Source organism: Micromonospora fiedleri, assembly GCF_016774385.1.
In the GTDB taxonomy this organism is placed as follows: Bacteria; Actinomycetota; Actinomycetes; order Mycobacteriales; family Micromonosporaceae; genus Micromonospora; species Micromonospora gifhornensis.
In genome coordinates, this window is sequence record NZ_JAETXL010000019.1 from 1 (window position 1) to 53,557 (window position 53,557).

The 53,557-nt window shown below is 70.2% G+C and carries 47 protein-coding genes and 1 riboswitch; of the genes, 30 read left to right on the forward strand and 17 right to left on the reverse strand.

From position 1 onward, the window contains the following. The first annotated feature begins 32 nt into the window (after positions 1-32). Together JMF97_RS29605 and JMF97_RS29610 are read left to right on the forward strand one after the other, a co-directional pair. Complete coding sequence (locus tag JMF97_RS29605; protein ID WP_203224536.1) at positions 33-5,966, forward strand: type I polyketide synthase; 5,934 nt, start codon at positions 33-35, stop codon at positions 5,964-5,966. Positions 5,967-6,025: 59 nt separating this feature from the next. Then, positions 6,026-12,178, forward strand: a complete 6,153-nt coding sequence (locus JMF97_RS29610; protein WP_203224537.1) for a type I polyketide synthase — start codon at positions 6,026-6,028, stop codon at positions 12,176-12,178. 46 nt (positions 12,179-12,224) lie between these two features. Here the strand turns inward: JMF97_RS29610 and JMF97_RS29615 are convergent, their stop codons facing one another. Further along, complete coding sequence (locus JMF97_RS29615) at positions 12,225-12,950, reverse strand: thioesterase II family protein (RefSeq protein ID WP_203224538.1); 726 nt, start codon at positions 12,948-12,950, stop codon at positions 12,225-12,227. Between the two features lie 485 nt (positions 12,951-13,435). Here JMF97_RS29615 and JMF97_RS29620 point away from each other — a divergent pair, with 485 nt between their 5' ends. Then, positions 13,436-13,672 carry a hypothetical protein gene (locus JMF97_RS29620; RefSeq protein WP_238360411.1) on the forward strand — a complete coding sequence of 79 codons (237 nt, stop codon included), beginning with the start codon at positions 13,436-13,438 and terminating at the stop codon, positions 13,670-13,672. 65 nt (positions 13,673-13,737) lie between these two features. After that, entirely contained in the window at positions 13,738-14,295 is a 558-nt protein-coding gene (locus JMF97_RS29625; RefSeq protein WP_203224539.1) for a hypothetical protein, read from the forward strand. Positions 14,296-14,611: 316 nt separating this feature from the next. Here JMF97_RS29625 and JMF97_RS29630 read toward each other — a convergent pair whose 3' ends face one another. After that, on the reverse strand, positions 14,612-15,643 hold the full coding sequence (locus JMF97_RS29630) for a fatty acid desaturase family protein (protein ID WP_203224540.1): 1,032 nt from the start codon (positions 15,641-15,643) through the stop codon (positions 14,612-14,614). 109 nt (positions 15,644-15,752) lie between these two features. Between JMF97_RS29630 and JMF97_RS29635 the strand changes: the two genes are divergently transcribed. The 5 genes from JMF97_RS29635 to JMF97_RS29655 all read left to right on the forward strand — a co-directional run bounded on the left by JMF97_RS29635 (position 15,753) and on the right by JMF97_RS29655 (position 23,300). Further along, a complete protein-coding gene (locus JMF97_RS29635; RefSeq protein WP_233196955.1) occupies positions 15,753-17,060 on the forward strand; it encodes a sensor histidine kinase in 1,308 nt (435 codons plus the stop codon). Continuing rightward, positions 17,012-17,647, forward strand: a complete 636-nt coding sequence (locus tag JMF97_RS29640; RefSeq protein WP_102659739.1) for a response regulator transcription factor — start codon at positions 17,012-17,014, stop codon at positions 17,645-17,647. Before JMF97_RS29635 ends, JMF97_RS29640 begins: the two co-directional genes overlap by 49 nt. A 309-nt stretch (positions 17,648-17,956) precedes the next feature. After that, positions 17,957-18,168: riboswitch (cobalamin riboswitch) on the forward strand. A gap of 113 nt (positions 18,169-18,281) precedes the next feature. Then, entirely contained in the window at positions 18,282-20,519 is a 2,238-nt protein-coding gene (gene metE, locus JMF97_RS29645) for a 5-methyltetrahydropteroyltriglutamate--homocysteine S-methyltransferase (protein ID WP_102659738.1), read from the forward strand. Between the two features lie 229 nt (positions 20,520-20,748). Next, on the forward strand, positions 20,749-22,062 hold the full coding sequence (locus JMF97_RS29650) for a hemolysin family protein (RefSeq protein ID WP_203224567.1): 1,314 nt from the start codon (positions 20,749-20,751) through the stop codon (positions 22,060-22,062). Between the two features lie 134 nt (positions 22,063-22,196). Further along, positions 22,197-23,300 (forward strand): glycoside hydrolase family 53 protein, encoded by a 1,104-nt coding sequence (locus JMF97_RS29655; RefSeq protein ID WP_203224541.1) that lies wholly within the window; start codon positions 22,197-22,199, stop codon positions 23,298-23,300. Positions 23,301-23,452: 152 nt separating this feature from the next. Here the strand turns inward: JMF97_RS29655 and JMF97_RS29660 are convergent, their stop codons facing one another. After that, positions 23,453-24,208 (reverse strand): DUF6928 family protein, encoded by a 756-nt coding sequence (locus tag JMF97_RS29660; protein ID WP_233196954.1) that lies wholly within the window; start codon positions 24,206-24,208, stop codon positions 23,453-23,455. A gap of 375 nt (positions 24,209-24,583) precedes the next feature. Beyond that, positions 24,584-25,978: a HEAT repeat domain-containing protein gene (locus tag JMF97_RS29665; RefSeq protein ID WP_203224542.1), complete on the reverse strand. Its 1,395-nt coding sequence runs from the start codon at positions 25,976-25,978 to the stop codon at positions 24,584-24,586. 100 nt (positions 25,979-26,078) lie between these two features. Between JMF97_RS29665 and JMF97_RS29670 the strand changes: the two genes are divergently transcribed. Both JMF97_RS29670 and JMF97_RS29675 read left to right on the forward strand, forming a co-directional pair. Beyond that, positions 26,079-26,627 (forward strand): DUF6993 domain-containing protein, encoded by a 549-nt coding sequence (locus tag JMF97_RS29670; RefSeq protein ID WP_203224543.1) that lies wholly within the window; start codon positions 26,079-26,081, stop codon positions 26,625-26,627. A 74-nt stretch (positions 26,628-26,701) separates the two neighbouring features. Further along, positions 26,702-27,181 (forward strand): barstar family protein, encoded by a 480-nt coding sequence (locus tag JMF97_RS29675; RefSeq protein ID WP_273543969.1) that lies wholly within the window; start codon positions 26,702-26,704, stop codon positions 27,179-27,181. Between the two features lie 36 nt (positions 27,182-27,217). Here the strand turns inward: JMF97_RS29675 and JMF97_RS29680 are convergent, their stop codons facing one another. Together JMF97_RS29680 and JMF97_RS29685 are read right to left on the reverse strand one after the other, a co-directional pair. Then, on the reverse strand, positions 27,218-27,580 hold the full coding sequence (locus tag JMF97_RS29680; protein WP_102659736.1) for a GntR family transcriptional regulator: 363 nt from the start codon (positions 27,578-27,580) through the stop codon (positions 27,218-27,220). Next, complete coding sequence (locus JMF97_RS29685) at positions 27,577-28,353, reverse strand: hypothetical protein (protein ID WP_102659735.1); 777 nt, start codon at positions 28,351-28,353, stop codon at positions 27,577-27,579. The genes JMF97_RS29680 and JMF97_RS29685 overlap by 4 nt, the downstream gene beginning before the upstream one ends. A gap of 104 nt (positions 28,354-28,457) precedes the next feature. Here JMF97_RS29685 and JMF97_RS29690 point away from each other — a divergent pair, with 104 nt between their 5' ends. The 5 genes from JMF97_RS29690 (at position 28,458) to JMF97_RS29710 (ending at position 33,362) form a co-directional block, all read left to right on the forward strand. Next, the gene (locus JMF97_RS29690) at positions 28,458-29,444 is read left to right on the forward strand and encodes a serine hydrolase domain-containing protein (RefSeq protein ID WP_203224568.1); all 987 of its coding nucleotides are present in this window, start codon (positions 28,458-28,460) and stop codon (positions 29,442-29,444) included. A 55-nt stretch (positions 29,445-29,499) separates the two neighbouring features. Next, positions 29,500-29,862 carry an alpha/beta hydrolase gene (locus tag JMF97_RS29695; RefSeq protein ID WP_203224545.1) on the forward strand — a complete coding sequence of 121 codons (363 nt, stop codon included), beginning with the start codon at positions 29,500-29,502 and terminating at the stop codon, positions 29,860-29,862. Between the two features lie 144 nt (positions 29,863-30,006). Then, complete coding sequence (locus JMF97_RS29700) at positions 30,007-30,948, forward strand: DUF5996 family protein (protein WP_102659732.1); 942 nt, start codon at positions 30,007-30,009, stop codon at positions 30,946-30,948. 90 nt (positions 30,949-31,038) lie between these two features. Then, a complete protein-coding gene (locus tag JMF97_RS29705; RefSeq protein ID WP_203224546.1) occupies positions 31,039-31,863 on the forward strand; it encodes a hypothetical protein in 825 nt (274 codons plus the stop codon). Positions 31,864-31,931: 68 nt separating this feature from the next. Further along, positions 31,932-33,362, forward strand: a complete 1,431-nt coding sequence (locus tag JMF97_RS29710; protein WP_203224547.1) for a serine hydrolase domain-containing protein — start codon at positions 31,932-31,934, stop codon at positions 33,360-33,362. Here the strand turns inward: JMF97_RS29710 and JMF97_RS29715 are convergent. Beyond that, complete coding sequence (locus JMF97_RS29715; RefSeq protein WP_203224548.1) at positions 33,359-34,087, reverse strand: hypothetical protein; 729 nt, start codon at positions 34,085-34,087, stop codon at positions 33,359-33,361. The genes JMF97_RS29710 and JMF97_RS29715 overlap by 4 nt on opposite strands. A 144-nt stretch (positions 34,088-34,231) precedes the next feature. Here JMF97_RS29715 and JMF97_RS29720 point away from each other — a divergent pair, with 144 nt between their 5' ends. Continuing rightward, the gene (locus JMF97_RS29720; RefSeq protein ID WP_203224549.1) at positions 34,232-34,651 is read left to right on the forward strand and encodes an ankyrin repeat domain-containing protein; all 420 of its coding nucleotides are present in this window, start codon (positions 34,232-34,234) and stop codon (positions 34,649-34,651) included. A gap of 70 nt (positions 34,652-34,721) precedes the next feature. On the opposite strand, the gene JMF97_RS29725 is transcribed toward JMF97_RS29720, so the two are convergent. Both JMF97_RS29725 and JMF97_RS29730 read right to left on the reverse strand, forming a co-directional pair. Next, entirely contained in the window at positions 34,722-35,000 is a 279-nt protein-coding gene (locus JMF97_RS29725) for a hypothetical protein (RefSeq protein ID WP_102659728.1), read from the reverse strand. A gap of 42 nt (positions 35,001-35,042) precedes the next feature. Continuing rightward, positions 35,043-36,485 (reverse strand): SDR family NAD(P)-dependent oxidoreductase, encoded by a 1,443-nt coding sequence (locus JMF97_RS29730; RefSeq protein WP_438803782.1) that lies wholly within the window; start codon positions 36,483-36,485, stop codon positions 35,043-35,045. Between the two features lie 204 nt (positions 36,486-36,689). Here JMF97_RS29730 and JMF97_RS29735 point away from each other — a divergent pair, with 204 nt between their 5' ends. The 4 genes from JMF97_RS29735 to JMF97_RS29750 all read left to right on the forward strand — a co-directional run bounded on the left by JMF97_RS29735 (position 36,690) and on the right by JMF97_RS29750 (position 40,570). After that, positions 36,690-37,925 carry a sensor histidine kinase gene (locus JMF97_RS29735; protein ID WP_203224550.1) on the forward strand — a complete coding sequence of 412 codons (1,236 nt, stop codon included), beginning with the start codon at positions 36,690-36,692 and terminating at the stop codon, positions 37,923-37,925. Continuing rightward, the gene (locus tag JMF97_RS29740) at positions 37,922-38,587 is read left to right on the forward strand and encodes a response regulator (protein ID WP_102659725.1); all 666 of its coding nucleotides are present in this window, start codon (positions 37,922-37,924) and stop codon (positions 38,585-38,587) included. The genes JMF97_RS29735 and JMF97_RS29740 overlap by 4 nt, the downstream gene beginning before the upstream one ends. 73 nt (positions 38,588-38,660) lie before the next feature. Further along, complete coding sequence (locus JMF97_RS29745; protein WP_203224551.1) at positions 38,661-39,401, forward strand: alpha/beta hydrolase; 741 nt, start codon at positions 38,661-38,663, stop codon at positions 39,399-39,401. Beyond that, a complete protein-coding gene (locus JMF97_RS29750) occupies positions 39,398-40,570 on the forward strand; it encodes an acyltransferase family protein (RefSeq protein WP_203224552.1) in 1,173 nt (390 codons plus the stop codon). The genes JMF97_RS29745 and JMF97_RS29750 overlap by 4 nt, the downstream gene beginning before the upstream one ends. A 6-nt stretch (positions 40,571-40,576) precedes the next feature. Here JMF97_RS29750 and JMF97_RS29755 read toward each other — a convergent pair whose 3' ends face one another. Further along, a complete protein-coding gene (locus JMF97_RS29755) occupies positions 40,577-41,125 on the reverse strand; it encodes a VanZ family protein (RefSeq protein WP_203224553.1) in 549 nt (182 codons plus the stop codon). Between the two features lie 150 nt (positions 41,126-41,275). Here JMF97_RS29755 and JMF97_RS29760 point away from each other — a divergent pair, with 150 nt between their 5' ends. Next, a complete protein-coding gene (locus tag JMF97_RS29760; protein ID WP_203224554.1) occupies positions 41,276-41,962 on the forward strand; it encodes a hypothetical protein in 687 nt (228 codons plus the stop codon). A gap of 95 nt (positions 41,963-42,057) precedes the next feature. Here the strand turns inward: JMF97_RS29760 and JMF97_RS29765 are convergent, their stop codons facing one another. After that, positions 42,058-42,567: an O-acetyl-ADP-ribose deacetylase gene (locus JMF97_RS29765; RefSeq protein ID WP_203224555.1), complete on the reverse strand. Its 510-nt coding sequence runs from the start codon at positions 42,565-42,567 to the stop codon at positions 42,058-42,060. 229 nt (positions 42,568-42,796) lie between these two features. Here JMF97_RS29765 and JMF97_RS29770 point away from each other — a divergent pair, with 229 nt between their 5' ends. Both JMF97_RS29770 and JMF97_RS29775 read left to right on the forward strand, forming a co-directional pair. Next, the gene (locus tag JMF97_RS29770) at positions 42,797-43,987 is read left to right on the forward strand and encodes a DUF4241 domain-containing protein (protein ID WP_203224556.1); all 1,191 of its coding nucleotides are present in this window, start codon (positions 42,797-42,799) and stop codon (positions 43,985-43,987) included. Between the two features lie 217 nt (positions 43,988-44,204). Further along, a complete protein-coding gene (locus JMF97_RS29775; protein ID WP_203224557.1) occupies positions 44,205-44,693 on the forward strand; it encodes a protein-tyrosine phosphatase family protein in 489 nt (162 codons plus the stop codon). Between the two features lie 47 nt (positions 44,694-44,740). On the opposite strand, the gene JMF97_RS29780 is transcribed toward JMF97_RS29775, so the two are convergent. Continuing rightward, positions 44,741-45,466, reverse strand: a complete 726-nt coding sequence (locus JMF97_RS29780; protein WP_203224558.1) for a hypothetical protein — start codon at positions 45,464-45,466, stop codon at positions 44,741-44,743. 255 nt (positions 45,467-45,721) lie between these two features. Here JMF97_RS29780 and JMF97_RS29785 point away from each other — a divergent pair, with 255 nt between their 5' ends. From JMF97_RS29785 to JMF97_RS29795, 3 genes are all read left to right on the forward strand, one after another. Continuing rightward, on the forward strand, positions 45,722-46,105 hold the full coding sequence (locus JMF97_RS29785; RefSeq protein WP_102659720.1) for a PadR family transcriptional regulator: 384 nt from the start codon (positions 45,722-45,724) through the stop codon (positions 46,103-46,105). Further along, positions 46,102-46,995 (forward strand): hypothetical protein, encoded by an 894-nt coding sequence (locus JMF97_RS29790; RefSeq protein WP_238360413.1) that lies wholly within the window; start codon positions 46,102-46,104, stop codon positions 46,993-46,995. The genes JMF97_RS29785 and JMF97_RS29790 overlap by 4 nt, the downstream gene beginning before the upstream one ends. A gap of 93 nt (positions 46,996-47,088) precedes the next feature. Then, positions 47,089-47,802: a class I SAM-dependent methyltransferase gene (locus tag JMF97_RS29795; RefSeq protein ID WP_203224559.1), complete on the forward strand. Its 714-nt coding sequence runs from the start codon at positions 47,089-47,091 to the stop codon at positions 47,800-47,802. A gap of 203 nt (positions 47,803-48,005) precedes the next feature. On the opposite strand, the gene JMF97_RS29800 is transcribed toward JMF97_RS29795, so the two are convergent. Beyond that, a complete protein-coding gene (locus tag JMF97_RS29800; protein WP_203224560.1) occupies positions 48,006-48,830 on the reverse strand; it encodes a class I SAM-dependent methyltransferase in 825 nt (274 codons plus the stop codon). Between the two features lie 118 nt (positions 48,831-48,948). On the opposite strand from JMF97_RS29800, the gene JMF97_RS29805 reads away from it, so the two are divergent. From JMF97_RS29805 to JMF97_RS29815, 3 genes are all read left to right on the forward strand, one after another. Next, positions 48,949-49,272: a hypothetical protein gene (locus JMF97_RS29805; RefSeq protein ID WP_203224561.1), complete on the forward strand. Its 324-nt coding sequence runs from the start codon at positions 48,949-48,951 to the stop codon at positions 49,270-49,272. Positions 49,273-49,459: 187 nt separating this feature from the next. Next, positions 49,460-50,209, forward strand: a complete 750-nt coding sequence (locus JMF97_RS29810; protein ID WP_203224562.1) for a phosphotransferase family protein — start codon at positions 49,460-49,462, stop codon at positions 50,207-50,209. 34 nt (positions 50,210-50,243) lie between these two features. Continuing rightward, entirely contained in the window at positions 50,244-50,960 is a 717-nt protein-coding gene (locus JMF97_RS29815) for an SDR family NAD(P)-dependent oxidoreductase (protein ID WP_203224563.1), read from the forward strand. 114 nt (positions 50,961-51,074) lie between these two features. On the opposite strand, the gene JMF97_RS29820 is transcribed toward JMF97_RS29815, so the two are convergent. The 4 genes from JMF97_RS29820 to JMF97_RS29835 form a co-directional block, all read right to left on the reverse strand. Continuing rightward, the gene (locus tag JMF97_RS29820) at positions 51,075-52,007 is read right to left on the reverse strand and encodes an AEC family transporter (RefSeq protein ID WP_203224564.1); all 933 of its coding nucleotides are present in this window, start codon (positions 52,005-52,007) and stop codon (positions 51,075-51,077) included. Positions 52,008-52,320: 313 nt separating this feature from the next. Then, positions 52,321-52,611, reverse strand: coding sequence for a hypothetical protein (locus tag JMF97_RS29825; RefSeq protein WP_146017505.1), 291 nt, complete (start codon positions 52,609-52,611; stop codon positions 52,321-52,323). Between the two features lie 62 nt (positions 52,612-52,673). Further along, positions 52,674-53,186, reverse strand: coding sequence for a SigE family RNA polymerase sigma factor (locus JMF97_RS29830; RefSeq protein ID WP_203224565.1), 513 nt, complete (start codon positions 53,184-53,186; stop codon positions 52,674-52,676). Positions 53,187-53,214: 28 nt separating this feature from the next. Next, positions 53,215-53,370, reverse strand: a complete 156-nt coding sequence (locus JMF97_RS29835) for a hypothetical protein (protein WP_203224566.1) — start codon at positions 53,368-53,370, stop codon at positions 53,215-53,217. Between the last annotated feature and the right edge of the window lie 187 nt (positions 53,371-53,557).

A 53,557-nucleotide genomic window follows, 5' to 3' on the forward strand; every position in this document is an offset into this window, starting at 1 on the left:
AGTTGTCTTTTGCGGAGCCGGTGGTGTCGGCGGTGTCGACGGTGACGGGACAGCCGGTGACGTCGCAGTGGTCGGATCCGGAGTATTGGGTGGGGCAGGTCCGTTCCACCGTCCGATTCCACGACGCAATCCGCACCGCCCACCGGCTCGGCGCCCGCACCCTGCTCGAGATCGGACCCGACGCCGTACTCAGCGCACTGGCCGCCGACACCCTCACCACCATCCCCACCCTGCGCCGCGACCAACCCGAACCGGACGCCGTGCGCACCGCGGCCGCCACACTCTGGGCCAACGGCGCCGGCATCGACCGGCCCGCCATCCTCGCCGACACCGGCGCCCGCCGCCATGCCCTGCCGACCTACCCGTTCCAGCGCCGCCGCTACTGGATGCATCCGGCCAGTGGCGTCGACGCCGGTCTGCGGCCCGCCGGGCACCCGCTGCTCACCGCGGCCGTCACCCTCGCCGCCGGCGACACGACCGTGTTCACCGGCGAACTGTCCACCACCGCCCAACCGTGGCTTGCCGACCACCGCCTGCACGGCACCGTCGTGCTCCCCGGCGTCGCCCTGGCCGATCTGCTCGCCACCGTCGGCGCCCGCACCGGGCACCCCCATCTGGTCGACCTCGTCACGACCACACCCGTCACCCTGCCCGGTGACCAGCCGCTCGACCTACAGGTCACCGTCACCGGCCACGACGACGGCCGCTGCACCGCAGAGGTGTTCACCCGCGCCGCCGCCACCGACGACACCCCCTGGCAGCGCCACGCCACCGCCGTACTGGACGACACCCCGCCCGACGAGCACCCGGACACCCGCGTCCCGGCCGCCGCCACCGAGATCGACCTCGACGACCTGTACGACCGGCTGACCGAGCACGGCTACGACTACGGCCCGCAGTTCCGCGGCCTGCAACGCCTGCACCGCCACGGCGACGACCTGTACGCGGAGATCACCGGTCCCGACAACACCGGGTTCACCGTGCACCCGGCGCTGCTCGACGCCGCGCTGCACCCCCTGCTGCCCGGCGTCGCCGCCGACAGCCCGGCCCGGCTGCCGTTCGCCTGGGCCGGCGTGCACCTGACCGGCACCCGGGCGACCATCCTGCGCGCCCGAATCACCCCACTCGGACCGGAATCCGTCCGCCTCACCGTCACCGACGACACCGGCGACCCGGTCGCCACCGTCCGCCAACTCACCCTGCGCCCGGCCGACCCGGACCAGTTCCGCCCCTCCGCCACCGACCTGCGCTACCGGCCGCAGTGGCAGCCGCACCCGGCACCCGGCCACGCCCCGGCGGCGAACGCGGACGGCACCGCACCGCCGGACCTCCTGATCGTCCGGGTGGCCGCAACCGGCCCGGGTTCGCCGGCCACCCGGGCCCGCACCGCCGTGCACGACACCCTCGCCGTGCTCCGCGACCACCTGACCGGCGAACCCGGTCCCCGCCTCGTCGTCGTCCCGCCCGCCGACGACCCGCTCACCGCCGCTGCCGTCGCGGGCCTGGTCCGCAGCGCCCGCACCGAGAATCCCGGCCGCGTCGTGTTCGTCGACACCGACGACACCGACGCCTCCCGGACCGCCCTGCTGCGCGAGGCCCTCGGCGACGAACCCGACCTGCGTATCCGCGACGGCGAGGTGATGGTGCCCCGGCTCGTCCCGGCCGGACCGGCACCGCAGACGCACCCCGACTGGGGTGACGGCACGGTACTGATCACCGGCGGCACCGGCGCCCTGGGCGCCGCCCTGGCCCGCCACCTGGCCACCCGGCACGGCGTTCGCGACCTGCTGCTGGTCAGCCGCACCGGCCCGGAGGCTCCCGGCGTCGCCGACCTCACCACGGAACTGACCGGGCTGGGCGCGCGCGTGCACGTCGCCGCCTGCGACGTCACCGACCGCACCGCCCTGGCCAGCCTGCTGGACCGGCATCCCACGATCAGCGCCGTGGTGCACGCGGCCGGCATCAGCCGCGACGGCGTCCTTGCCTCGCTCACCGCCGACCAGGTCGACGAGGTGCTCGCCGCGAAGGCCGACGCCGCCTGGAATCTGCACGAGCTGACCGCCGACCGGCCGCTCACCGCGTTCGTCCTCTACTCGTCGATCGCCGGACTGGTCGGCCCTGCCGGACAGGCCGCCTACGCCGCCGGCAACGCCTTCCTCGACGAACTGGCCCGACACCGGCAGGCCGCCGGACTGCCCGCCACCTCCATCGCCTGGGGACTGTGGCAGGACGGCGGCACCATGTCCGCCACCCTGACCGACACCGACCTCTCCCGCATCGCCCGCCTCGGCCTGCGCCCCATCGACACCGCCGACGCGCTGACCGCCCTGGACGCCGCCGTCGCCGGCACCGACCCGGTGCTGGCCGTGACCGCCGTCGACCCGACTCTGCTACGCACCTCCACCGACGTACCCGCCGTCCTGCACAGCCTGGCACCCGGCCGGCGAGCACCCCGCCGCGACCGGGGTCCGGCGTCGATCCGCCGGATCGCCGCGATGAACCCGCCCGACCGTGACCGCGCCCTCGCCAACCTGGTCCGCACCCACGCCGCCGCCGTCCTCGGCCACGACGACCCGGCCGCCATCGACCTCGACCGCACCGTCTCCGACCTGGGCTTCGACTCGCTCACCGGAGTGGAACTGCGCAACCGGCTGGCCACCGCCACCGGCCTCACCCTGCCCGCCACCCTGATCTTCGACCACCCCACCCCGGCCGCCCTGGCCGAACACCTGGCCAGCCGACTCACCGGCACCCAACCCGCCACCGAGCAGGCCCCGGCTGCGGTGGTGGTGGCCGACGAGGATCCCGTGGTGATCGTTGGGATGGGGTGTCGTTTCCCGGGGGGTGTCACGTCACCGGATGGGTTGTGGGATCTGGTGGTGGGGGAGCGCGACGCGGTCGGTCCGTTCCCGGAGAACCGGGGTTGGCCGGCCGACCTGGTCGACCCGGACCCCGAAGCGGTGGGCAAGTCGTACGCGGGTGAGGGCGGCTTCCTGTATGACGCGGATCTGTTTGATGCGGAGTTCTTTGGGATGTCGCCGCGGGAGGCTTTGGCGACTGATCCGCAGCAGCGGTTGTTGTTGGAGGTGGCGTGGGAGACGTTCGAGCAGGCGGGGATCGACCCACGGTCGTTGCGGGGTAGTGACACGGGTGTGTTCTGCGGCGTCATGTACCACGACTACGGCTCCGGACCCGGCACCCTGCCCGCCGAGGTCGAAGGCTACCTGGCCGGCGGCACCATGGGCAGCGTCGCCTCCGGCCGCCTCGCCTACGTGTACGGCCTCAACGGCCCGACCCTGACCGTCGACACCGCCTGCTCGTCCTCCCTGGTCGCCCTGCACCTGGCCGCCACCGCCCTACGCCGCGGGGAATGCTCCGCCGCCCTGGTCGGCGGAGTCACCGTCATGGCCACCCCGGCCGCGTTTGTGGAGTTTTCGCGTCAGCGGGGGTTGGCGGTGGATGGTCGGTGTCGGTCGTTTGGTGCGGGTGCGGGGGGTACGGGTTGGGCTGAGGGTGTGGGTTTGTTGTTGGTGGAGCGGTTGTCGGTGGCTCGGGAGAGGGGTCATCGGGTGTTGGCGGTGGTGCGGGGTAGTGCGGTGAATTCGGATGGTGCGTCGAATGGTTTGACGGCGCCGAGTGGTCCGGCGCAGGAGCGGGTGATTCGGGCGGCGTTGGGTGCTGCTGGTTTGTCGGCGTCGGATGTGGATGTGGTGGAGGCGCATGGGACGGGTACGTCGTTGGGTGATCCGATTGAGGCGCAGGCGGTGTTGGCCACGTACGGGGCCCGTACTGGTGGTGTGCCGGTGTTGTTGGGCTCGTTGAAGTCGAACATCGGTCACGCGCAGGCGGCGGCGGGTGTGGGTGGTGTGATCAAGATGGTGCAGGCGATGCGGGCCGGGGTGGCGCCGCGGTCGTTGCACTGTGAGGTGCCGTCGCCGATGGTCGACTGGGACTCCGGTGCGGTGCGGTTGCTGTCCACCCGGCAGGAGTGGCCCGACACCGGTCGTCCCCGCCGCGCGGCCGTGTCGTCCTTCGGATTCGGTGGCACCAACGCCCACGTCGTCCTCGAACAGGCCCCTGCACCCGAACCCGTCGCCGAGCCCACCGCGCAACCACGCCCGCAGCGCATACCCCTGCTGCTGTCCGCCCGTGGGCCCGCCGCCCTGGCCGACACCGCCCGACGCATCGCGGACCTGCTCACCGACCCGGACACCGACCCCCTCGACGTCGCCGGATCCCTCGCCACCGGCCGCGCAGCCCTGACGCACCGCGCCGCCGTCCTCGGCACCCAACCCGCCGACCTGCGCCAGGCTCTGCTCGCCCTGGCCGACGACCGTCCGCACCCCGCCGTGCACCGCGGCACCCGCACCAGCAGCAAGACCGTCTTCGCCTTCACCGGTCAGGGGTCGCAGTGGGTGGGGATGGGTGAGGGTTTGGTGGGGGTGTTTCCGGTGTTTCGGCGGGTGTGGGAGGAGGTGTGTTCGCGTCTGGTGTGGGATGCGGGGGATGTGGATGCGACGGGGAACGCGCAGCCGGCGATTTTTGCGGTGGAGGTGGCGCTGTTTCGGTTGTTGGAGTCGTGGGGTGTGCGGCCGGATGTGGTGGTGGGTCATTCGGTGGGGGAGATTGCTGCGGCTCATGTGGCGGGTGTTTTGTCGTTGTCGGATGCGTGTCGGTTGGTGGGTGCGCGGGGTCGGTTGATGCAGGCGTTGCCGGCGGGTGGGGTGATGGTGGCGGTGCAGGCCTCTGAGGAGGAGGTGGTGCCGTTGTTGGTGGATGGTGTGTCGGTTGGTGCGGTGAATGGGCCGCGGTCGGTGGTGTTGTCGGGGGTGGCGGGTGCGGTGGAGTCGGTGGTGGGTCGGTTGTCGTGTCGGTCGAGGTCGTTGGTGGTGTCGCATGCGTTTCATTCGTCGTTGATGGATCCGATGTTGGATGAGTTCCGGGCTGTGGTTCGGGAGTTGTCTTTTGCGGAGCCGGTGGTGTCGGCGGTGTCGACGGTGACGGGACAGCCGGTGACGTCGCAGTGGTCGGATCCGGAGTATTGGGTGGGGCAGGTCCGTTCCACCGTCCGATTCCACGACGCCGCCCAGCGGCTGCTCGCCGACGACGTCACCACGCTCATCGAGGTCGGACCCGACGCGATCCTCACCGGCATGCTCGCCGCCCACCTGCCCGACGGCGTCGCCGCCCTGCCCACGCTGCGCCGCGATCGCCCCGAACCACAAGCCGCCGCCGAACTCTTCGGCCACCTGTACGCCTACGGCCAACCCGTCGACCCCGACACCTATCCGCCGGTGACCGCCGGCACCCGCATCCCCCTACCCAGCTATCCGTTCCAGCGCGAGCGGTACTGGCTCCTGCGCGACGCCGCCACCACGACCGCCGTACCCGAACCGAAAACCGCACCAGTACCGGCCGCGGTGGATCTGACCGGCCTGGACGACGACGCCCGCGCCGACCGGCTGCTCGCACTGGTCCGCACCGAAGCCGCCACCGTGCTCGGCCACGGCGACCCCTCCCGGCTCGGTGCCGACCGCGCCTTCACCGACCTCGGCTTCGACTCGATGACCGCCGTGGAACTGCGCAGCCGGCTCTCCACCGCCCTCGGCATCACCCTGCCCGCCACCGCCGTATTCGACCACCCGACACCACGCTCACTGGCCGGACTGCTCCTCGACCAGTACGCCATCACCGCCACCGCCACCGCCGCCACCGCCACCAGCGCCGACACCGACGACCTCGACCTACTGGCCGAGGTGGACCGCCTCGACGCCGCGCTGGCCCGCAACACGCTGACCGCAGACCGGCGCACCGCCGTGCTGGCCCGACTCGGCGAAGTACTGGCCCGCCGGTCACCGACCGAACCCGGCCCCGAACCGGAACTGCTGCACTCAGCCGACGCCGACGAACTGTTCGCATTCATCGACGACCAGCTCGGCCGCGCCGCCCGACCCGCCGGCGCCTGATCCACCCCCGGCCGCACCCACCCCCGCCCGGCCGCCCACCCGACCCCCGAGGAGACGTCGTGTCCGAAGAGGACCGCATGCTGAAATACCTGCAGTGGGTGACCGCCGAGCTGCAGCGGTCACGCGAACGCGTCGCCGAGCTGGAGGCCGGCACCCCGGAACCAGTCGCGGTGGTGGCCACCGCCTGCCGCTACCCGGGCGCCGACAACCCCGAACAACTGTGGCAGCTCGTCGCCGACGGGGTCGACGCCATCACCACCTGGCCGGACGACCGTGGATGGGACGTCGACCGGCTCTACCACCCGGACGGCCCGCCCGGCACCTCCTACACCCGCCACGGCGGCTTCATCGACGCGGCCACCGACTTCGACGCCGAGTTCTTCGGCATCTCCGCCCGCGAAGCCCTCGGCATGGATCCCCAGCAGCGGGTGCTCCTGGAAACCACATGGGAACTGTTCGAACGCGCCGGCCTGGACACCGGCCCGCTGCGCGGCAGCCGCACCGGCGTGTTCGTCGGCGTCGGCGAACAGTCGTACCTCGGCCTGGACGGCCCACCCGAACTCGACGGCTTCATGATGACCAGCCGGCTCAGCAGCATCGCCTCCGGCCGCATCGCCTACACCTTCGGCCTCGAAGGACCCGTACTCTCCGTCGACACCGCCTGCTCCTCGTCCCTGGTCGCCCTGCACCTGGCCGCCCGCGCCCTGCGCGCCGGGGAAGCCGACCTCGCCGTCGCCGGAGGCTGCACCGTCTACGGCCACCCCGGCGGGTTCATCGACTTCTCCCGGCAGCGTGGCCTCGCCCGCGACGGCCGCTGCAAATCCTTCGACGCCACCGCCGACGGCACCGGCTGGGCCGAAGGCGTCGGCCTGCTCCTGCTGGAACGCCTCACCGACGCCCGCCGCCACGGCCACCGCATCCTCGCTGTCCTACGCGGCTCCGCCATCAACTCCGACGGCGCCTCCAACGGCCTCACCGCGCCCAGCGGCCCGGCCCAGCAACGCGTCATCCGGCAGGCCCTGGCTGACGCCCGGCTCACCCCCGCCGACGTCGACGTCATCGAAGCCCACGGCACCGGCACCCGACTCGGAGACCCGATCGAAGCCCAGGCCCTGCTGGCCACCTACGGGCAGGACCGCGCCATTGCGGTGCTGCTCGGCTCGCTGAAGTCCAACATCGGCCACAGTGTCGCCGCCGCCGGAGCCGGCGGCGCGATCAAAATGATCGAGGCCATGCGCCACGGCATCGCCCCCCGCTCCCTGCACCTCGACACACCAAACCCAGCCGTCGACTGGACCCAGGGCGCACTGGACCTGCTCACCTCGGCACGCCCATGGCCGCAGACCGAACGCCCCCGCCGCGCCGCCGTGTCGTCCTTCGGCGTCAGCGGCACCAACGCCCACATCATCCTCGAACACGTTCCCGAGCAACCGGAACCGGACACACCACGGCAGCCCGGCCCGTACCCGTTCCTGCTCTCCGCCCGCACCGCCGCCGCGCTGCGCGCCCAGGCGACCCGGCTGCACGCGCACCTGAGCAACCGGCCCGACATCGAACCGGCCGACGCGGCATACACCCTCGCCCTGCACCGCACCCCACTGGGACACCGCACACACGTGGTCGCCGCCGACCGCAGCGGCCTGCTCGACGGCCTCGCCGCGCTGGCCGCCGCACCGGACACCACCCCGACCGGCGAACCCGGACGCCTCGCCGTGATCTTCTCCGGGCAGGGGGCCCAACGCCCCGGCATGGGTGCTGCCCTGCACACCCGTTTCCCCGCCTTCGCCGCCGCGCTCGACGAGGTCTGCGCCGCCTTCGACCCACACCTCGATGAGCCGCTACGCGACGTCCTGTTCGCCGCCGACGGCACCGACCGGGCCGGGAAACTGGCACACACCGGCTGGACCCAACCAGCACTGTTCGCGTGGGAAGTGGCGCTGTTCCGGTTGGCCGAGTCCTTCGGCGTCCGCGCCGACATGGTCGGCGGACACTCCCTCGGCGAGATCACCGCCGCGCACGTCGCCGGAGTACTGGACCTGACCGACGCCGTCACCCTGGTCGCCGCCCGCGCCCGACTGCTCCAGGACCTCCCGCCCGGGGGCGCCATGGTTGCCGTCGCCGCCCCCGCCGACCAGGTGCAGGCACTGCTCGACGAGCACGACGACGACGTGGTGATCGCCGCCGTCAACGCCCCTGCCGCAGTGACCCTCGCCGGCCCCGAACCCGCCGTGCTCGCCGTCGCGCAACGACTCGCCGCCCAAGGGATCACCACCCACCGGCTCGCGGTCAGCCACGCCTTCCACTCGCCGATGACCACCCCGGTCCTCGACCCGCTGCACCGCGTCGCCGCCACCCTCACCTACCGGGAACCCACCCTGCCGATCGTGTCCAACGTGACCGGCGACCTCGCCACCCCCGGCCTGCTGACCGACCCCGGCTACTGGGTACGGCAGGTCCGCGCCACCGTCCGCTTCCAGGACTGTGTCCGCGCGCTGGCCGACGCCGGCGCCACCACCTTCCTCGAAGCCGGCCCGGCGGCCGTGCTCACCCCGGCGGTCGCCGCCACCCTCACCGACCACACCGGCGTGGCGGTACCTGCACAGACCGGCCACGACCAGGTGGGTGCCCTGACCGGCGCGCTGGCCACCCTGCACCGGCACGGTCACCACGTCGACTGGCGGGCAGTGCTCGACGGTACCGGCGCCCGGCACGTCGACCTACCCACCTACCCGTTCCAACGGCGCCGGTTCTGGGTCACCCCGCCCTCGGCCGACTCGGCCGCCCTCGGCCTCACCCCCGCCGACCACCCGGTGCTGGCCGGCGCCGTCACCCTGCCCGACACCGGCGAGCTGGTCCTCACCGGCCGATTCGCCCCCGCCACCCACCGCTGGCTGGACCGCCACCGGGTGGACGGCGCCGTTCTGCTGCCACCGTCGGCCCTGGTGGAACTGGCCATCAGGGCCGGCGACGAGTGCGGCCAGCCGGTGCTGCGCCGCCTCGACGTGACCGGCCCGGTCATCTGCCCCGACCGGGGTCTGCGCGTGCAGATCCGGGTCGGCGCGCCCACCGGCGACACCCGGCCGGTGACCCTGCACGGCCGCCCGGACGACACCGACGTCCCGTGGACCCTGCTCGCCACCGGCGACCTGGCCGCCGACGCCGCGTCCATCCCGACGGCCGAGGGCGAGCCGGTGCCCGTGCGGCTGCCCGACGGCGAAACGGTCGGCAACTACGTGCTGCACCCCGAACTCCTGCACGCCGCGCTGGCCGCGACCGGCCACCACGGCGAGGCGTACCACTGGCGCGACGTGGCCGTGCAGCGCAGCGCCGCCACCACGGCCGGGGTACGCACCATCGTCACCGACCCGGCCGGCAACGGCAGCGCCCCCCGCGGCCTGCTGCTCACCACCGGCGACGACGAACCGCTGGCCATCGTCGCCACCGTCCGCACCCGAGAGGTCGACGCCGACACCCTGGCCCACGCCCGGCACCGCCCCGGTGACGCCCTGTTCCGCATCACCTGGCAGCCGATGCCCGTACCGACCACCACCGGCCCCACCCCCGCCGTCATCGACGGTCGCGCCACCGCAACCTGCGACCTGGCCACCGACCTGCACCGGCGTACCACCGACCTGCTCGACACCCTGCGCCGCCACCTGGCCGCCCCGTCCGGCCCACCGGCCGTGCTGCTCACCCGCGGCGCGACCGGCCCAGGCCCGGTCACCGACCCGGCCGCCACCGCCCTGCACGGACTGGCCCGCACCGCCACCACCGAACAACCCGGCCGTCTCGTCATCGTCGACCTCGACGACGAACCCACCCCGGAACTACTGACCAGCCTGGCCGCCACCGGTGAACCGGAGATCGCGGTACGGGCCGGGACCGCGTACGTGCCCCGCGCCGAACGGGTCACCACCCCACCCGGACCCGGCCCCCGCCTCAGCGCCGGAACCGTGCTCGTCACCGGGCTCGGCTCGCTCGGCACCCTGGTAGCCACACACCTCGCCACCCGCCACGGCGTCCGGGACCTGCTCGTGCTCAGCCGCAGCGGACCGGACACACCAGCCGCCCGCCAGTTGATCGCCGACCTCGCCGCCGTCGGCGCCACCGCCCGGGTCGTTGCCTGTGACGTGGCCGATCGGAACGGGCTGCGCGCCGCGCTGGCGGCCGCACCGCCGATCACCGCCGTCTTCCACACCGCCGGGACCATCGACGACGGCCTGATCGGCGACCTCGACCCGGACCGGTTGGCCCGGGTACTGCGCCCCAAAGCAGACGCCGCTGCCCACCTGCACGAACTCACCCGCCACCTCGACCTGGCCGCGTTCGTGCTGTTCTCCTCGCTCGCCGCGACCATCGGCGGCGCCGGGCAGGGCAACTACGCCGCCGCGAACGCCTTCCTCGACGGGCTCGCCGCGTACCGCCACGCCACCGGCCTGCCGGCCACCTCGATCGCCTGGGGCCTGTGGGCCGGCCGCAGCGGCATCACCGGAGACCTCACCGACGCCGACCGGTCCCGCATCGCCCGCGCCGGCTATCAGCAGATCGACCCCGCCACCGGCCTGACCATGCTGGACACGGCGCTGCGGCATGCGGACCCGACGCTCATCGGCGTACCGATCGACCTGACCGCCCTGCGCGCCCGCCCGGAGACCGTGCCGGCGGTGCTGCGCACCCTGCTGCCGCCGACGGTACGACGCGAACCCGCAGACGCGGACCGGTCCGCCGACAAGCTGACCGACCTGACCGGGCTCTCTGCCGACGAACGCCGCCAAGCCCTCACCACCCTGGTCCGCACGGTCACCGCCGACGTGCTCGGCCGCACCGGGACCGACAACCTGCCCGCCGACGGCACGTTCACCGACCTCGGCATCGACTCGCTGCTCGCCGTCGAACTGCGCAACCGGCTGGCCCAGCGCACCGACCTGGCCCTACCCGCCACCACCGTCTTCGACCACCCCACCCCGCAGGCCCTGGCCGACTACCTGCACACCAGCCTGCTCGACACCGGCCCGGAACAGCCGGCCGGGCTCGACCTGACCGCCGACGTCACGCTGCCCGACGACATCCGTCCGACGCCCGGCTCCATCCCCGACGGCGCACCCCGGCACATCCTGCTCACCGGCGCCACCGGCTTCGTAGGCGCGTTCCTGCTCCGTGAACTACTGGCCACGACAACCGCCACGGTGCACTGCCTGATCCGGGCGAACGACCCGGACGACGCATGGAAGCGGCTACGCGAGACCGCCCGGTGGTACCGCATCGAGGACCAGCTGGACCCCGGCCGAGTGGTACCCGTGGTGGGGGACCTCGCCGCCGACCGCCTCGGCCTCACCCCGGGCACCTTCGACGCACTGGCCCGCGACATCGACGTCGTCTACCACGCCGGGGCGACGGTGAACTGGCTCCAGCCGTACGCCACGTTGCGCGCCGCGAACGTGGACGGCACCCGCGAGGTGCTGCGCCTGGCCGCCGCGCAGCGCACCGTACCGGTCCATTACGTCTCGACCACCGGCGTGTTCGCCGGCCCCGCCCCCGACGGGCGTGGCCACGGCCCGCACGACCCGACCGGCCCGGCCGACCTGCTGCCCAGCGGCTACCTGCAGAGCAAATGGGTCGCCGAGCAGATCATCGGACTGGCCCGCGAGCGTGGTCTGCCGGTCTCGGTGTACCGGGTGGACCTGGTCTCCGGCGACCGCCGCCACGGTGCCTGCCAGACCCGCGACTACCTGTGGCTGAGCATCAAGGGACTGATCCAGGCCGGCACGGTTCCGGACAGCCTCGGCGGCAGCGTCCCCCTGGTGCCGGTCGACCACGTGGCCGCGTCGATCATCGCGCTGTCCACCGACTCGAAGCACATCGGCAGCACCCACCACCTCTACAACAGCGAGCGGGTCGCCTGGCGCGACATCCTGCACCGGCTCCGCGCTCACGGACACCAGCTGACCGTCACCAGCTGGGCAGAGTGGCACGCCGCGGTGCTCGCCGACCGTGACAACGCGCTCTACCCGCTGCTCGACGCGTTCGAGCTGATGGTCGCCGACACCGACGCCTTCTACCCGGTGATCGACACAGCCGACACCGACGCCGCGCTGGCCGCCGCCGGTCTGCCACCGGCCCCGGTCACCGCGGACGTACTGGACACCTACCTGCGATTCTTCACCGAGGTCGGGTACCTGCCACCGGCGCTGGCCACCAGTTCGGCACGCTGACCCGCACCGATGGGCCGGTCACCCCCGCTGGGGGGATGACCGGCCCTCAGGGCAGTGGAAGCAGTCCCTCACCGATCGCGCCGGCCACTTCCGACCGGTGCTCGTCGAGGTAGAAGTGCCCGCCGGAGAAGACGCGCAGGTCGAACCCGGCCGAGGTGTGTGCCGACCAGGCGCGCACCGCCGCGACGGCAGCCTGCGGGTCGGCGTCACCGGTCAGGGCGGTGATCGGACAGTTCACCGGCGGCTGCGCATGCCACGCGTACGAGTCGATGGCCTGATAGTCGGCACGCATGACCCGCAGGAGTTCGGCGCGCAGTTCGGCATCGGTCAGAAACAGCGGATGGGTGCCACCGGCTTCGCGCAGATCTTCCAGGATCCCGACGTCCGTGCGTGGCGGATCCGGCCGGCACGGCGGCTGATCCGGCGCGCGCCGACCCGAGACGAACAGCCGTTGCGGCAGTCGGGCACCGGCCCGGGCACGCCGCTGGGTGACCTCGTGTGCGATCACCGCACCCATGCTGTGCCCGAAGAACGCAAACGGCCCGGCGAGCCGAGCCTGCAGCACTGCGTCCGCCTCGTCGACGAGTTCCGCAATGGAGGTACGGGCGCGCTCGGCACGTCGGTCCTGCCGCCCCGGATACTGGATCGCCAACACCTCCACCTCCGCTGGCAGCGCCCGGGCCAGCGACAGGAAGTAGTTGGCCGTCCCACCGGCGTGCGGAAAGCAGACCAGTTGGATGCGGGGGGCGCTGCTCGTGGTAAGAGTTCGCACCCACCGATCCGCCACTGCCGGGTTCTCATGCACCGATGTCATCCCTCGACGCTACGCATGTCGGCAGCCGGCACGGTCACCGTCCACTCTCGGCACGGTCACGGCGGTTCAGACCGGTGCGGTCACGGAATCCGAACCGCCCTGAGCAGGGCCACCTCACACCTGGACCGAGCGGACAGAATGGTCGCAGAACTTCCGACCCCCGCACCTCGGCCGCATCAGGATGATCTGCTCGCTGCCTCCCCGCGAGCAGGAAAGGAGTTGCTCCTGTCCGCGCAGTCGTCGATGAACGGCTTCGTCGAGGACCTGGCGATCCAGCTCGCCGGGCACGGCTTCGAGCGAGGTAAGGAGGGACGCGTCTTTCGCCGGTTCTCGCTACAAGGAGACGCGCTCATCCTCGAGGTGCAGCCATCGAATCACTCCAGCCGCCGGGGTCTGGTCTTCTACATCAACATCGGCCTGGTGCACGACAGCGTCTGGACGAGATGCTGCCGCAGCTGCTGCTGTTGCTCGACCGGAACGTCGTGCTGAACGAGACACCGGACATCCTCGGCCCGGGCGACTGGCTAATCCGCGCCTGGCTGTTGGCCGGGGAGGGCCGCATCGACGAGCTGAAGCATCTGCTGTTCGTGGAGAGGCCGGCCCACACCCACGACTCCGTCCCGATCCGTACGGTGTGGAACTATGCGACCGGTCGGGCCTCGGACACCGCAGCGCGGTGAGGGAGCCTGGCAGATATCCCACTCCGGCCTGGTGGCAGCGACGTAGAGGACACGCGATCTGCTTGATGACCGACGATGATGTCGAAGGTGAACCTGGTCAGCCGCGCCGACGGTTGCGGGATCTGGGCCGTCCGCTCGTTGTCCTGATGGCGCCCTTGCTGGTGCGCCTGGCCAACCGGGACAAGCGGTTCGTCTGGACGCTGGAGGAGGTGCGTGGCCACGCTCGGGACTGGCCGCCTTCGGGTGGTGACGCGGAGATGGCCAACCTCTTCCGCTTCCAGGCGTGGTTCGGGCTGAGCATGGTTCCGCTGGCCGGGTACGTGGCAGCGTCGCTGCTGCGCTCGGGCTCGGCCGGCGACTCGGTGCTCGAGGCGGTCATGGTGGGCGCTGCCACGGTAGGCATGTTCACTCTCGGGATGGTTCTGGTGAGCGGGCTGAAGTGGGGGTTGTCGCAGTACTTCACGCCCGACCTGGACCGCCGTCTTGGCCCGCCCCGCAGACGGGATCCCCGGCCGCGCACGCGGCGGCCGGGGTTCGTGGTGCGGCTTTGCCTGCCGAGCAACCTGGACTGGGTGCTCGCGCTGATCTTTGCCAGTTGCATGGCACCGAACGCCTTCCCCTGATCCACCTCGGCATCGATCAGCCGAACCTCGGACCCGGGCGGCGGTGCGGTGTTCCGTGGCCTCCAACTGGGCTTCTGCTGATCTGGGCGGCGTGTAGCTCATTCGGGCGGGCGTGCTCGGGTAGGTGTCGAGGCGGGCGGCGGCCTTGTTGGCGCAGGTGGTGACGACGTGGCGGGGGTCGTGGCCGAGGCTGGTGATGGCGACCAGGGCGGTGAGCACCACGTCGGCCAGCTCGGCGGCCACGTGTCGCTGGTGTGGGTGATGCCTTTGCGGGGGTTCTGGCCGACGGCGCCGATCCACGCTGCGATGTACTGCATCAGCGCCGTGCGTGTTCGGCACGTGCGGGTGCGCCCACCTCGTGCAGGTGTCGCAGGGCCTGGCGGTAGGAGGTGACGAGACCGGTCTGTACGTAGGCGACGCCGATCTCGGCGCAGTACGCCTGCACGATCGGTTGTGCCCTGCGCAGGTTGGGCGTCGGCATGCCGGGGAACAGGTGGTGCTCGATCTGGTAGTTCAGACCGCCGAGCGCCGCGTCCACCAGCCGGTTCCCCCGAACGTTGCGGGAGGTCAACACCTGCTTGCGGAGATAGTCCTCGGTGCCCGTCGGGTGCGGCATGCCCTTGTGGTTGGGGGCGAAGGTCATGCCGAGGTAGACGCCGAACAGCGCCTGGTGCAGCAGCAGGAAGGCGACGGCCTGCAACGGCGAGAGAACGAGCACCAGCGCGCCGAGGTAGCCGACGGCGTGCAGGATCAGCAGCGCGCTCTCCGTACGCCGCTGTTTCACCGTGCCGTCGCGCAACGCCTTGACGCTTGACACCTTCAGGCTGACGGCGAGCAGCGTGAGCAGCGGGAAGAACAGCACGGCCTGGTGCCGGGTGATGAAGCCCTTCAGTCCGCGCCGGCCGACCGCCGACTCGGTGGTCCAGACGAGCACCTCGGGAGCCACGTCCGGGTCGAGGTCGTCGTGGTTGGGGTTGTTGTGGTGACGGGTGTGCTTGTCCATCCACCAGCCGTAGCTCATGCCGATGCCGAGATTGCCGGCCAGCAGTCCGGCGACCGCGCTCGGACGTCTGGTGCGGAACACCTGGCGGTGCGCCAGGTCGTGCGCCACGAGTGCGACCTGGGCGAACGTGACGGCGAGGAACACGGCGGTGATCATCTGCCACCAGGAGGAGCCGATGAGGAAGAAGGCCGCCCAGCCGCCGACGAACATCAGCGTGACGATGCTCAGCCGGACGACGTAGTAGGCGGGCCGGCGGCGCATCAACCCGGCGTCGGTGATCCGGCGGGACAGGACGGCGAAGTCACTGCCGGTCGTCGACTGCGACGGTCTCGTGGTAGTCGTCATGATTCCAGCAGACCGCCTCGGACGGGCGCTGTCAGGAACGCTGTCACCCCGCCGATCAGGGGTGCTAGCACCCCCGAGAAACGGCGGTCTTGCGGGCACAATGGCACCCGTGGACGTGGCCGGGCCTGACGAGCGGACGTACGAGTGGGCGCGTCGGGGTGTACGCGCGGTGCTCGCCGGTCTGGCCGCGATCGGCCTGGCCCTGGCCAACGTCGCGCTGCTCGTCGTATCGCTGCTGGCGCTGGTCCTGGTCCCGGTGCCGCTGCTCGGCATGGCGCTGGTGTCCTGGACGACGACGCTGGTCCGTAAGCGAGCGGATCTCGAACGCCGGCGTGCCGCCTGGGCCGGGGTCCCGGTGCCACGCCCCTACCAGCCGCCCCCGCAGCGGGGCATCGTCGGCGGCTGGCGGCGCTTCCGATGGATCGTCACGGACCCGGCCACCTGGCGCGACCTCGCCTGGCTGCTGCCCGGCGGGATCGTCGGGGCCACCCTCGGCGCGATCTCACTGGCCGTGCCGCTGTACGGGATCATGGGTCTGACGCTGACACCGCTGTGGATCTGGCTCGGCACCGACTGGTACGGCTACGGCACCGTCTGGTCCATCGACACATTCGGTGAAGGGCTGATCTGCCTGCCGCAAGGCGCCGCCATCCTGGCCGGCGGTCTGTGGGTGGCGCCCTGGCTACGGCGCGCCGACGCGTACTTCGCCCGACTCCTGCTCGCACCGACCAAGGCCGCCGAACTTCGCCTGCGGGTCACCCAGCTGACCGCGACGCGCGCCGACACGGTGGACGCCCAGGCAGCTGAGCTGCGTCGCATCGAGCGCGACCTGCACGACGGCATCCAGGCGCGGCTCGTCTCGCTGGGCATGACGATCGGTCTCGCCGACGAACTGATCGACCGGAACCCGGCCGCAGCCCACGAGATGCTCGCGGAAGCGCGTGAAGCGAGCAGCGCCGCACTTGTCGAGCTGCGGCACCTGGTCCGGGGCATCCACCCACCCGTGTTGGCCGAACGCGGGCTGGACGGCGCGGTGCGGGCGTTGGCGCTCAGCCTGCCCGTGCCGATCACAGTCGATGTCGACCTGCCCGGCCGCCTCGACACACCGGTCGAGTCGGCCGCGTACTTCGCCGTCGCGGAGACGCTTACCAACATGGTCCGCCACAGCGGTGCCCACACCGGATCGGTGTCCCTGCGGCACACGGACGCAACGCTGACGATGGTGGTCTCCGACGACGGCGTGGGCGGCGGCGACCCCGCGGCCGGCACCGGTCTGCGGGGCATCGAACGCCGCCTGGCCGCCTTCGATGGCACGATGGCCCTGTCGAGTCCGCTCGGAGGGCCCACCGTCATCACCATGGAGTTGCCGTGCGCGTTGTCATCGCCGAGGACCACGCGCTCCTCCGGGACGGGCTGACCCGAATCCTGCGGGCCTACGACTTCGACGTCGTCGCCGCCGTCGACAACGGCCCGGCCCTGCTGCCCGCCCTGACCACCCACCGGCCCCAGGTGGCGGTCATCGACGTCCGTCTCCCGCCGACATTCACCGACGAAGGTCTGCAGGCTGCGATCGCCGCTCGTACCCAGATTCCCGGCCTGCCCATCCTCGTGCTCTCCCAGCACGTCGAGCCCTTGTACGCCCGCGAACTGCTCAGCACGCCACACGGCGGCGTGGGCTACCTGCTCAAGGACCGCGTGTCCCACGTCGGCGAGTTCGTCGACGCCGTGCGCCGGGTCGCCGCCGGCGGTACCGCCATGGACCATGAAGTCATCTCGCAACTCCTCGCCCGCCGAGAGCCGCTGGCGGTGCTCACCCCCAGAGAACGCGACGTCCTCGGTGAAATGGCCGAAGGTCGCTCCAACGCGGCGATCGGAGCCAAGCTCCGCATCACCGAGAAGGCCGTGAGCAAACACATCAACAACATATTCACCAAACTCGACATGCCGCCCTCCGATGACGACAACCGGCGCGTCCTCGCCGTCCTGGCGTACCTCAACGCCTGAGCGGGTGGAAGGCGGACGCCAGCGCCGGCCGGCCGCATCCGGCCTGGGTCACTTGGGTACGTCCGTGTGGGGCTGTCAAACGAACGGCCCTGCGTCGGGACTGTACGAGTAGCGGCTGACCGGCCGATCAAGGGAGAGACGCCATGCTGGTCGATCAGCCGAGACGACCAACGCGTACACACCAAACGCCTCGAACCTTCGACACACCGGCCCGTACCACGTCCGACACGCCACCGACCCCGGCGTCCTCGACCTGACATCCATCCCGCACGTCGGACAGCATGACGCGGAGACGACCGACAGGCCCGTACGATGGCGAGCGGCGCTGGTTCGCCCCATCCCGCCAGGGTGGGGTGTCGTAAGAGGGAACCCGGTGAGAGACCGGGACTGCCCCGCAGCGGTGAGTGGGAACGACCGCCGTCAACGAAGCACTGGACCGCCAGGTCCGGGAAGCGACGGCCAGTAGGTGACCTCGTGTCATGCCCGCGAGTCCGAAGACCTGCCAGCGCTGCGCACGCCACCGGTGTGCGCCGCCGGCGGCCTCTCGGGAGGGCCAGGGCGGAAGCGGGCACCGTGAGACGTGCCTACCTTCCCTCCCGGGTCCGCTGGGCACTTCGAGGGAAGGACCCCACAGGTGACTACCGCATTCGGCCAGAGCACTGTGCTCGGCTACCCGCGTATCGGCGTCGATCGTGAGCTGAAGAAGGCCGTCGAGGCGTACTGGGCCGGCACCATCGACGTCGACGCTCTGGAAAGCACCGCCGCCGGGCTGCGCGCGCAGGTGTGGCGGACGCTGCACGACGCCCGCCTCGACGCGATCCCGTCGAACACGTTCTCCTACTACGACCAGGTCCTCGACACGGCCGTCGCCGTCGGCGCGATCCCCACCCGCTTCGCCCGGCTGGGCCTGCCCGCGCTGGACACCTACTTCGCCATGGCCCGCGGCGTCGACGCCGAGCCGGCGCTGGAACTGACGAAGTGGTTCGACACCAACTACCACTACCTGGTGCCGGAGATCGGCCCCGACACCGTCTTCACCGCGAACCCGGCGAAGGCGCTGGGTGAGCACGCCGAGGCCCGCGACCTGGGCATCACCACCCGACCGGTGTTCATCGGGCCGGCCACGTTCCTGCTGCTGGCCAAGGGCGACGATCCGTTCGCCCGGCTCGACGACCTGGTCGACACGTACGCCGCGATCCTCACGGCACTCGCCGAGGCGGGGGTGGCCTGGATCCAGCTGGACGAGCCCGCCTACGTCGCCGACCGCACCCCGGCCGAGATCGACGCCCTACGCCGCGCCTACATCCGGCTCGGTGAACTCACGCACCGGCCGAAGATCTTCGTCGCCACCTACTTCGGTGACCTCGGCGCCGCCCTGCCGGCGCTACTGGACACCCCGGTCGAAGCAATCGGCCTGGACCTGGTCGCCGGCCCGGGCAACCTCGACCGACTCGCCGCCGCCGGCCCACTGGCCGGCAGGACCATCGTCGCCGGCCTGGTCGACGGACGAAACATCTGGCGTACCGACCTGCGCGCCGCGATCGCGGCCGGAGCGACGGTCGCCGGGCTGGCCGACCACGTCGCCGTGTCCACGTCCTGCTCCCTGCTGCACGTCCCGGTCGACCTGACCGCCGAAGCCCGCCTCGACCCCCGGTTGGCCGCGCGGCTCGCGTTCGCCCGGCAGAAGGTCGACGAAGTCGTCCTGCTCGGCCGCGCGTTGCGCGACGGCACCACCGCGCTGCCCGCACCGCTGCCGGCCATCCCGGCGGCCTGGCGCCACGACGACGTCCGCGGACGCCTCGCCGCACTGCGCCCCACCGACCGGCAGCGCGGCGACTACGCCAGCCGGGCGGCCCGCCAGCAGGAACGGCTGGGGCTGCCGGAGCTGCCGACCACCACGATCGGGTCGTTCCCGCAGACCACCGAGCTGCGCAAGGCCCGCGCCGCACACCGCGCCGGCAGCCTCGACGACGCCGGCTACGCGTCGCGGATGCGCGCCGAGGTCGAGCATGTCATCCGGCTGCAGGAGCAGTTGGGTCTGGATGTGCTCGTGCACGGCGAACCGGAACGCAACGACATGGTGCAGTACTTCGGCGAGCAGCTCGACGGTTTCGCCGCCACCGAACACGGCTGGGTGCAGTCGTACGGCTCCCGCTGTGTCCGGCCGCCGATCATCTACGGCGACGTGGCGCGCAGGGCACCGATGACGGTGGAGTGGTCCACCTACGCGCAGTCGCTGACCAGCAAGCCGGTCAAGGGGATGCTCACCGGCCCGGTCACCATCCTGGCCTGGTCCTTCGTCCGTACCGACCAGCCTGTCGCGGACACTGCCGACCAGGTCGCGCTCGCCCTGCGGGACGAGTGCCACGACCTGGAGTCGGCAGGAATCCGGGTCATCCAGGTCGACGAACCGGCGTTGCGCGAAACGCTGCCGCTGCGCAAGGCCGACCAGAAGGCATACCTGGACTGGGCCGTCGGCGCGTTCCGACTGGCCACCAGCGGCGTCGCCGACGACACCCAGATCCACACCCACCTGTGCTACTCGGAGTTCGGTGAGGTGATCACCGCCATCGACGCCCTCGACGCCGACGTCACCAGCATCGAGGCGTCCCGGTCGAAGATGGAGATCCTCGACGACCTCGCCGCGATCGGCTACCGCCGGGGCGTCGGCCCCGGGATCTGGGACATCCACTCACCCCGGGTGCCGCCGCGTGAGGAGATGGTCGAGGCGCTACACCGGGCGGTCGCGGCCGTGCCGGCCCGACGGTTGTGGGTCAACCCGGACTGCGGCCTGAAGACCCGCAGCTATCCCGAGGTCGAAGCGTCGCTGCGGCACCTGGTCGCGGCTGCCGCCGAGGTACGCGGACACTGAGATCGCCACCCCGGGCGGGCCTCCTGGTAGGTCCGCCCGGTCTACCCAGCCCAGCTTCCCAACCTCCGTCATCACGGGAGCGAGGATGAGGAGTCGTGGTGCAGCTGAGGACAAGCGGGCACAGACTGCCCGCCCAACCCTCACCATAGGGGAGTCGACACCGTGTATCGGCCTGTCCCTACGGTCGAGGCTGCGGGCGGTGCCCGGTCGAGGAGGCGTCGAACAGGCCGTGGGCGGCTATGGCGTGCAGGTCACGTTGGTGCTGGTGTTGGTGCTGGTGAACGCGGTGTTCGCGGGCAGCGAGATGGCGTTGGTGTCGCTGCGGGAGAGTCAGCTGCAGCGCCTGGAGCGCACCTCCCGGGCGGGACGGGTGTTGGCGAGGCTGGCACGCGATCCCAACCGTTTCCTCGCCACCATTCAGATCGGCATCACCCTGGCCGGGTTCCTGGCCTCGGCGGCCGCCGCGGTGTCACTGGCGGCGCCGCTGGTGGGACCGCTGGGGTTCCTGGGGTCGGCGGCGGAGCCGGTCGCGATCGTGCTGGTCACCATCGTGCTGACCTTCGTCACCTTGGTGCTGGGTGAGCTGGCGCCGAAGCGGATCGCGATGCAGCGGGCGCAAGGGTGGGCCCTGCTGGTCGCCCGCCCGCTGGACGCGTTGTCGGCGTTCTCCCGCCCGGTGGTGTGGCTGCTGGGCAAGGCCAGCGACGCGGTGGTGCGACTGACGGGCGGAGACCCACGGGCCCGCCGCCAGGAGGTCACCACCGAGGAACTACGGGACATCGTCGCCGCGCAGCGTAACCTCACCCCCGAACACCGCATGATCATCTCGGGGGCTTTCGAGGTCGCCGAGCGGAACCTGCGGGAGATCCTCGTCCCGCGCCGCGAGGTGGTCACCCTGTCCGAATCGCTGACCGCACCACAGGCGCTGCGCGAACTGGGCCGATCGGGGCAGACCCGCGCGCCGGTCGTGGGCCGCGCCGGCCTCGACGACACCGTCGGCGTGGTGCACATGCGTGACCTGCTCGACCAGGAGGGCCCGGTCGCCGAGCACGTCAGCGCGCCGCTGTATCTACCGGAGACGTTGAAGGTCACCGAGGCGATTCGGGAGATGCGGTCACAGCGGCAGCAGTTCGCCCTCGTGGTGAACGAGCGTGGCGCCATCGACGGCATCGTGACGATGGAGGACCTGGTCGAGGAGATCGTCGGGGAGATCTACGACGAAACCGACCGGGACGTGCAGGCGGCGGTGCGGGAGGCGGACGGGTCACTGCTGATGTCGGGCGGCTTTCCGCTGCACGATCTGCCGGACGTGGGCGTCGACCTGGACGAGGACACGCTCGAGCCAGGCGACTACACCACGGTGGCGGGTCTTGTCCTGGCACACCTCGGTCACATTCCCAAGACGCCCGGCGAAGTGGTCGAGCTGCCGGGTCTGACCGCCGAGGTGGCCGAGGTGACAGGCCGGGCCATCACCCGCGTACGCCTGCGGACCACACCGCGCCCCGACGGCCCCGACACGGACGAACCCGAGGTGGAATCCTGACCGGGGCCGGTCCCCGACGAGCGCCTGCGCGCGGCCGACCGCGACGCGTATGATTGATTGGCTTCGATCTAACGGGGCTTGTCGCCACGCTGGACCCATCTCTGGGCATCGCATCCTCCACGTGAAGGAGCGCCATGAAACCGTCCCTCCGGGCATTCCTGGCGGTGGTCGTCCTCGCGGCCCCGCTGGCCCTGACCGCCCCCGCGCAGGCCGTCAACACCCTCACCATGCGCGGCGCCGACGTCTCCTCGCTGCAACGCAGCCTGGACCTCGGCGCCCGTTACTACAACGCCTCCGGCGCGCAGGACGACCCCTACGACATCCTCGCCGCCAAGGGCGTCAACTACCTGCGGCTGCGCATCTGGAACAACCCGATCAGCGGCTACAACAACAAGGCCAAGGTGCTCCAGCAGGCCAGGACGATCAAAGCGAAGGGCTTCAAGCTCCTGATCGACTTCCACTACTCGGACACCTGGGCCGACCCGGGCAAGCAGTATCCGCCCGCGGCCTGGGCCCACCACTCGCTGAGCCAGCTGCAGAACGACGTCTACACCTACACCCACGACGTGTGTACCGCGCTGAAAGCACAGGGCACCACCCCGGACGCGGTGCAGATCGGCAACGAGATCAACGTGGGCATGCTGTGGCCGGCCGGGCAGGTCGTCAACAACAACTTCGCGCCCCTGGCGAGCCTGCTCAAGCAGGGCTACCGCGCCACCAAGGCCTGCAACAGCGGCACCCAGGTGTGGATCCACACGGCGAACGCGGACAGCAACGCCAACGCCCGCTGGTTCTACGACGGCATCAGAGCACAGGGCGTGACCTGGGACGTCACCGCGCTGTCGTACTACTGCATGTGGCACGGCTCGCTGGCGAACCTGTACAACGTGATCGCCGACGTGAAGTCCCGCTACGGCAAACCGGTCGTGCTCGCCGAGACCGCATACCAGTTCACCACCGCCAACGCCGACCACCAGGGCAACGCGATCCCCGGCACCGTGCTGTGCGACAACATCCCCGCCACCTGGGCCGGGCAGGCACAACAGTTCAGCTGGGTGCAGAACACCGTACGCAACGCCGGCGGCGTCGGCGTCTTCTACTGGGAACCGACCTGGTACGCGATCCGAGGCAACGGCTGGGACCCGGCGGACATCAACGGCACCGGCAACGGCTGGGACAACATGGCCGTCTTCAACTGGACCGGCCACGTGAACCCGCACGTGGTCTGGACCCCGTAACCCGCCACCCCCGTGGCCTGGCGGTTCACCCCGCCAGGCCACTTGTGGAGTCGGTCGACCATGATCGAAACCGAGAGTGCTCGGCCGGTCCGGCTGGTCGCCGCGCACGGCGGGAGTCAATCGCCGACGGGCGGCCGGGAGGGCAGTAGGCCCTACCACTCATCCCAGCCGACCTCCTGCATCGTCCCGTCCGGGCCCATTCGGAACATCCGCAGCGGCCCCATGTCACGCCTCACCTGCTCGTAGGCCGCCTCGCGTGCTGCCTGTTCCTCCCCCGAGGGATCAGCCACGCGGAACTCGTGTGTGTGAACGGTCTCCGCGAGAATGTCGTCCGGCTCAGGACGCCCTTCAAGGACGAAGCCGAACAAGACGCGCAGGGCCTCCTCGCCCAGATCCAAGGGATGGAAAGGCAGCGGGTACGGGTCTTCGGACCATCCCGGAACCGGTTCGACCGGATGCCCGCCGTCCCAGTACGGGCGCTCGAAGTCGAACGGCTCACCGATGTTCTCCTCGATGCCACCATCCGGTGACAGGCTCAAGGAGCGGACCAGCTTCCCGTTCTCCCACACCGCGAAGCAGCACCAGTCGACGACCGAGTGCATGCCGTGCATGATGATCCGCCTGCCCGCACCGGCCTGGAGTAAATGCGCAGGCAGTTCGGAAGGGCGGTCCAGGACCAGCCTGCGGTCGCACAGGATCTCGGCTCCCGGCAGCACCGTGGCACACGTGATGTCATCAGGCGGGTAAGTCGTATCGAGAGTGCTGTCGCCAACCAATGTCACGTCATACCCGGGAAAGACCTTCCGCACGAGGGCTTCAGCCTCTGCCGGGGCGGACGGAGTCGCACCCAGTAGCGTCGGTCGCAGATCACTGTCAGCGAAAGCCAACAGCGCCGTCTTCGCGCCCATGCCATCTCCCCGTTTTCCGCAAGGTGCACGCACCCTACCGGCAATGATCATGTCTGGGGCGCCTCGCCGCTTCATCGCTTGCGGCTCCGCAGCGATGGCTCTCGGTCGTCCTGCTGCCTATGGCGCGTCGAAGTCGGTGGCCCATCGCTACGGAGCGCTGCTGCTCACCAGCGTGCACGGGATCATCGGGATGGAGGCCAGCGGCCAACTCACCGCCGACAAGTGGCACACCGACGCCGACGACATCCTGACCCTCCTGAGGCAGCATGATCGGCGATCGCTGAGCAAGGACACTGACGCCGCCCCACCGTGGGGCCGCAGGCCAGGGCCTCGCGGACCGAGGTTCGTGAGCCGGTCTGCACAGCAGGAAGCGTGTCAGTGGCTGGTGTCTGCCGTGGTGGCGAGGAGGCCATCGTGTTCGCGAATCCAGTACGCGGCAGCGGCGCGTACCTCCTCGACAGGGTCGTCCAGTACTGACCGGACAACGGCCAGGTAGGCGTGGGCGTCGCGTTGCCACCACTGCAGGGACAACACCGCCAGCCGCCGTACGGTGGGATCCTGGTCCTGCACCATGGTGTTGCTCAGTGCAGGCAGTATCCGTTGGCCTGCCAACCGGCCGAGTTGCCGGTCGCCGAGAACGCTCACGGCGTGTCGGCGGACAACGACGTGTGGCGACCGCAGGCCACGGAGAGCTTCGTCAACCTCGTCGGTGTTGATGCGGCAGGGTGTGGTGCCTGGTGTGAGTTCGTCGGCCAGGGCTGTCGCGTACTCCGGTCGGCTCCTGAGGACCTCTTCGAGAGGGCGGTAGTCCAAGGCGAGCGGGTTCCGCCCATGGTCACGGAAGCTTCCGTACGGGGCGGCGACAGCGGTGACGACCGTTTCCCGGGCAAGGCGGTCTGCACGAGCGAGGACCACATCCAGGCGACCGAGCCGGGCCAGTGCCCGAGCCACCCACAGGTGGTCCAGTCCGTCGAGACGGTCGAGTGCGATGGTCAGTGCCTCGATCACCTGGCCGTCGGGTAGGCCGAGGTCGGCGAGGAGTTTGGCGGCCTGCCACGCCTGCCCGGCTCTGCCCAGCAGTGGTATCGACGCTGCGGCGGCCGGAAGCCCCAGCGTGATCAACGCCTGGGCCGCGTCCTCCGCGCTGACGAGACCGCCGTGGTCGCCGAGCAGGGACACGTAGTGACGCGCCTGCTCGCCCGGTGGTAGTGCTGCGATCCGAGCCATCTCGACGCGTCGCCGGTCGAGGTCGGGGAAGTGCCGATGCAGTTCCCGTTCACTCAGCACGCGGCGCAGCAGCACCTCTGCGTGCTCGTGGTCGAGGACGAGCACCAGGAAATCACGGTCGACGACACCCGAATCGCGCAGCCGCCGGCGGGCCCGCCGGCAGGCCGTCACCAGAGCGGTCAGATAGCGACCGAACGTCTGCTCCCACTGCCGGGTGTTGCCACGACGCGCGAACGCCGTCAGCTCCTGCTGCCAACGTCGGTTGACATTCGCCGGCAGCCAGTCGAGGTCGAACTCTTCCCGGTCCGCGATACTCCACGCAACGTCTGCACGATGCTCGGCCGGCCGCTGTTGCACCGCCTCACGCGAGTTCATCCCAAACATCGGCAGCGTGATCGCACCGTCGGTCTCACGGTAGATCTCGCCCCACGCCGCAGCGTAGAAGCGCTGATCCGGCCGCTGGGCGATCACTGTCTGGACGGTTCGTACGAGCGCATCGGTCAGCACCTGCTCGAACCCGCCCCAGTCGAACCCCGTCGGCACGCGCACGATCCTAGACCGCACCCCCGACAGGTGACACCGGGAGAGCAACCGCAGCTCGTACCATCAGATCTCTCGGTACCGAATACGACGGGGGTCGGGTATGCGGGCGGGAAAGGTCACCTGGCCGGCGGTTGTCGTCGCGCTCGCCGTGCTGGCGCCCGGCTGCGCGGCCCCGGGCACCCGGGACGGCGACGTGCAGGCGACACCCCCGGATACGTCGTCGCCGGGACTCTCGTCGTCGCCCCCCGTGGTGGCGGAACCGACCGGTCGCCAGCCAGACGCACCTCCCAACCATGCCGACAACAACGGCTGGAAGCGGCGGAATGAACTGTCCGCTGCGGATGAGCGCGCCGGGGAGAAACTCGCCGCGCGGATCCGGCCCCCGCTCGAGGCGCTACGCGCCGCCGGGGACTTCGCGCCGGCGTCCACCCAGGGGGCGCTGCTCGATCTGGGCATTCAGGCAGACGCGATCACGGTCACCGCCATGCGACCGCCGATCGGGCAGAAGACCCCACCACCGGGTGCGGTGTACGCGGTGCGGTTCGGGAACGTGGGCTGTGTGATCGGCGACGTACGACCCGACCGAGTCATGGTCGAGGTCACCGGCGCGGCTGCCGAATTCGGCTGCCTGGAACCGTTCTCGCACTGACGCCACCCGGCCCCGGGCCAGTGCCCGGCGGACAAGGCGGCCGGCGGGGGAGGATGCCGATCGAGGGGGACGGGATGACTGACGAAACGTGGCGGCCGGCCCCTGATCCACTCGTGGTCTGCTCGCGTGGGTCTCTCGTGGAGTTGGCCGCAGTGCTGCCGTCGTCCGGCAGATTCGTCGTCGCCCGCCTTGACGGCACAAGGATGACGGACGCCGACCACGTCCTGTACGACTTCTCGGACGCCTTGTGCCTTCCCCGCTACTTCGGCTGGAACTGGGACGCCCTGTCCGACTGCCTCGAAGATCTGCACTGGCTGCCCGCGGACGGCTACCTGCTGATCGTCGACAACGCATCCCGGCTGTTGGCGGACACTACCCAGGATCGGCACACACTCTTTCGTATCCTCGCCCGGGCAGTACACCACTGGGCCAGTCCGCTCGGCCAGCCGGAGGGCAAGGCCGTCCCGTTCACGACCCTGCTGCTGTGTGACCGCGACGAAGAGACGGTACGCCTGCGGCAGGACATCGCCCGGGCACTGCACAACGGCCGGTGAGATCCCACACCGCTCGCGAGCGTCCTGGTTCACTCATCAGCGTTGCCGCACGCCAAGAGCCGCCTCGACGATCCGGACGGCCTCAGCGGGATCGATGCCGACACTGGTGACGACCGCCGCGTAGTCGCGGGCGGCGCTGTGGGCCCGATCGAGAGCCTGCACGCCGGCGGCCGAGACGAACGAGCCTGCCCGCCCGCGGGTCTCGATCAACCCGGCCTCCTCCAACTCCCGGTACGCCCGAGCGACGGTGTTCACGGCCAAACTGAGATCGGCCGCGAGTCGACGAATCGTCGGCAGTCTCGTACCGACGGCCAGCGAGCGGTCCTGGATCTGTCGGGCGAGCTGCGCCCGCAACTGCTCGTACGGCGGTGTCGGCGAGGCCGCGTCGATGACGATCATCGGACGGCCATGGCTTGCCGCGCCGCCGTCCCGGCGCCCGGGCTCCGGGTCTGGATCAGGCAAAACGCGATGACGCCCGCCACCACGAGCAGCAACGAGACAGCGTTCCACCAGCCGAGGGATTCCCCGTACAGGAAGATGGCCGGCAGCGACCACGTCAGACTGGGTGTGACGAGGGCTCGGGCGTCCTCGACCCGCATGATGACATCGGCGGTGAGCGACGCCTCGTCCTCCGCCACGGCCGGGCTGGCCAGCACCTGACGCAGCTGCATGACAGTGCCGACGCCGGTGCCGGCGAGACCGATCAGCACGACGGCCGCCCCGTACCGCAAGCTGGAGTCCGAGACCGGCAGCACGCTCACCGCGAGCAGCGCGGCGCTGGTGAAGGTGGCGACGGTGAAGACGGCGTACGGCCGACTGAGCACCGCTGGCCAGCCGAGTTGGACCGGGTGGGCGACCCGCCGGGACAGGTGCCCACCGGCCCGCTGATCGACGCGCCGCACCCACCAGCCGAGCAGCCACTGCGCCGCCAGCACCCCGATCACCAACGCCGTCAACGCCAGCAGGGGCAGCCAGAAGGACGTGGCGTAGGTGAGTCGCAACGCGTGCGTGAGTGCCGCGCCGATCAGGAACCCGGCCAGCAGGGCACTGTCGGCGAGCCTGGCGCGTCGGCGCACCGCCAGCCGTGCCGCGAGCAGCGGAGTCGGCTCGACGTCGGCCAGGCCGTGCCGGGCCAGCCACTGCCTGACCTCCGTGTGATCTGCCGGTCGCATGCCACCACCCCCGAATGTCTCAACCCTTGTATCAATAGGTTGAGTCATAGCATGCGACAATGTCAACCCGAACCATGGCCGACATCGCCTCCCCGGAGTGCCCCATGACGACGCAGATGCGTAACCGTCTCGATCACATACGTCGAGCCGGCCACGTTGATGGTCTGCATGCCGTCGCGGCGGTTCGCGGTGGTCACACCGTGCTGGAGTACTACGGGGCCGGAGAGGATTTCGCCTGGGGTGACTCGCTGGGCGTCGTCGAGTTCGGGCCCGAGACGCTGCACGACATCCGGTCGGTCACCAAGAGTGTGACCGTTCTGTTGTACGGCATAGCGCTCGGCGAAGGACTCGTCCCGCCGCCGGCGGAGCCGCTCCTGCAACGGTTCCCCCAGTACCCCGACCTGGCTGCCGACCCCCGGCGTGCCCGGCTCACCGTCGAGCACGCGCTGACGATGTCGTTGGGCGTGGAGTGGCGCGAAGATCTCCCGTACGACAGCCCGGCCAACGCCGAGATCGCGATGGAGTTGGCTCCGGACCGATACCGGTACATCCTTCAGCGGCCGATCCTCGAACCGCCTGGCACCCGTTGGACCTACTGTGGCGGTGCCACCGCCCTGCTCGGCCGACTGATCGCCGACGGCACCGGGCAGTCGCTGTCGCAGTACGCGCAGGCCGTGCTGTTCGCGCCGCTGGGCATCGGCAGCTTCGAGTGGATGACCGGCGCGGACGCAGTGGCGTCCGCCGCGTCCGGGCTGCGACTCGCGCCCCGCGACCTGGCCAGGCTCGGTGAGCTGGTGCTGGCCGAGGGAACCTGGGACGGTCAGCGGGTCGTCCCCGCCGACTGGATTCGCACGATGCTTCAGCCGCGCCTGCAGACCACCTGGGGCACGCAGTACGGCTACCAGTGGTACATCGAATCCATCGGTGGCCATCGGCTGCTGGCAGGGATGGGTAACGGCGGCCAGCGCCTGTTCGTCCTGCCCGACCTGGACCTCACCGTAGCCATCACCGCCGGCAACTACGACGACCCCGACCAGTGGCAGACCCCGCTCACGGTGCTGGAACGGGTCATCCTTCCCGCGATGGCCTGACGGCACCCCGCCCGCCGGTCAGCCCATCGGCAGCGCCGACCGCAGGCGGTACCCGATGTTCGGCGCGGCCAGCGCGAACATCACCCCCTGCGCCTACTGGGCACACGAGCCGTCCGAACCGCCGGTGCGGATCAACGACAAGGGGCCACGCAACGTGCTCATCGTGCAGAACCTGCGTGACCCGGGCACGCCGCACCGAGGTGGCGAGCTGCTCCGGGAGAAGTTCGCCAAGCGCCCCCGGCGCGTCAGCGTCGACGGCAGCGGCCACGGCGTCTACGTGTACGGCGACAACGCGTCCGTGCTGAACGTGACCACCATCTACCTGGTGGGCAGCACGATGCCGAAGGACACGTTCTGCAGGCCTACGAACCCGTACGGTGGGATTCCGACCTACGGGAATCAACGCACGCCCCGGTAACGTCAACCCGGAGCACCGCTGATCACCCGGAAGGGGCAACACGGCCGATCATCGAACCGTGGTGCTCTGTCCGGTGCCGGCCCGCAGGGCACGATTACGACGACCGCCACCCTCGCATGTACCGCGTCAAGGATGTGAGTAGCGATGACAAGCCCGGCAACGACGAGCTGGCCGAGCCTGCGGGTATCGGACTGGACCGCCACCCGCGAGACCCTGCACATGTGGACTCAGATCGTGGGCAAGATCCGCATGGCGCACGCTCCGATGATCAACCACTGGTGGCAGGTCACCCTGTACGTCAGCCCGCGTGGGTTGACGACGTCGACCATTCCGTACGGCACGGGTGCCTTCGAGATCGAGTTCGATTTCCTCGGCCACCAGCTCGATGTCCGTACCAGCAGCGGCGACGCGCGGAGCCTCCCGCTTGCGCCGATGCCGGTCGCCGAGTTCTACGCCCGGATCATGGACATGCTCAAGCAGCTCGGGATCGAGGCGCCGATCCGGGCGCGCCCCAACGAGGTCGACCCGGCGATCCCCTTCGCCGAGGACTACGAGCACGCCTCCTACGACGGCGAGGCAGCCACCCTGTTCTGGCGACAAGTGGTGCAGGCGGACCGGGTGTTCGGCGAGTTCCGGTCCTACTTCGTGGGCAAGGTCAGCCCGGTGCACTTCTTCTGGGGCGGTATGGACCTCGCCTGCACCCGCTTCTCCGGCCGGTCGGCCCCGCCGCACCCCGGCGGCATGCCCAACTGCGCGGACTGGGTCATGGCCGAGGGCTACTCCCGCGAGCTGTCCAGCTGCGGATTCTGGCCCGGCGGCGGCGAGGAAGGCGCCTTCTACTCCTACGCCTATCCCGAACCCGACGGGTTCGCCGAGCAGCAGATCGGCCCCGAAGGCGCGTACTTCAGCACCGAGTTCAAGCAGTTCCTGCTGCCGTACGAGGTCGCCCGCGCCGCACCGGACCCCGACCGTGCCGTCGCCGAGTTCCTCCACAGCACCTACAAAGCCGCAGCCGACCAGGGGCACTGGGACCGCTCCGCCCTGGAGGACGATCCGATGCGGTGGCACCGCACCCCTGCGCGGTAGAGGCGCCAGCGGTCACCGTTGCGGTGCTGTCGGAAAGCAGCGGGTAGCTGGCAGGTTCGGTGCCGTGGACTGACCGGAGAGGATGCACGGGTGGATCCCACGACGTTGCACTGGGCGTCACGCCGCTATCTGATGACGCGGTACGAGGAACTTCACAGCGAGTACGGCCGGCTGCCCGACGGTAGCCGCCGAGCCGACGGGTACCACTACACCACCGAGGCGAAGCGAATCTTCCCCCGCTACGACGTCGTGGAAGCCATGCTGATGGAGGTTGAGCGACTCGATCCGGATCGGCTGCCCGCCGTCGACGTACTGGTCAGCATGATGCTGGCGGCTGCCGACGGTGGGGACTCCCCGCTCACCGAGCCGCCGTACGACGAGGTCGAAGCACAGGCCGCGGCCGACGAGCGCCGGCTGTTCGCCGCGAAGGTGCAGCATTGGACGGCGCAGGCCGACGTCCGCGCCGACCCGGTCCCGTATCGGCGCGTGCTCACGCGCGAGGAGTCATCGGCCTGGCGGACGTCGCTGCAGCGGCGATGGGGCGTGCAGAGCGGCGGGTGGCACCCGATGCTCAGTGCTGCGTTTCCACACGACGTGCTGGTGCTGACGGAGGAGTCGATGTGGCAGGGCGACGGCGTGGATCAGGTTCGCCGAGTGCTGCGAGAGTTGGGCCGGCCGCGGGTGGTCGAGTTACGTGAGTATGGGGCCGACTACCTGCTCGATGTCGAGATCGTCGCCCCGCGGTACACGGGGCCGGAGGGTTACTGGACCGACGAGCAGCACGATTGGATCGCCTACGCATCCCACGAGGGAACGGTGGCATTCGGCGGCGTTCTCTCCGCCGGGCTCGTGGCGACCTGGCCTGGGGTCGACCGGTGGCGGTGGCCCGGATGGCAGGCATTCGGCAACAGGTGAGCCACGACTTCCGCAGGGAAGCGCGAGACCAACTCATCCCAACTCCGCCAGCCGGTAGGTTTGCCGGCATGTCATCGACTCCGGCGCCGTTGCTGCCTGAGACTCGACGCGCGCTGGTCCACCGGTTGGCCACCGGTCAGGTAGCGGGCCGGGCGCCATCGGTGGTCGCGGCCGTGGTGCGGGACGGCCGTCCTGTCTGGCAGGGCGGCTGGGGCACAGTGGACGGCCAGGTGCCCGACGGCGATATCCAGTACCGCATCGGCTCGATCACCAAGACGTTCCTGGCGGTGCTGGTGCTTCGCCTGCGCGACGAGGGGCGACTCGCGCTCACCGACCCGCTGGGCGAGCATCTGCCCGGCACGGTCGCGGGCGAGGCCACGATCGGTGCCCTGCTGGCGCACACCGCCGGGCTGATCGCTGAGGCACCCGGGCCGTGGTGGGAACGCACCCCGGGTGCGCTGCGTCCCGACCTGGCCGACGTGCTGGGCAACGATCCGCAGCTGCATCCGGCCGGACACCGCCATCACTACTCCAATCCCGGCTACGCGCTGCTCGGCGCGCTGGTGCAGCGGGTTCGTGGCCAGGCATGGGGCGACGTGCTGCGGCGCGAGGTGCTGGAGCCGCTCGCGATGACCCGTACCACCCTGCTGCCGGTCGCGCCGCACGGGACGGGCTGGGCGGTGCACCCCTGGGCCGATGTGCTGCTGGCGGAGCCCGCCGTGGACACCGGTCTGATGGCTCCTGCCGGGCAGTTGTGGTCGACCACGACGGACCTGGCCCGGTTCGCCGCGTTCCTCATCGACGGCGACGACCGGGTGCTGCATCCGGACACCGTCGCGCAGATGCGCAACCCGACGAGCCCACCCGAAGCGACGGACTGGCACATCGGCTACGGCCTCGGCATGCAGTTGCTGCGCCGCGACGGCCGCCTGCTGGCCGGGCACACCGGCTCGATGCCGGGCTTCGTCGCGACCGTGTGGGTCAGTCCCGATGACGCCCTGGGCGCGGTCGTGATGGCCAACGCGACCGCCGGCCTGTCCGCCGGCACTCTCGCCGCTGACCTGCTGCAGACCGTCGCCGAACGAGAGCCGCGAATCCCGGCCCCGTGGCGGCCGCTGCCCTCGATCGATCCACAGCTGCTGGACCTCGCCGGCCCGTGGTACCGGGGACCAGCCCCGTACGTGCTACGCCCACAAGCAGACGGCTTCATGGAGTTGGCCGCGATGTCCGGCGGAAACGGCACCCGACTACGCCCCACCGGCGACGGCGACTGGGAAGGGCTCAACGGCTACTTCGCCGGCGAAAGGCTGCGGGTGCACCGCGATGCGGACGGCACCGTCAGCCACCTCGACCTCGGCACCTTCGTCTTCACCCGACAACCCTACGACCCGGCGACGCCGGTACCCGGCGGCGTCGACCCGACCGGCTGGCAGGCCGACTCGACCCTCGACCAGGGCGGCGTCGGTGATGACGGTGGTCGGCCCGGTGTCGACGGCTAACGGTATTGGCGCTCCTGGGCGGCGCGGACCTTCTGACGTATGTCGTCAGGGATTTCGACCACATGAACGGTGATCGCGAGAGCCAGTAGCGCCTGTGCGGCCCAGGTACGCGACGTTGGCTGGAACGGCCTCGCTGCGGCCGGGTCGCTCATGCAGAGTACGAGGCGGGGACGTGGGTACATCGTGCTGGCGATCCACGTGAGCTTCAGCGCGTCGGCCAGTACCTTGTGACGCTGCGCCGACTTCGGCGGACCCTGATGGGCCCAGCACTCCACGAGAACAGTCCGGCCGCTGTCGCAGCCGTCGATCTCGACCCGAGCCCCCGACGGCACTGCGATTTTCGCCGGTTCCAGTGTCAGGGCGAGGTCGCGGCCGAGCAGATCAAGCATGACTCGCTCCGCGTGGCGCTGCTCCGCAGAGTGCCCGGCAGGCAAGTGATCGTCGAGGGTCCGAACAACGGCAGCAGGTGCAAGCGGCCCGCTGTGCGGTGTTCTCGGAGCCTCGGCCAGCACCCCGTCCGTCCGCTCAACGAGTTCGTTGACGATCTTCCCGTCGGGGCCTTCCCACCGCCGGACGGCTCCGGCCAGTTGCAACGCGCGGCAGATCTGGTTGACCTGCTGCCGCGGCCGGACACCCGTACGCTGTGACAGTTGGTCATCGTCCAGCGGCCTCGAACTGAGCCGAAGTGCTTCGAGGACACGGTCGCGATTGCTGGCAGCCGTCACGCATGGAGTCTGACCGACGGTCAATGGCCTCGCCTCCTCCGTTCGGCGGTGCACAAGGCGTGCGCCCGACATGCGGCACGAGCGGTGCCCGTGCGCCGTGCGCGGGAATGCTCCTGACGAGGCGAACCACCTACTCTGACGCTGGTGAACGTCCGAGAGCGCAAGAAGCTCACCGCCCGCCTGATGACGTCGCTGCTGCGTGGCGATCTTCCGGCCGTGCGTGCGCTGTTGCGTGCGGAGGCAGACCCGAATGCGGCAGATCGTGACGGCACGACGCCGCTCTACCTGGCCGCCGTGCAGAACGAGCGTGCGGCGGTGCGGATTCTCCTGGCTGCCGGCGCGGACCCGAATGTCGGAAGCGGGCGTGGCGACGAGGGGACACCCTTGACCGCAGCCGCAGCGTGGGGGCACGACGACGTCGTCCGCGAACTCCTAGCGCAGGGCGCGGATCCGAACCTCCGCGAAGACCACGGCAGCGGACTGTCGCCCCTCGAATGGGCCGTCCGAAACGGCAACTCCAAGACGCAAGCGCTACTCGAAGCCGCAGGCGCGACATCCCCATAGAACCCCCACGTGAGCAGCAGAAACGCTGCGCGTGAGTCGCAGCGCAAGGGTCAGCGGTGTTCCTGACTGATCAGTGCACCGCAAACGGTCCCTCGGCCTGCTCCATGAGCGAGTACCCGACATCGTCCCAGCGCCGTTCCATCTGCGTATCGCGCGCGACGTACACCTCACCTGCGCCGGCCGGCACCTGCGTATGTGTGCTCCGCCATGGAAGAAACGGCCCGACCTGCTCCCCGCCCAGGGCGACCACCATGTTCGGCCATCTGCCATGCAGATCGTCCAGCATCCCCCGGATGCCGGCGTCCACCGGCGCGCTGGTGACCAGAACCGTGTCGTACCCCGTGATCATCTGCGCTCCGCTCGGCTGAGGTGCGTGTCCGACTCGCACGGCTCACCAGGGGCTGGGTGCGTAGTCCTTGAGGAAGCAGCCGTACAGGTCCTCGCCCTGTTCGCCCCGGACGATCGGGTCGTAGACGCGGGCCGCGCCGTCGACCAGGTCCAGCGGGGCGTGGAAACCGGCGTCCGCGAGCCGCATCTTCGTCGGGTGGGGCCGTTCGTCGGTGATCCAGCCGGTATCGACACTGGTCATGAGGATGCCGTCGGTCAGCATCTCCTGGGCGCTGGTGCGGGTCAGCATGTTCAGCGCAGCCTTGGCCATGTTGGTGTGCGGGTGTCCCGGCCCCTTGTAGCCGCGGGCGAACTGGCCCTCCATCGCTGACACGTTCACCACGTACTTGCGGCGGGCGGTCGCTGCGGCCATCGCCGGCCGCAGCCGGCTGACCAGCACGAACGGCGCGGTCACGTTGCACAGCTGCACTTCGAGCAGTTCGACCGGGTCCACCTCGTGCACCCGCTGCACCCAACTGTTGACCGCCCCGAGGTCCGGCACCAGACCGCCGGCGTCGATGGCGGTGGCTGCGGCGATCCGTTCCGGTGACGCGGAGCCGCTGGTCAGCGCGAGCGCGGTGAGCGCGTGCGGGGTGATCGCCGTCTGCGGACCGGCGGTCAGAACGCCGGTCGGCCCGCCGGGTTCGGCCGGTTTGGCGAACGTGATCATCTCCGGTAGCGGGCCGTCCGGTAGGGCGGCCGCCTCCGCGGCGACGAGGTGTGCGTACGCCTCGGGAGTGCGGCGGACGGTCTGCGCCGCATTGTTGATCAGAATGTCGAGTGGCCCCTGGGCGCTGACCGAGTCGGCGAGGGCGATCACCTGGGCCGGGTCGCGCAGGTCGATTCCGACGACCCGGAGGCGGTGCAGCCAGTCCGCGCTGTCGGGCATCGCGGCGAATCGGCGGACCGCGTCGTGCGGAAACCGCGTGGTCACCGTGGTGTGCGCGCCGTCGCGGAGCAGCCGCAACGCGATGTACATGCCGATCTTTGCCCGGCCGCCGGTCAGCAACGCACGCCGGCCGGTCAGATCGGTACGCGCGTCGCGGCGCTCCCGGTTGAACGCGGCGCAGGGCGGGCAGAGCTGGTGATAGAAGGCGTCCACCTCGCGGTAGCGCTGCTTGCAGATGTAGCAGCCACGAGGGTTGTGCAGCACACCGGCAGTGGTGCCGTCGGTGGGGGAGGCGAGCGGGATGCCCTGCGTTTCGTCGTCGATCCGGCCGGGAGCGCCGGTGGCAGTGGCGGCCGTCACCGCCTGGTCGGCCGCGAGGATGGCGTCCCGCCGTTCCGAACGGCGCCGTTGCTTGATCATCTTGTAGAGCTTCGCGGTGGCGCGTTGCACCCGTACCACGTCGGGATGATCGGGAGGCAGATCCTCCAACGCCTCAAAGACGCTGAGACAGGTCTCCAGCTGGCTACGGTCGATGCCCTGGTGACCGTTTTCCGTCATGTTGTCTGCCGTCATGCTGCCGCTGTCTCATCCCGTTCCTGCGCCGGAACCACCCGGCCCACCCCAAGTCCGACCAGGAACTGTACGCGGCCTTGACGCATGCCGCGTCGGCTCATCAGCACAGAGCCGCCGGGGCCGTCTTCGGCGCATCCCGCCGGCACCGGGTAACGCCGGCAGCACGGCAGGCGACGGTACCCTGTCCCCATGCCCGTGCCCGCACCGCTGCGCGATCTGATGCGGGCGGTCGCCACCGGCCACGACGCGCGACCGGGGATGCCCGCGCCGTTCGGCCGAGTGCCTCCATGGGCAGGTCTGCGCCCGTATCTTCAGGTGTGGGCGCCGCTGACCGCGTTCCTGCTGTCGCTCTGCGCGCTGGCGGTGCTTTCGCGGTACCAGGTCGGCAGTCTCGAGACCATCCTCATGGCTGCGCTGACCGGGTTGCCGGTGGCGCTGCTGCCCGGGCGCGCGCTGTGGGCGTGGCGGGTGGCGGTGGCAGCCACCGTGATCAGCGGCGCCAACCACCTGTACGACGAGGGCTTCCCCTGGCCGGGCAATCCGGTGCTGATTCTGGTCTACCTCGTCGTGCTGGTTGTGGTCGGCTACCGCCATCCGCCGGGGGTGCTGTTCTGGGTCTGGGCGTTCAGCATCGCCATGCCGCTGCTGTTTCTCGGGCCGAGCGCCGCCTACGGCGGCATGCTGCTGGTCACAGTCGTCCTGCTGGTCGGCCACCTGTTGAGTCGATGGGCGCAGGCACGCGCCGGCCTGGTCGCGGAGCAGGAGCGGGGCGCGATGCTTACCGAGCGCGCCCGCATCGCACGTGAGCTGCATGATGTCGTCGCCCATCACATGTCCCTCATCGCGGTACGGTCGGAGACCGCGGCGTACCGACTGGAGAGCCTGCCACCGGCGGCGCGTGCGGAGTTCGGTGAGATATCACAGTCCTCCCGGGAGGCGCTCACCGAGATGCGGCGACTGCTGGGCGTGCTGCGCGGCCCGGACGAGCAGCCGTCGACAGCTCCTCAGCCCGGCCTCGCGGACCTGGGCGCGCTCGTGGCAGGTACGCGGGCGGCCGGAACCCCGGTCGCGTTGGCGGTGGACGGGAACCTGACCGGCGTGCCGGACGCCGTGGATCTGTCCGCCTACCGGATCGTGCAGGAGGCGCTGTCCAATGCGGCACGGCACGCTCCGGGCGCGCCGGTCGACCTCACGCTTCGCCGAACCCGCAACGAGGTGAACATCCGCGTGCGCAACGAGGCGACGGTTGACGGCGGTGATCGGCCGGCTGCCCCGACGGATACCGCAGCGTCCGGTTCCAGCGGGCAGGGCCTGCGCGGCATGCGCGAACGCGTGGCCATGCTCCACGGCAGGCTGAACGCCGAACCGACCGAGGACGGCGGTTTCGAGGTGCAGGCGACGCTGCCCCTGGACGGCCAGACGTGATCAAGGTTCTGCTCGTCGACGACCAGGCAATGGTCCGGGAGGGTTTCGGGGCGCTGCTCTCCGCCCAGGAGGACATGGTGGTCCTCGCGGACGCCGCTGACGGCGAGCAGGCGGTCGCCGCCGCGCGCCGCTACGACCCTGACGTCGTCCTGATGGACATCCGTATGCCGACCATGGACGGTCTGACCGCGACGCGCCGGATCCTGGAGGTGCCACCCGGCCGGCACCGGCCGCGAGTGCTGATCCTGACCACCTTCGACCTGGACGACTACGTTTTCGAGGCGCTGAGGGCTGGCGCGAGCGGGTTCCTGCTCAAGGACGCACCGGCTGCCGACCTCGTTCACGCGGTACGCGTGGTGGCCGCCGGTGACGCGCTGCTCGCCCCCTCGGTGACCCGGCGACTCATCGAGGACTATGCGAGCCGGGCCCGGCCGCGACCCGCCCGCTCGGATCCGATCAACACGCTCACCCAGCGGGAAACGGACGTGCTGCGGCTGGTCGCCCGCGGGCTGTCCAACCGGGAGATCGCGACAGATCTGGTGCTCGCCGAGCAGACCGTCAAGACGCACGTCAGCCGGATGCTGACGAAGCTGAACCTGCGAGACCGGGCGCAAGCGGTGGTCTACGCGTACGAAAGTGGCCTGATCAACCCCGGCGGGTAGTACCCCGGTACCGGTCGGGATCGGCACCCGAGAGTGACGCCGCACCAGAGGGCCGGTACCTAGCGTCACTGCCATGAAGCGATGGTTGTTGCGGCTGCTCGCGGCGGCGCTGCTGACCGCGGCGTGCCCAGCCCCGACTGCGGTGCCGACCGGTCCGCCGGTGGTGCGGGCCGTGGGTGATCTGCGGGCCGCGGACCGGATCGTCGTACTCGTGCCGGGCGTGGACACCACCTCTGAGAACTTCGACCGTGGGCACGGTGACGTCGCGCACCGCTCGCCTCACTGGCAGGCCCGGCAGTTGCACGCCGCGTGCGGCGGGCGGGTCGCGGTGGTTGCCTGGCTCGGCTATCTGCCGCCCGACGGCATCGGCCTCGCTGCGGCCCGGTCGGAACGCGCGATGGCGGGGGCAACTGCCCTGACGGGCTACGTCAGGCAGCTCGCCACGGCCCGGCCACACGCAACGATCACGGTGATCGGGCACAGTTACGGCTCCCTCGTCCTCGCGTACGCCGCCGCCCGGTTGCCCGTTCAGGTCACCGACATCGTGGTGCTCGGAAGCCCCGGCCTCGACGTCGGTAACGCCGATCAGCTGAGGACCGGCGCGCGACTGTGGGTCGGCACCGCCGAGGGTGACTGGACCCGCCGGATTCCCGAGGTGCGGATCCTCGGCCTGGGACACGGAACGAACCCGAGCCGGCCCTCGTTCGGCGCCCGGTACCTGAACGTTTCGGGTGCCGAAGGGCACGACGGGTACTTCCTGCCGGGAACCACGTCGCTGCGGAGTCTGGCCACCGTGGCACTGGGGGAGTCATGACCGCCAGGTCACTCGCCGCGCGCGTGGAAGCGGTCACGCCGGCCGGTCGGGACCGATCCATCGACGCACTTCGTGCACTGGCCATCGCCGGCGTGGTGCTCGGTCACTGGCTGGTCACCGCGTTCGTGGTCACCGAGCCGGGGCTGCGGGTGGCCAGCCCGCTGTCGTACCTTCCCGCTCTCGCACCGTTGTCCTGGCTACTGCAGACCCTCGCCGTCTTCTTCTTCGTCGGCGGGTACGCCGCAGCGCGCGGGCTGCCCACGGCAGGCGGCTACCGCGAATGGCTGCTGGCGCGGATGAACAGGCTCTTTCGTCCGGCGCTGGCACTTGTAGCCTTCTGGGCCGTGGCGGCACTGATCTGGATGCCGGCCATCGACGGCGAATCGGCGCGAGCCGTCTGGACCATCGTGCTGAGCCCGCTGTGGTTCCTCGTGGTGTACGCGGGGCTCCTCACCGTGACCCCGCTCGTGCTGAACCGCCCCGGTCGGCTCGTCGTGCCGCTCGTGACGGCGGTCGTCGCGGTCGACGTGGCGCGCTTCGGCCTCGGCGGCCCGGCCTGGCTCGGTGGAATGAACGTGCCCACCGCCTGGCTCGTGCCCTTCTGTCTCGGGGTGGCCTGCGCCCGAGGGGCCCGGCTGCCGGCGGTCGGGCTACTGGTCGGCGGGACCGCGGCCACCGCCGTGCTGATGCTCTGGTTCGGCTATCCCGCCAGCCTCGTCGGCGTCCCAGGTCAAAGCCGGTCCAACCTGAACCCGCCCGCGCTCGTCGCGGTGACCTTCGGGCTGGCCCAGGTGGGGCTCGCGGTACTGCTGCGCGGCCCGCTGACCCGGCTCGTCCGCCGCCCCTTGGCCTGGGCAGTCGTGGCCCTGGCGAACCTGTGGGCCGTACGGATCTTCCTGTGGCACCAGACCGCGCTGGTCGCGGTGACAATGTTCGCGCTGGGCCACGCCCGACTAGCCGGACTGCACACCGCACCCGAGACACCGTGGTGGATCCTCGCCCGCCTCGGTTGGCTGCCGATCTTCGCACTCGTCCTGCTGGGTGGGCTGATGCTGGGCGGCCGCATCGAAGCGTCGCGCCGTCCCGGATCGGGAACACCAGCAGCCCGTGGAGTTCCGGAAAGGAACCGGGGGAGAAGCCCCGAACGTGGTGGGTGTCCGGCTCCGTGACCGGGCTCATCGCGGCGGCGGTACGGGCAACAGGCGAGCGGGAACCGGCAGCCGACGCGCCGCGAGGACGGCCAGGCCCGCGCCCGCCGTGTTCAACAGCACGTCGTCGATCGACGAGACACGTCCGAGTGCCAGGGCGTACTGCAACACTTCCACCGCGGTCGACATGCCGGCAGCCACGATGACCACATGTGTGAGCCGTACCTGCCATCCCATGCCCAGACCGAACCCGACCGCCGCGAACACCAGCAGATTGCCGACGATCTGGAAGAACGCGGTCAGCGGAGGGTCGGCGAGGATCTCCACAAGGTCACGCAGCGGCACCAACCGAACATCACGGGGTGCGTCGAGTGGGGTGAGGACCACCACCAGCCACGGCAGCGTCCAGACCGACATGACCGTCGTGGCCCATGCCCGCCGGGCCGCCAGCCCTGCCGGGACACCGCGCTTGCGGTAACAGGCCACGAGGTGACGCGTACCGACCAGGCCGGCCATGACGAGAGCCACCGCAGTCGCCACGACCGGAAGCCAACGCAGGTACCCGCCTGGGATCATCGTGGGGCATCGTAGTCCGGGCCGGGATCCGGCTGACTCTTGACGAGATGCCAGCGGGTCGGATGCCGTGGGGCGGAACCTCCTTGCCGGACATGGATAGACTTCGCTGTCACGGGCTGCCGGGTCGTGTCCGGTGGCGAGGAGGACCCGATGACACCTGAACCGTGTACGGACGGCACGTTCCGGCACCTGTCCGTGGACCTCCACCCGGTGGGCGGCGGCGACGACGGCATGACGGGTTACACGCTGTGTTCGGCCCCGCAGCGTCCGGTCCGAGGCGATGACCAGGCGGCGATCGACGTTCCTTACGACGCGTATCGCACTGACACGCACGCGGACATCGCCGCGTTGCCGCCGTGCGGAGAGTGCCTGCGGGTGGCAGCGTTGCTGGCCGACCCCGAGACCGCGCCGCCGCTGCATCGCAGTCCCCGGCCGGACCTCCCCTCCGAGTTGACCGGTGACGTGATTCGGCGTCTCCTGGACACCGACATCGCCACCGGTGCCCCACCCGGTCGGCGGGCCGCCGTGCACCTGCTGACCTTCACCGCAGTCCCGGATCAGCCCGGCTTCGCTGACCTCGTGGAGCGCCTCAGTCTGCTGTGGGGCGCGGATGGCACCGTGGAGATGGGGCAGGTCCGCGATTGGGAGGCAGTGGTTCGCTTCGCCGCGACTGCCGATGTGCCGGACCGCGACCGGCAGATGATCGCGTTGGCCGCGAGCCTTGCCGGTGGGCCGCCGGTCGACCTCGAAGCCGCCGCCAGCTTCGTCGATGATCCGGCGGCGGCCCGGCGGGTGATCGAGGCGATCACGATCGCCTCAGGACGCGGCGACCGGTAAGAGGATCGGCACCTGAACCCCGCACCAGATCGCAGGCTACGCGGGCCTTTCGCAGCACCGCGCAGGTCACGCCGCCGGCAGCAGTGCCGGACGGATCAACCCGTGGCCGTCAGCGCGGCTTGCAGATGCTCGCGGGCGTCTTCGTCGAACGCGACGAGTCGTACCCGTTGGACGTTTGTCGCCGTTGACCTGATCGTTGCTACGGCGATGCGGGCTGCCTGGTCGGCAGGGAAGCCGTACACGCCGGTGGCGATTGCCGGGAAGGCGACGCTGCGGGCGCCGAGTTCGTCGGCGACCTGCAGGCTCCTGCGGTAGCAGGAGGCCAGGACGTCGGCCTCCCCGTGGCCGCCGCCCTCCCAGATCGGCCCGACCGCGTGGATGATGTGCCGCACCGGCGGGTCGAGGTCGAAGGCCGGGGTAGCCATCGCGTCGCCCGGCTCGCAGGGGCCGATCGCACCCCCGGCCTGGGCCAGGCGAGGCCCGGCAGCCCGGTGGATCGCACCGTCGACACCACCACCGCCGAGCAGCGACTCGTTGGCCGCCGTGACGATGGCGTCCACGTCCTCCCGCGTGATGTCACCCATCACAACCTCGATGTTCACCACGGCAGCATCGTGACACACCGCTGGCGTGCCGGCACGCTGTCGCCGAACCGGTGGCCGCGCCATCTCATCAGCGACGTGTGCCGCCATACGATCGGGCAGGTGCTGATGCATCCCGTGCCCTGAGCAACCTGCCTGCCGACCTCAGCCTGGTGAGGTACGGATCAGCCGAACCAAGCCAGGTGTGCACACCCGGTCTTGAAGGAGAAGACGCGGAGGTAGGGTCACCTCCGTGCGAGCCAGGCTGGAGGCTGTCTACTGCGACGGATGGGACGCTGGTGTCGTCAATCCGTTGACGTCGAGCGCTGCGAAAGCACGCGACGCGGCGGCCGAGCCGTACACCGTCGTGCTGTTGCTCGACGGTCGGCTGCATGCGGTGATGGACCTGTCCTGGAGCGACGGGTACTGCGGGATAACTCGATTCGACGCTGCGGAGAGAACCCTGTCTCGGCACCTGCTGCGCGGCACCGGCGAGGGCGATCTGTTCCTGCGCGAAGTCCGCACCTGGGATGGCCCAGCCGACGCAGGCAAGCACGAATATCCGCACGTCGCGGCCAGGACGACCACCACGTACACCGTTTCCGGAACGCGTACCGACATCGTGGAACCGCACGGTGACCGAGGCATCAGGCGGGACTCAACTTCGCAGCAGCGAGCACCGCGGCTACCCATCCCGGCGTTCGGCCGATGGGACGAGCTGTTACGCCTCGCCGGAGAGACATCCCGAGAGACATCCCGCGAGATCGTCGACGCCGTCCAGCACGAGTTGCCGGTGCGCGTGGAGGCCCGTGCGCCGTGGCGAGCGCCGCGCCCCCTCAAGCCGCAGGGCATCGAGGAGCTGTTCGTCCCCGGCACCATCGTCGACGTCCGAGATCAGCGGCTTCGACTGTCGGTCCATGAGGCCGGGCAGCTTCGCCTCACCTCCGGCCGTCTGGTGGCAGCCGACCCGTCGTCGCTGGAGTTTGACGCCGAGCCGTTCACCGTCAGCGTGCCACCGGGCGCGTACCCGGTGTCGATCAGCCTTGCCACCTACCTCGATGACCCGCGCCACAGCCGAGTCAGCGCTGCCCGCCTCGACGTCAGCGACCGGCCCACCGCGCGGTGGGAACTGGCCCTGCGCGATGGCCAGAACCCGATCGATCTGGGCCATCGGCAGTACTTCGGATTCGGCGTGGACGCCGGCATGGCCTGCTTCGTCGACGCGGACGCCAGCGAACGGATGCAGGACGTCTGGCTGACCCTCGACGGCCTGGTCGACCCCCGGCACCGCACGATCGACTCTGGAGCGATGGTCGCATGGTCCAGCGGCTGGGGCGACGGCAGCTACCCGACCTGGATCGGCTATGACACTGCCGGACACGTGACCTGCTTTGTCGCCGACATGCTGCTGTTCCCCACCGACAACGACGAGGACGACGACTGACCTGCAAGCACCTAAACGTTTACACGGATCCGAAGCCGTGTCAGCGTCGTTCTGTGCTTTCCGCCGACCTGAGCAACTCCACAGACGCATCACCGCAGGTCCCGCTCGGCATCCTCGGGGCTCTGTTCCTTACGTTCGCCCTCGGAAACCTCGTCCTACGCCGGTGGGCCGACCCTGACAAACGACCCCGCCCTTCCGAACACAGTCAGGCCACCACATGCGACTCACTCCCACCCTGTACCGCATTCCGACGCCGCCACCCGGCCAGTTGAGCACGATGCCGCGACCGCGCGGCGACGACTGGCTCGACGACGAGATGACCGCCCTGCGTGACATCGGCGTGGATGTCCTTGCCTGCCTGCTCACCCCGACCGAGGCCGCTGAACTTGGTCTCACCGGGGAGGCCGCCGCCGCCACCAACGCCGGACTGGAGTTCCACGCCTTCCCGATCGACGACCTCGGCATACCCGACCATGCACTGGCACGGCCATTCCTCGACCTTCTGCATGACCGGCTAACCGGGGGACGGCACGTCGCGGTGCACTGCCGCGCCGGCATCGGAAGGTCATCACTGATCGCCGCAGCCTGTCTCCTCCGACTCGGCACCCCCCTCGACGACGTCTGGCAGGTCATCGGTGAGGCCCGAGGCGTGACCGTGCCGGAGACCGAACAACAGCGACACTGGCCGGAGCAACTCCGGCGGTAACTCTGCTCGACGAGTCGGTTTTGACCTGGAAGCCTCGCCGATCGCACCTAACAGTACGTACCATCCATCATCGACTGTGGTGAGCCATCGCTCACCCAGGGCTCGTCGAGGAGCCAGGTTTTCACGACGGTCGGGATCCAGCTCGCGCGGTGTCCGTTCGCCGCGATCCGTGCGTCCAACCCGTCGAAGTACACGAGGTGTTTGTCGTCGGCCCACCATTCGACACAGAACCCGCTCGCCATGTCGAGGCGGCGGAGGTGTGGATGGCGGGCAAGCAGCCTCTCCCGGTAGGCGTTGGCGTCGGTCGGCGTTTCGGTGGACCGGTGGTTCTGGCGGTCGGCGTGGTGCAGGAGGGCGTCGCACTCCAGGAAGTGGTCCAGCGATGGAAACGCTGGAACCTCGGTGTCCAGGTAGCCGAACCACACGGTGCCGTCGGGCTGCAGGAAGCTGTAGCGGCAGCCGTCCGGATCGGTGTCCGAAACAGCGAAATCGAACCGGATCTGCCTCTTGTCGGGGTCGACGTCGAATACGGGCGCGACGACGATCTCGCTCGCGCGAAACGCGCTGCGGTAAGTCAGCCCGGAGTATCGACGCTGGATGTGTCGCAGCGTGGTCAACGCGTGTTCGTCGCAGTGCCCGAGCGCAGCGCTCATCACCGCTCGGCACTCGTCGTCGTCCGGACCAGTGTCGACCTGCATGGCGTGGGCATGCTCGGCAAGGAAGGTCCGGGCCAGGCCACTGAGCGAATCCGCTACCTCGAGAACGTGCGCCATCCGTTCATTCTCCGGCAGCGGCCATGCCGCGATCGGGCCCGATTCTCACCAGCCGGCGCAGCTGGCCGCGTGCTCCAGGTCGCTGCGACCTGATGACGCGACTCCTTGCAGGTGAGGCCCCAGGTCGGAGTTGGGGTGCCTCCGGGAGGGTGTGCTCGGCCGTCCGATGCGCTGTCTTGTGGGGGCGATCAGGTGAGGCAACCACGCTGGACGGTCACCTTGGCAAGATACTCATGTTGCTTGTATATTCAGGTCATGCGATCGACTTCGCGTCCCGCGTTGCGGGAACCGTCGTACTTCGTCCTTGCGGCTCTGATCGGCGGCCCGCTCCACGGCTATGCCGTGATCAAGCGGGTGACCGAGCTGTCCGACGAGCGGGTGACACTCGCTGCCGGTTCGCTGTACTCGGTGATTGACCGGCTGCTCGGCGAGGGACTCATCACCGCCGATGGTGAGGAGATTGTCAACGGGCGTGCCCGTCGCTACTACCGGCTCACCGACGAGGGCTACCGCGTACTCGCCGAGGAAGCCGACCGGCTCGCCCGGGCCGCCCGGGTGGTCATGGATCGTTTGCCGCACCGGAGCTTCCCGCTGGGAAGCACCGATCAACCTTCTATCGTGAGGACCAGACCAGCATGAGTTCTGATGTTCTGGAGAAGCGGTACCGCATGCTGCTGCGGGCCTACCCGGCCGACTACCGCCGGGAGCGTGCCGACGAACTGATCGACACGTTGATCGGCGACGAACCGACCACCCGCCGCTGGCCCAGCATCCGGCAGGCGGCCTCACTGATCCGGGGCGGCCTGCGGGTGCACGGCGGCAGCACCGCGGCCCGGCCCACCGCCGTGCTGCTCTGGCAGGGGCTGCACCTGGGCGCCATGGCGGTGCTGGCACTGGGTGTGCTCATCGGCCTGAACGACATCGTCGGGACGTTCCAGTTCGGCGTATTCCTGGACCCCCTCGGCGTCCTGCGGGATCAGGGCATCCACCTGGTCATGGTGAGCGCAGCGCTGGTGGCGCTCGTCGTGGGCCACGACCGCACTGCTGCCGTCCTGGTGGTGACTGCAGCGGTGGTGCCGACCGTCATCTCTCCGTACCTGTTCCTCAACGGACTAACGCAGTGGTGGGCACCGGTCGTCGCCGCGCCATTGATCATCGCAGGCCTGCGGCGACCGGCCGACGTGCCGCCTGCGCCCCGGGGCAACGCAATTCTGGTCACCGCCGTCATAGTCGCGCTGCATCTGATCCCGGTGGAAGGCTACCGCCCCGCCCCTGTGAGTACGCAGATCATCTCCATCGCCATGGTGATCGTCGGCGTAGCCGTCTTCCTGTGGGTGGCGACGGCCGACCAGCGACTGCTTATCGCCGTCGCCCCGACCCTCTTGCTGGGCACGCTGCATCAACTGGGCAACGCCGGAACGGGGGAGCTGCTGCGCCGGCCTGACGCCCTGCCGTCCCTGGTCCTCGCAGTCCTCATGGTGGCCGTCGCGGTCGTCTCGACTCGGCTGCGGCAGCGCACCCGCGCCTGATCAGCCACGGGCGGTCCGACCACGGCCGAGGCCAGCACTCGGTGATCACCGGGAGGACGCCCCACAGGAGGCTTCGGCAGGTACCCTTGGCCGGTGTTCTCGCCTCAGGGTCCGTCTCTGCGGGAACTCTGCGTCCAGGCGTTCTCCTCGGTCGAGCGCGGCTATGACCTGCTGGCCCCGAAGTTCGACCACACACCTTTTCGTACGCCGGACAGCTATCTCCGCGCGACCGCCGACGCGTTGTCCGAACTCGGGCCGTTCGACCAAGGCCTGGACGTGTGCTGCGGCACCGGAGCGGGCATGGCGGTGCTCAGGTCCGTGTGCCGCGCAGGCATCACGGGCGTGGACTTCAGCGCCGGCATGCTCGCCCAGGCACGCAGCACCCACCCGGACGCCACGTGGGTTCAGGCTGATGCCCGCGCCCTGCCGTTCACCGGAGGCTTCAACTTGGCCGTCAGCTTCGGAGCGCTCGGGCACTTCCTGCCCACCGAGCGACCCGCCCTCTTCGCGGGCGTCTACCGCGCGCTGCGGCCCGGCGGGATCTTCGCCCTCCCGATCGGTGCACCGCCGCCGCTGACCTCGACCGCGCACTGGGCCGCGCTCGGCTTCGACCTGGCCATGCGGGTACGCAACACCGTGTGGCGACCCCCGTTCGTCATGTACTACCGGACCAACCCGCTGCCCGCAGTTCGCGACGACCTGACAGCGGCCGGCTTCACCGTCACCACCGTCGCGCTGACCGCCCTGGGACAGCGCCGCGACGGCAACCCGCGCTGCCGGCTCATCCTCGCCCAACGACCACACTGAACACACGCGTCCGTGGCTTCCGCGTAGCGGTGGTGAGGGGCACCGGCCTGGTGCGGACGGAGACTGGCGCCGCGTTGCTGTGCTGAACCGCCGCAATGGGCAGGGCGTCGGGTTGCCGTCGACCGACCGTCGCCGCGGCGCGCAGGCTGTCGGACCGCCTTCCTGGAGCCAACCGCATGTACTTCGTGTGCCGTTGGAGGACGTCACCGTCGTTCGGCGATCAGGATTTCTGTGTCACCGGGCCAGTCCCAGAACAGACCGCTCGCCGGCGATGCCTGCTCCAGCAGGACCCGAAGCTCTGCGATGAACGCGTTCAGCCTGGACCCGAACAGGTGAGGCGCAGCGAAGGACATCGACAGGTAGCCGGCGATGACGCCGTCGACATCACGGACGATGTCGGGCCGTCCCGGCGCGTAGACCACGCGCGGCCTTCCGAAGCGAGTGCGGGCAAGCGTCTGCTCGAAGCGCTCCGCCTGGTAGAACGTTGCTGGTCGGGCACCCGAGCGTCGCTGCGGCCCGAGGTAGGCGCTGATGAGCCGATCGACGTCGTCATGCGGAACGGGTGGCGTGTCCGGCAGCTGCCGCGGGGCCGGCCGGGTCGGGTCGTGACCGATGAGCACGATCGCCCCACCCGGTTCCAATGCATGCCAGACGGCTTCGGCGACACGGACGCGGTCGGTGCGATGAAACGACTGCCCGAACGTCACCGTCCGCATCGGCGGCAGCGCCAGGTGGGGAAGGTCCTCAGCGGTGGCCCGGACGAAGTCGACCCCTGCCACCCTCTCTGCCGCAGCGTAGGTGCGGGCCTCGGCGAGCATGTCCAGGTCCGGCTCCAGCAGCGTCACGTGCGCGAACAGCGACGCGAGTTGCAGCCCCACCGTGCCCGGGCCGCTCCCGACATCCAGCAGTTGGCCGCTACCGTCGAGCCCCAGCTCACCTGCCAGCACCTCGCCCAGCTGAGCGGAGTAGGGCGGCCGCCCCTGCCGGTAGTACCGCGCGGTGCCCTTGAACTGGGTCGGGTCGTACACCCGAACACTCTCGCAGCCCATCACACCGTCCGGACGCGCGCCGCGACATGAGGGCTACCGGCGCTGCCGCAGACTACGCACGCGAGCCGCCCACCTCCTCGTGAGAGATCATGTCGGCATGGCCAGCATCGTCGAGATCCACGTCCCATTGGTGCCAACTCCGGGTCTTGATCCGGACGCCTACGCGTTTCCCTGGATCGACCAGGTCGAGGACTTCCTGGTCGACGTGGAAGACGAAGGCACGATCGAGGTGTACGACGACGGCGAGGAACTCGGCGACGTGTACGTCTTCTTCATCACCGCAGCGAGCGAGGCCAGCCTGCTGGCCGCCGCATCACGGGTGGCAACTCTCGACGGCGTGCCGGCGGGCGCGTTCGCCATCGTCACCGATGACGGGGCTCCGGACGGAACCGGACGACGAATCGACCTCCCGGTCGCCTGAGGAGCCGCCTACACCCCGCGCGCACCTGAAGCCTCTTCCAAGAGGAACGGCAAGGCGGTGCGGAGCCTCGACTGCGACGTCCAGCGGATGGTCGTGCCGGTGTGGGACGAGTCGGCCAGGGCGCTTGCTTGTGGCGCCGTAACGCACGCAGACAATCCGTGGCGGCGTCGACAGCCAGCCTTCGATAATGACCGGTGTGGAAGAGGTTGCGGTCGTCGTCGCCCACAACGAGCGCGTGACCCTGCGCGTCGGCGACGTGTTCCTGAAGGTCGACAGCGATCAGGCGCGCATCGATGTCGAGGTCGAGGCGATGCGGCTGGCACCCGTCCCGACTCCCGAGGTCCTGTGGCGCAAGCCGCCCGTCCTCGCGATCGCCGCCGTCCCTGGCCAGGCACTCGGCCGTCTCGGTGAGCCGTCACCCGCGTCACCGGCGGCTTGGGCCGCGGCGGGTGCTGCGATCCGGAAGCTGCACGACGCGCCACCGCCGCCGTGGGTCGGTAAGAAGCTCGTCGGGTTGGACGCGGAACTCGAGCGCGAATGCGCCTGGCTCGTCGACAACGGCGTCCTGCCTGCCGGCCTGGTCGACCGCAACCGCGAGATAGCCCAGGCCGCGATTCGGCCGTGGACGCCAGTGTTCATGCACGGTGATCTGCAGATCACCCATATCTTCACCGACGGCGACGAGGTCACCGGGGTGATCGACTGGTCCGAGGCGGCACCTGGCGATCCGCTGTTCGACCTGGCCATCCTGACTCTCGGGCACGAGGAACGTCTCGGCGACCTCCTCGCCGGTTACGGCACCGACGTCGACCGGGACGTGATCCGCGCCTGGTGGTCGCTACGCAGCTTGCTGGCATCCCGCTGGCTGATCGAACACGGCTTCGACCCCTCCTCGCCAGGCTGCGAGTTCGACGTACTGAGATCACAGATGGGTTGACCTCAACCAGAGTTGAGGTGCTTCACTGCCTGCCGTGGATCTTGATGGTGTGCGTGTCGTCATCACCGGTGCGGCACGGGGCACGGGGCGACTCCTGGCCGAAGCGTTCGCCGAACGCGGCGCACAGGTCTTCCTCTCGGCCCGCGACCTGGCGGCGGCCGAGCAGGTTGCGGATGCGATCAGCCGGCGAGGGCCGGGTCGGGCTCACGCGTTCCGCTGCGACCTCGCCGTACCGAACTCCGTGCGCGTGTTCGCCGCGGCCGTGGCCGACCGGACGAGCCACCTCGATGTGCTGATCAACAATGGTGCCGCATACCTCGAAGGCGAGGACCTGGCGGACGGCTCCGACGATGCGATCGAAAGCGTGATGGCCGCGGGCGGAACCGGCACCGCGCTGCTGACCAAGCATCTGTTGCCGCTGCTACGCGCATCGTCGCGGCCCGACGTCGTCAACATGATCTCCGCGTGCGGCGAGGTGGGGCACCGCCGTTCAGGCGCCCATCCCGCGTTCTACGCAGCCAAGCACGCCCATGCCGGGCTCGCTGAGATCCTGTCGTACCGGCTCCGGCCGGAAGGGATCCGAGTGATCTCCCTGTTTCCACCGGACTTCGTCCAGGACGGGCCGTGGCAGGCGGACAGCGACCTCACCGCGCGGTCGGTCATCGACTGCGTGCTCTTCGCGGTCGGTCAACCACGAGACTGCTTCATCCGCGAGTTCCACTTCGAGCAGGTGCGGAGTCCGTACGCGTGAACGCCCGCCGTGCCAGGCAGCCTGGCTGACGAGGCTTCTCGGCGCAGGTCAACGCGCGCGTTCGCCCACGACCGGAGCATTCACCAGGATTGCCGGACCAGTCAGTTGACGGGCCTACCCGAGCACCGTCGCCGCGGCGGCCAGGGTCGCCAGCGACAGCGTCGTGGTCACCACCACCGCCCGATTGGCGAACGCCTGGCCGACACCGTACTCCTGACCGAAGATGAACGTGTTCTGCGCTGTCGGCAGCCCCGCGCACACCACCACGGCGAGCAACTGCGGCGCGGACAGGTGCAAGGCCAACCCGGCCGCGTACGCGATGACCGGCTGTGCGACGAGCTTCAACACGGTGATCACAGCCAGCTCGGCCACCCCGACCGGCTCGGCCGGCTCTGCCCGGGACGGCGCCGTGTGGTGCAGGGACGCGCCGAGGGCGACCAGGGCCGCCGGAACCGCGGCACCCGCCAGCAGGGTGAGCGACGCGTCGGCCGCCGACGGTAGTTGCAGGTCGGCAGCCGAGCACGCGACGCCGAGCAGCGACGCCAGGATCACCGGGTTGCGTACCGGCAGGGAGGCGATACGGCGGACCCGTACCCGCCCGGCCGGGTCGCTGTGCCGGTCCAGGGCGACCAGGATCACGGGCGTCACCACCAGCGCCTGCAGCAGCACCACCTCCGCGAGGAACGACACGTCGCCGAGAACCTGCGTGGCGATGGGGATGCCGAGGTTCGCCGAGTTGACGTACCCGGCGGCCATGCCCCAGATGGGCCGTTCGCCGGGTGCGCGACCGAACAGCCGGCTCGCGCCGACCCACCCGAATCCGAGGACCACGGCGGTGCTCACCGCGAAGGCGAGCAGCGGGCGGCCTGCGAACCCGGAGAGCGGCATTCGGGACAGGGCCAGGAACAGGGCGGCCGGCATCGCAAGGTGGAACACGAACCGGCCGAGCACCGACGCCCCCGCCTCGCCCAGCAGGCCCCACCGACAAGCCGCGTAGCCGACCGCGGTGAGAATCCAGATCGGCACGAACGCCGACACCAGGCTCATACAGGCGTCACCGGCAGGCGGGCATCGCACCGGCCCAGGGACTCGCGGGCACCCGGGATGTACGAGTCGAGAGACCTGGCAATGACCTCGACCCGGGCGAGGATGTCATCAACCTGCCGCAGGTACGTCGATCGGGGAGCCACGCGTTCAGCCTCGCATCCCCTCCGGGCCGAGCACACGCCCCGCTCTCGCACGGCTCTGACGGGCCAATCCCCACGTGCACATCACCGCCGAGCGCAGACGTGCGGCAAGCCCGGCGGTGGGCGGCTCCGGTCTGTCCAAGCTCGGGCCGCCCGGCCGATGGTTCCTGGAGTCAGGAACCTGCGCCCGGACCCTTCGGATCCACCGGAGGGAAGGGGACAGGGCTGATCGGGACAGGACTGGGCAGGTCGGCCGGCGGGGAGGGGACAGGGCTGATCGGGACAGGGCTGGGGAAGTCCACCGGTGGCTGATCGGCGGGCGCGGACGGCGGGGCGTCCCGGCTCACCGCCAACGCCAGTGGCGTGCCGACCATGAGGGCGGCGACGACGCCCGCCACCCCCACCGAGACGGTGAGGGTACGACGCCGGCGCGCCCGGGCGACGGCGGAGTCTGTCAGGTTCATCGGAACTGCCTCCTCGGCAAGGTCGGTAAGGGTGGATCGGATGAGGTCGTCGATCGGGGTGTTCATCGCTTCAGCTCCAGCACGAGTTCGGCACCGGGCAGCACCTCACGCAGCCGGCTGACCGCCCGGTGGGTCCGGCTGCGGACCGTCCCGACCGAGCAGCCGAGCACCTCGACCACCTGTTGCTCGGGCAGGTCCTCGTAGTACCGCAGGACCAGCACCGCACGTTGCGCCACGGGAAGGCGCAGCAGAGCTGCCCGCATGGCCAGCCGCAGGTCGGCATGGCAGCTGTCGTCCGGGTGTTCCCGCTCGACCGGCGAGCCGACAAGCGTCTCCCGTAGTCGTCCCCGGCGCCGCCACCAGCTGACCCGCTCGCGGTACATCACCGCGCGCACGTACCCCTCGGGGTCCTCGTGCCGGATCGTCGGCCACCTGGCGTACGTCTTGGCCAACGCCGACTGCACCAGATCCTCGGCGGCATGCTGATCGCCGGTCAGCAGGTACGCCGCCCTGATCAGGGCGGCGGTCCGGTTCTGCGCGAACTCACCGAACCTGGCTCTCGCCTCGTCGTCCAACCGCTGAACTCCGTCCCGTACGCCTCATTCACCACCACAGACGCACGGGATCGCGCCCGCTATCCACGAAATGCTGTCCATGATCGTCGAGGTGGAACTGCTCCGGGACGGCGACCTCGACCACCGCGTTGGCCGGCGCGCCGACCACGACCTCGGCCACCGCGACGACGTCGTCGGCTGCCATCGGTTGGATCAGCACCGGTGCGAGGTGCACGGTGCAGCCGGCTTGCGTTGACTACGGCTCCTAGCCTCGGTCTTTCATCTGGGCAGTCGTTCATAGCTGTTGGTCGATGATGTTGGTTCGGGGTTGGTCGGTCGGTTTGCTGGCATGCTGATGGCCCGACGCTGGGCCGGGTTCCTCCGTGCTGCGG

Bases quoted from the DNA above. Each gene is read 5' to 3' on its own strand.
- JMF97_RS29690 (WP_203224568.1), top strand. From the start codon at position 28,458: ATGACGACGCAGATGCGTAACCGTCTCGATCACATACGTCGAGCCGGC.
- JMF97_RS29655 (WP_203224541.1), top strand. From the start codon at position 22,197: ATGAAACCGTCCCTCCGGGCATTCCTGGCGGTGGTCGTCCTCGCGGCC.
- JMF97_RS29695 (WP_203224545.1), top strand. From the start codon at position 29,500: ATGTTCGGCGCGGCCAGCGCGAACATCACCCCCTGCGCCTACTGGGCA.
- JMF97_RS29785 (WP_102659720.1), top strand. From the start codon at position 45,722: ATGCGATCGACTTCGCGTCCCGCGTTGCGGGAACCGTCGTACTTCGTC.
- JMF97_RS29775 (WP_203224557.1), top strand. From the start codon at position 44,205: ATGCGACTCACTCCCACCCTGTACCGCATTCCGACGCCGCCACCCGGC.
- JMF97_RS29735 (WP_203224550.1), top strand. From the start codon at position 36,690: ATGCCCGTGCCCGCACCGCTGCGCGATCTGATGCGGGCGGTCGCCACC.
- JMF97_RS29710 (WP_203224547.1), top strand. From the start codon at position 31,932: ATGTCATCGACTCCGGCGCCGTTGCTGCCTGAGACTCGACGCGCGCTG.
- JMF97_RS29660 (WP_233196954.1), bottom strand. From the start codon at position 24,208: ATGGGCGCGAAGACGGCGCTGTTGGCTTTCGCTGACAGTGATCTGCGA.
- JMF97_RS29675 (WP_273543969.1), top strand. From the start codon at position 26,702: ATGACTGACGAAACGTGGCGGCCGGCCCCTGATCCACTCGTGGTCTGC.
- JMF97_RS29725 (WP_102659728.1), bottom strand. From the start codon at position 35,000: ATGATCACGGGGTACGACACGGTTCTGGTCACCAGCGCGCCGGTGGAC.
- JMF97_RS29820 (WP_203224564.1), bottom strand. From the start codon at position 52,007: ATGAGCCTGGTGTCGGCGTTCGTGCCGATCTGGATTCTCACCGCGGTC.
- JMF97_RS29760 (WP_203224554.1), top strand. From the start codon at position 41,276: ATGACACCTGAACCGTGTACGGACGGCACGTTCCGGCACCTGTCCGTG.
- JMF97_RS29750 (WP_203224552.1), top strand. From the start codon at position 39,398: ATGACCGCCAGGTCACTCGCCGCGCGCGTGGAAGCGGTCACGCCGGCC.
- JMF97_RS29825 (WP_146017505.1), bottom strand. From the start codon at position 52,611: ATGAACCTGACAGACTCCGCCGTCGCCCGGGCGCGCCGGCGTCGTACC.
- JMF97_RS29780 (WP_203224558.1), bottom strand. From the start codon at position 45,466: ATGGCGCACGTTCTCGAGGTAGCGGATTCGCTCAGTGGCCTGGCCCGG.
- JMF97_RS29620 (WP_238360411.1), top strand. From the start codon at position 13,436: ATGCTGCCGCAGCTGCTGCTGTTGCTCGACCGGAACGTCGTGCTGAAC.
- JMF97_RS29670 (WP_203224543.1), top strand. From the start codon at position 26,079: ATGCGGGCGGGAAAGGTCACCTGGCCGGCGGTTGTCGTCGCGCTCGCC.
- JMF97_RS29685 (WP_102659735.1), bottom strand. From the start codon at position 28,353: ATGCGACCGGCAGATCACACGGAGGTCAGGCAGTGGCTGGCCCGGCAC.
- JMF97_RS29630 (WP_203224540.1), bottom strand. From the start codon at position 15,643: ATGACGACTACCACGAGACCGTCGCAGTCGACGACCGGCAGTGACTTC.
- JMF97_RS29805 (WP_203224561.1), top strand. From the start codon at position 48,949: ATGGCCAGCATCGTCGAGATCCACGTCCCATTGGTGCCAACTCCGGGT.
- JMF97_RS29625 (WP_203224539.1), top strand. From the start codon at position 13,738: ATGACCGACGATGATGTCGAAGGTGAACCTGGTCAGCCGCGCCGACGG.
- JMF97_RS29790 (WP_238360413.1), top strand. From the start codon at position 46,102: ATGAGTTCTGATGTTCTGGAGAAGCGGTACCGCATGCTGCTGCGGGCC.
- JMF97_RS29835 (WP_203224566.1), bottom strand. From the start codon at position 53,370: ATGGCAGCCGACGACGTCGTCGCGGTGGCCGAGGTCGTGGTCGGCGCG.
- JMF97_RS29730 (WP_438803782.1), bottom strand. From the start codon at position 36,485: ATGACGGAAAACGGTCACCAGGGCATCGACCGTAGCCAGCTGGAGACC.
- JMF97_RS29745 (WP_203224551.1), top strand. From the start codon at position 38,661: ATGAAGCGATGGTTGTTGCGGCTGCTCGCGGCGGCGCTGCTGACCGCG.
- JMF97_RS29810 (WP_203224562.1), top strand. From the start codon at position 49,460: ATGACCGGTGTGGAAGAGGTTGCGGTCGTCGTCGCCCACAACGAGCGC.
- JMF97_RS29700 (WP_102659732.1), top strand. From the start codon at position 30,007: ATGACAAGCCCGGCAACGACGAGCTGGCCGAGCCTGCGGGTATCGGAC.
- JMF97_RS29680 (WP_102659736.1), bottom strand. From the start codon at position 27,580: ATGATCGTCATCGACGCGGCCTCGCCGACACCGCCGTACGAGCAGTTG.
- JMF97_RS29755 (WP_203224553.1), bottom strand. From the start codon at position 41,125: ATGATCCCAGGCGGGTACCTGCGTTGGCTTCCGGTCGTGGCGACTGCG.